At 40.4% G+C, this 57,671-nt stretch carries 51 protein-coding genes (2 of these 51 running past the window's edge); 33 read left to right on the plus strand and 18 right to left on the minus strand.

All coding sequences use genetic code 11. The features are described 5' to 3' along the window. On the minus strand, nucleotides 1–117 hold the beginning of the coding sequence (locus AACZ87_RS05510; protein WP_339865623.1) for a hypothetical protein. The gene continues 300 nt to the left of window position 1, outside the view; only the first 117 of its 417 coding nucleotides appear in the window; its start codon is at nucleotides 115–117; its stop codon lies off the left edge, out of view. Between the two features lie 183 nt (nucleotides 118–300). Between AACZ87_RS05510 and proC the strand changes: the two genes are divergently transcribed. Further along, nucleotides 301–1,101, plus strand: a complete 801-nt coding sequence (gene proC / locus AACZ87_RS05515) for a pyrroline-5-carboxylate reductase (protein WP_339865625.1) — start codon at nucleotides 301–303, stop codon at nucleotides 1,099–1,101. A 289-nt stretch (nucleotides 1,102–1,390) separates the two neighbouring features. Here proC and AACZ87_RS05520 read toward each other — a convergent pair whose 3' ends face one another. Genes AACZ87_RS05520 through alaS form a run of 3 tightly spaced genes read right to left on the minus strand, consistent with a single transcriptional unit; the run spans nucleotide 1,391 to nucleotide 6,611 of the window. Next, nucleotides 1,391–2,488: a TlpA disulfide reductase family protein gene (locus AACZ87_RS05520; RefSeq protein WP_339865627.1), complete on the minus strand. Its 1,098-nt coding sequence runs from the start codon at nucleotides 2,486–2,488 to the stop codon at nucleotides 1,391–1,393. A 16-nt stretch (nucleotides 2,489–2,504) separates the two neighbouring features. Continuing rightward, a complete protein-coding gene (gatB, locus tag AACZ87_RS05525) occupies nucleotides 2,505–3,965 on the minus strand; it encodes an Asp-tRNA(Asn)/Glu-tRNA(Gln) amidotransferase subunit GatB (RefSeq protein WP_339865629.1) in 1,461 nt (486 codons plus the stop codon). A gap of 21 nt (nucleotides 3,966–3,986) precedes the next feature. Continuing rightward, nucleotides 3,987–6,611 (minus strand): alanine--tRNA ligase, encoded by a 2,625-nt coding sequence (gene alaS / locus AACZ87_RS05530; RefSeq protein WP_339865631.1) that lies wholly within the window; start codon nucleotides 6,609–6,611, stop codon nucleotides 3,987–3,989. Nucleotides 6,612–7,103: 492 nt separating this feature from the next. Between alaS and AACZ87_RS05535 the strand changes: the two genes are divergently transcribed. From AACZ87_RS05535 to AACZ87_RS05550, 4 genes are all read left to right on the plus strand, one after another. Then, nucleotides 7,104–8,210, plus strand: coding sequence for an alanine racemase (locus AACZ87_RS05535; protein ID WP_339865633.1), 1,107 nt, complete (start codon nucleotides 7,104–7,106; stop codon nucleotides 8,208–8,210). A 38-nt stretch (nucleotides 8,211–8,248) separates the two neighbouring features. Beyond that, nucleotides 8,249–8,743 carry an SRPBCC domain-containing protein gene (locus AACZ87_RS05540; protein ID WP_339865635.1) on the plus strand — a complete coding sequence of 165 codons (495 nt, stop codon included), beginning with the start codon at nucleotides 8,249–8,251 and terminating at the stop codon, nucleotides 8,741–8,743. Between the two features lie 56 nt (nucleotides 8,744–8,799). After that, on the plus strand, nucleotides 8,800–9,420 hold the full coding sequence (locus AACZ87_RS05545; protein ID WP_339865637.1) for a DUF2306 domain-containing protein: 621 nt from the start codon (nucleotides 8,800–8,802) through the stop codon (nucleotides 9,418–9,420). A 72-nt stretch (nucleotides 9,421–9,492) separates the two neighbouring features. Continuing rightward, complete coding sequence (locus tag AACZ87_RS05550) at nucleotides 9,493–10,446, plus strand: CorA family divalent cation transporter (protein ID WP_339865639.1); 954 nt, start codon at nucleotides 9,493–9,495, stop codon at nucleotides 10,444–10,446. A gap of 149 nt (nucleotides 10,447–10,595) precedes the next feature. On the opposite strand, the gene AACZ87_RS05555 is transcribed toward AACZ87_RS05550, so the two are convergent. Next, nucleotides 10,596–11,183, minus strand: a complete 588-nt coding sequence (locus AACZ87_RS05555; RefSeq protein ID WP_339865641.1) for a hypothetical protein — start codon at nucleotides 11,181–11,183, stop codon at nucleotides 10,596–10,598. A 597-nt stretch (nucleotides 11,184–11,780) separates the two neighbouring features. Here AACZ87_RS05555 and AACZ87_RS05560 point away from each other — a divergent pair. The 9 genes from AACZ87_RS05560 (at nucleotide 11,781) to AACZ87_RS05600 (ending at nucleotide 21,535) form a co-directional block, all read left to right on the plus strand. Then, nucleotides 11,781–12,977, plus strand: a complete 1,197-nt coding sequence (locus tag AACZ87_RS05560; RefSeq protein ID WP_339865643.1) for an alpha/beta hydrolase-fold protein — start codon at nucleotides 11,781–11,783, stop codon at nucleotides 12,975–12,977. A gap of 15 nt (nucleotides 12,978–12,992) precedes the next feature. Next, the gene (locus AACZ87_RS05565) at nucleotides 12,993–14,153 is read left to right on the plus strand and encodes an alpha/beta hydrolase-fold protein (protein ID WP_339865645.1); all 1,161 of its coding nucleotides are present in this window, start codon (nucleotides 12,993–12,995) and stop codon (nucleotides 14,151–14,153) included. Between the two features lie 137 nt (nucleotides 14,154–14,290). Then, entirely contained in the window at nucleotides 14,291–14,764 is a 474-nt protein-coding gene (locus AACZ87_RS05570; RefSeq protein ID WP_339865647.1) for a DinB family protein, read from the plus strand. Nucleotides 14,765–14,890: 126 nt separating this feature from the next. Then, nucleotides 14,891–15,985 (plus strand): hypothetical protein, encoded by a 1,095-nt coding sequence (locus tag AACZ87_RS05575; protein WP_339865649.1) that lies wholly within the window; start codon nucleotides 14,891–14,893, stop codon nucleotides 15,983–15,985. A 267-nt stretch (nucleotides 15,986–16,252) separates the two neighbouring features. Continuing rightward, nucleotides 16,253–17,113: an ATP phosphoribosyltransferase gene (hisG, locus tag AACZ87_RS05580; protein ID WP_339865651.1), complete on the plus strand. Its 861-nt coding sequence runs from the start codon at nucleotides 16,253–16,255 to the stop codon at nucleotides 17,111–17,113. Nucleotides 17,114–17,153: 40 nt separating this feature from the next. Continuing rightward, a complete protein-coding gene (gene hisD, locus AACZ87_RS05585; RefSeq protein WP_339865653.1) occupies nucleotides 17,154–18,449 on the plus strand; it encodes a histidinol dehydrogenase in 1,296 nt (431 codons plus the stop codon). Next, the gene (gene hisC / locus AACZ87_RS05590; protein ID WP_339865654.1) at nucleotides 18,446–19,513 is read left to right on the plus strand and encodes a histidinol-phosphate transaminase; all 1,068 of its coding nucleotides are present in this window, start codon (nucleotides 18,446–18,448) and stop codon (nucleotides 19,511–19,513) included. Before hisD ends, hisC begins: the two co-directional genes overlap by 4 nt. A gap of 3 nt (nucleotides 19,514–19,516) precedes the next feature. After that, the gene (gene hisB / locus AACZ87_RS05595; protein ID WP_339865656.1) at nucleotides 19,517–20,614 is read left to right on the plus strand and encodes a bifunctional histidinol-phosphatase/imidazoleglycerol-phosphate dehydratase HisB; all 1,098 of its coding nucleotides are present in this window, start codon (nucleotides 19,517–19,519) and stop codon (nucleotides 20,612–20,614) included. A 120-nt stretch (nucleotides 20,615–20,734) separates the two neighbouring features. Beyond that, nucleotides 20,735–21,535, plus strand: a complete 801-nt coding sequence (locus AACZ87_RS05600; RefSeq protein ID WP_339865658.1) for a tetratricopeptide repeat protein — start codon at nucleotides 20,735–20,737, stop codon at nucleotides 21,533–21,535. Here AACZ87_RS05600 and AACZ87_RS05605 read toward each other — a convergent pair. After that, complete coding sequence (locus AACZ87_RS05605) at nucleotides 21,532–22,410, minus strand: glutathione synthetase (protein WP_339865660.1); 879 nt, start codon at nucleotides 22,408–22,410, stop codon at nucleotides 21,532–21,534. The two genes, AACZ87_RS05600 and AACZ87_RS05605, sit on opposite strands and share 4 nt — an antisense overlap. A 95-nt stretch (nucleotides 22,411–22,505) precedes the next feature. On the opposite strand from AACZ87_RS05605, the gene AACZ87_RS05610 reads away from it, so the two are divergent. Then, nucleotides 22,506–23,261, plus strand: a complete 756-nt coding sequence (locus tag AACZ87_RS05610) for a polyprenol monophosphomannose synthase (RefSeq protein WP_339865662.1) — start codon at nucleotides 22,506–22,508, stop codon at nucleotides 23,259–23,261. Here AACZ87_RS05610 and AACZ87_RS05615 read toward each other — a convergent pair. After that, complete coding sequence (locus AACZ87_RS05615) at nucleotides 23,236–24,453, minus strand: FtsX-like permease family protein (RefSeq protein ID WP_339865664.1); 1,218 nt, start codon at nucleotides 24,451–24,453, stop codon at nucleotides 23,236–23,238. The two genes, AACZ87_RS05610 and AACZ87_RS05615, sit on opposite strands and share 26 nt — an antisense overlap. 294 nt (nucleotides 24,454–24,747) lie before the next feature. Here AACZ87_RS05615 and fmt point away from each other — a divergent pair, with 294 nt between their 5' ends. From fmt to AACZ87_RS05645, 6 genes are all read left to right on the plus strand, one after another. Next, complete coding sequence (fmt, locus tag AACZ87_RS05620; RefSeq protein WP_339865666.1) at nucleotides 24,748–25,674, plus strand: methionyl-tRNA formyltransferase; 927 nt, start codon at nucleotides 24,748–24,750, stop codon at nucleotides 25,672–25,674. Nucleotides 25,675–25,773: 99 nt separating this feature from the next. After that, a complete protein-coding gene (locus AACZ87_RS05625; protein WP_339865668.1) occupies nucleotides 25,774–26,703 on the plus strand; it encodes a DUF4412 domain-containing protein in 930 nt (309 codons plus the stop codon). 64 nt (nucleotides 26,704–26,767) lie between these two features. Beyond that, nucleotides 26,768–27,277, plus strand: coding sequence for a dihydrofolate reductase (locus AACZ87_RS05630; protein ID WP_339865670.1), 510 nt, complete (start codon nucleotides 26,768–26,770; stop codon nucleotides 27,275–27,277). Continuing rightward, the gene (locus AACZ87_RS05635; RefSeq protein ID WP_339865672.1) at nucleotides 27,270–28,055 is read left to right on the plus strand and encodes an SDR family oxidoreductase; all 786 of its coding nucleotides are present in this window, start codon (nucleotides 27,270–27,272) and stop codon (nucleotides 28,053–28,055) included. Before AACZ87_RS05630 ends, AACZ87_RS05635 begins: the two co-directional genes overlap by 8 nt. A 4-nt stretch (nucleotides 28,056–28,059) precedes the next feature. Further along, nucleotides 28,060–29,310 carry a competence/damage-inducible protein A gene (locus AACZ87_RS05640; protein WP_339865674.1) on the plus strand — a complete coding sequence of 417 codons (1,251 nt, stop codon included), beginning with the start codon at nucleotides 28,060–28,062 and terminating at the stop codon, nucleotides 29,308–29,310. Nucleotides 29,311–29,405: 95 nt separating this feature from the next. After that, on the plus strand, nucleotides 29,406–30,701 hold the full coding sequence (locus AACZ87_RS05645) for a dihydrolipoamide acetyltransferase family protein (RefSeq protein ID WP_339865676.1): 1,296 nt from the start codon (nucleotides 29,406–29,408) through the stop codon (nucleotides 30,699–30,701). A 36-nt stretch (nucleotides 30,702–30,737) separates the two neighbouring features. Here AACZ87_RS05645 and AACZ87_RS05650 read toward each other — a convergent pair whose 3' ends face one another. From AACZ87_RS05650 to AACZ87_RS05670, 5 genes are all read right to left on the minus strand, one after another. Further along, complete coding sequence (locus AACZ87_RS05650) at nucleotides 30,738–33,602, minus strand: ATP-binding protein (protein WP_339865678.1); 2,865 nt, start codon at nucleotides 33,600–33,602, stop codon at nucleotides 30,738–30,740. Beyond that, on the minus strand, nucleotides 33,602–34,609 hold the full coding sequence (locus AACZ87_RS05655) for a Cache sensor protein (RefSeq protein WP_339865680.1): 1,008 nt from the start codon (nucleotides 34,607–34,609) through the stop codon (nucleotides 33,602–33,604). The genes AACZ87_RS05650 and AACZ87_RS05655 overlap by 1 nt, the downstream gene beginning before the upstream one ends. A 22-nt stretch (nucleotides 34,610–34,631) precedes the next feature. Then, nucleotides 34,632–34,871 (minus strand): hypothetical protein, encoded by a 240-nt coding sequence (locus AACZ87_RS05660; protein WP_339865682.1) that lies wholly within the window; start codon nucleotides 34,869–34,871, stop codon nucleotides 34,632–34,634. Then, nucleotides 34,868–35,284 carry an OsmC family protein gene (locus AACZ87_RS05665; protein WP_339865684.1) on the minus strand — a complete coding sequence of 139 codons (417 nt, stop codon included), beginning with the start codon at nucleotides 35,282–35,284 and terminating at the stop codon, nucleotides 34,868–34,870. Before AACZ87_RS05665 ends, AACZ87_RS05660 begins: the two co-directional genes overlap by 4 nt. A 77-nt stretch (nucleotides 35,285–35,361) precedes the next feature. Next, nucleotides 35,362–38,739, minus strand: a complete 3,378-nt coding sequence (locus AACZ87_RS05670) for a methylmalonyl-CoA mutase family protein (RefSeq protein WP_339865686.1) — start codon at nucleotides 38,737–38,739, stop codon at nucleotides 35,362–35,364. A gap of 257 nt (nucleotides 38,740–38,996) precedes the next feature. Here AACZ87_RS05670 and AACZ87_RS05675 point away from each other — a divergent pair, with 257 nt between their 5' ends. Beyond that, nucleotides 38,997–40,343 carry a sugar porter family MFS transporter gene (locus AACZ87_RS05675; RefSeq protein WP_339865688.1) on the plus strand — a complete coding sequence of 449 codons (1,347 nt, stop codon included), beginning with the start codon at nucleotides 38,997–38,999 and terminating at the stop codon, nucleotides 40,341–40,343. Further along, a complete protein-coding gene (locus AACZ87_RS05680) occupies nucleotides 40,333–41,196 on the plus strand; it encodes a carbohydrate kinase (protein ID WP_339865690.1) in 864 nt (287 codons plus the stop codon). The genes AACZ87_RS05675 and AACZ87_RS05680 overlap by 11 nt, the downstream gene beginning before the upstream one ends. Nucleotides 41,197–41,277: 81 nt before the next feature. Here AACZ87_RS05680 and AACZ87_RS05685 read toward each other — a convergent pair whose 3' ends face one another. The 5 genes from AACZ87_RS05685 to rsmA form a co-directional block, all read right to left on the minus strand. After that, entirely contained in the window at nucleotides 41,278–41,670 is a 393-nt protein-coding gene (locus AACZ87_RS05685) for an HIT family protein (protein ID WP_339865692.1), read from the minus strand. A gap of 40 nt (nucleotides 41,671–41,710) precedes the next feature. After that, nucleotides 41,711–42,184 carry a transcription elongation factor GreA gene (greA, locus tag AACZ87_RS05690; protein WP_111611179.1) on the minus strand — a complete coding sequence of 158 codons (474 nt, stop codon included), beginning with the start codon at nucleotides 42,182–42,184 and terminating at the stop codon, nucleotides 41,711–41,713. A gap of 154 nt (nucleotides 42,185–42,338) precedes the next feature. Further along, the gene (locus AACZ87_RS05695) at nucleotides 42,339–43,271 is read right to left on the minus strand and encodes a 2-hydroxyacid dehydrogenase (protein WP_339865695.1); all 933 of its coding nucleotides are present in this window, start codon (nucleotides 43,269–43,271) and stop codon (nucleotides 42,339–42,341) included. Nucleotides 43,272–43,284: 13 nt separating this feature from the next. Beyond that, nucleotides 43,285–44,652, minus strand: a complete 1,368-nt coding sequence (gene mgtE, locus AACZ87_RS05700; RefSeq protein WP_339865697.1) for a magnesium transporter — start codon at nucleotides 44,650–44,652, stop codon at nucleotides 43,285–43,287. Further along, on the minus strand, nucleotides 44,639–45,424 hold the full coding sequence (gene rsmA, locus AACZ87_RS05705) for a 16S rRNA (adenine(1518)-N(6)/adenine(1519)-N(6))-dimethyltransferase RsmA (protein WP_339865698.1): 786 nt from the start codon (nucleotides 45,422–45,424) through the stop codon (nucleotides 44,639–44,641). Before rsmA ends, mgtE begins: the two co-directional genes overlap by 14 nt. A 119-nt stretch (nucleotides 45,425–45,543) precedes the next feature. Between rsmA and pdxA the strand changes: the two genes are divergently transcribed. The 10 genes from pdxA to AACZ87_RS05755 all read left to right on the plus strand — a co-directional run bounded on the left by pdxA (nucleotide 45,544) and on the right by AACZ87_RS05755 (nucleotide 57,372). After that, nucleotides 45,544–46,566, plus strand: coding sequence for a 4-hydroxythreonine-4-phosphate dehydrogenase PdxA (pdxA, locus tag AACZ87_RS05710; protein ID WP_339865700.1), 1,023 nt, complete (start codon nucleotides 45,544–45,546; stop codon nucleotides 46,564–46,566). A gap of 109 nt (nucleotides 46,567–46,675) precedes the next feature. Continuing rightward, entirely contained in the window at nucleotides 46,676–47,245 is a 570-nt protein-coding gene (locus AACZ87_RS05715; RefSeq protein ID WP_339865701.1) for a DUF177 domain-containing protein, read from the plus strand. 18 nt (nucleotides 47,246–47,263) lie between these two features. Next, on the plus strand, nucleotides 47,264–47,455 hold the full coding sequence (gene rpmF, locus AACZ87_RS05720; protein WP_057938136.1) for a 50S ribosomal protein L32: 192 nt from the start codon (nucleotides 47,264–47,266) through the stop codon (nucleotides 47,453–47,455). Nucleotides 47,456–47,685: 230 nt separating this feature from the next. After that, nucleotides 47,686–48,684 carry a beta-ketoacyl-ACP synthase III gene (locus tag AACZ87_RS05725; protein ID WP_339865703.1) on the plus strand — a complete coding sequence of 333 codons (999 nt, stop codon included), beginning with the start codon at nucleotides 47,686–47,688 and terminating at the stop codon, nucleotides 48,682–48,684. A 28-nt stretch (nucleotides 48,685–48,712) separates the two neighbouring features. Continuing rightward, nucleotides 48,713–49,276 carry an elongation factor P gene (efp, locus tag AACZ87_RS05730; RefSeq protein WP_339865705.1) on the plus strand — a complete coding sequence of 188 codons (564 nt, stop codon included), beginning with the start codon at nucleotides 48,713–48,715 and terminating at the stop codon, nucleotides 49,274–49,276. Nucleotides 49,277–49,372: 96 nt separating this feature from the next. Beyond that, nucleotides 49,373–49,840 carry an acetyl-CoA carboxylase biotin carboxyl carrier protein gene (gene accB, locus AACZ87_RS05735; RefSeq protein ID WP_339865707.1) on the plus strand — a complete coding sequence of 156 codons (468 nt, stop codon included), beginning with the start codon at nucleotides 49,373–49,375 and terminating at the stop codon, nucleotides 49,838–49,840. A gap of 24 nt (nucleotides 49,841–49,864) precedes the next feature. Beyond that, nucleotides 49,865–51,214 (plus strand): acetyl-CoA carboxylase biotin carboxylase subunit, encoded by a 1,350-nt coding sequence (gene accC / locus AACZ87_RS05740; RefSeq protein WP_339865709.1) that lies wholly within the window; start codon nucleotides 49,865–49,867, stop codon nucleotides 51,212–51,214. A gap of 307 nt (nucleotides 51,215–51,521) precedes the next feature. Continuing rightward, a complete protein-coding gene (locus AACZ87_RS05745; RefSeq protein WP_339865844.1) occupies nucleotides 51,522–53,780 on the plus strand; it encodes a PSD1 and planctomycete cytochrome C domain-containing protein in 2,259 nt (752 codons plus the stop codon). 1 nt (nucleotide 53,781) lies between these two features. After that, nucleotides 53,782–55,236 carry a DUF1501 domain-containing protein gene (locus AACZ87_RS05750; RefSeq protein WP_339865711.1) on the plus strand — a complete coding sequence of 485 codons (1,455 nt, stop codon included), beginning with the start codon at nucleotides 53,782–53,784 and terminating at the stop codon, nucleotides 55,234–55,236. Between the two features lie 6 nt (nucleotides 55,237–55,242). Then, a complete protein-coding gene (locus AACZ87_RS05755) occupies nucleotides 55,243–57,372 on the plus strand; it encodes a c-type cytochrome domain-containing protein (protein WP_339865713.1) in 2,130 nt (709 codons plus the stop codon). Between the two features lie 10 nt (nucleotides 57,373–57,382). On the opposite strand, the gene AACZ87_RS05760 is transcribed toward AACZ87_RS05755, so the two are convergent. Beyond that, nucleotides 57,383–57,671 carry the 3' end of a PPK2 family polyphosphate kinase gene (locus AACZ87_RS05760; RefSeq protein WP_339865715.1) on the minus strand. Its footprint extends 596 nt past the window's final position, so 289 of the gene's 885 nt are visible here — the last part of the coding sequence; the start codon falls outside the window, past its right edge — the gene reads right to left on this strand; it ends in the stop codon at nucleotides 57,383–57,385.

A 57,671-nucleotide genomic window follows, 5' to 3' on the forward strand; every position in this document is an offset into this window, starting at 1 on the left:
CATCTTAGTAATAGCCATCCCAATGACTAGGATAACAGGAAGCGGGAAAAACATAAACGCTACTTTCTTCCAAACAGGAGAAAGTAATGGCACATGTAATATTGATTTCTCTTTCATAAGACAAAATTATTTTACCAAATGTAAAACAAACTTTACTTTATGTCAAGCTTTTTTGTCTACCATTTTTAAATTTAAAATTGACTAAAGGAATTAAACCTGTACAATATTTTATGAATTCGCATAAAAACAGTCGTATTGTTTACCTTTAAACAATAAATCCAATCAAAAATTATATTTTCTATGATTTCGAAAATGAAAATAGCCATCATCGGCTGTGGTAACCTGGGAGCATCTATTGCAAATGGCTTGTTGGGAAGAGATGATTTTGATCCAAAAAACTTAACGCTTACCAAAAGGCATATAGATAGTCTGGGTGATTTTGCTGCAAAAGGGGTGAAAATCCAAAGTGACAATGTATCAGCTGCAGCAGGAGCAGACATCATCATTCTAGGTGTGAAACCCTATAACATCACTCCTATTCTGAACGAGATCAAACCTACTCTAGATCCTACTAAACAAATCATCATCTCGTTGGCGACTGGAATAACGTTGGCAGAAATGTATCAGGTAATTGATCCTACAAGTATTGCCTTCCGAGCCATGCCAAATATTGCGGCGGACATTCAGGAATCGGTGACCTGTGTTTGTTCCCAACATGCCAATCTGGATCAAATTCAGCTGGTTTCAGAACTATTCGATGGTATTGGATTTACTATTCCAATTGACGAAAGCTTGATGGAAGCAGCAACTGTGTTAGGCGCTTGTGGAATTGCCTATGTGTTGAGGTTTATGAGGGCTATGATCCAAGGTGGAATTCAAATCGGTTTTGATTCGGTCACAGCAAGTAAGATAGTAAACCAAACTGTAAAAGGTGCTGCAGAATTAATGATCCAAAAAAACATGCATCCCGAAGCTGCTATAGATAAAGTAACCACACCTAAAGGCTGCACAATAGTAGGATTAAATGAAATGGAGCACCAAGGGTTCAGTTCAGCAATGGTAAGAGGGGTTATTGCCAGTTACGAGAAAATAGCGAAATAATCGATTTGGTAATGAATTAGTAATATTCAAGGAATATTAAATCTAAATCAGGAAAAATTACTATTTAATTCAATAAGAATAGCTTTATCATTGTTTTTCTTTTGAATCTTTTCACTAGATTTGTCTCGGGTGATAAACAACTTTTGCAATTCCTTTTTCAATGAAACGATTTTTAAAGGAAGGACTGTTTGGTACTTTTTCTTCCTTCCTTTCATGTTTCTCTTTCCATCAAAAAAGCCTTCCGATATAAATCAGAAGGCTTTTTTGATGGTTTCCTCAGAGCAAAGGATCAGTTAAAAATCTCTTCAAGCTTAGCCCTCAGACTGGGGCCACGTAGGTCTTTTCCAATAATTTTTCCATCTGGATCTATTAGGTATGTGGCAGGGATTGCATTTACCTGATAGAGCTCCGCTGCTACGGAATTGAAATATTTCAAATCAGAAACCTGAGTCCAGGTCAATCCATCTTCCGCAATTGCATCAACCCAAGCTTCTTTGGTCCGGTCTAATGATACTCCAAAAACCTCAAAACCTTTGTCCTTATATTCATTGTAGAGTTTGACCACATTTGGATTTTCCTCCCGGCATGGCTTACACCAAGCTGCCCAAAAATCAATCATCACATATTTACCACGTAAATCAGAAAGCTTTACAGTCTCTCCGGCAGGATTTGGAAGTTCAATTTCAGGCGCTACTTGCCCCATGGATAATGCTCTCATATCATCCAATTGCTGCTTGAGCTGAATAATTGTCTTCGTCTCTGGATACTTCTCATCTAATTTGGCAACTAGACTATCCATAAACTGGAAATCATTCTTAGGATTCAGAAGTCCTATAGCCGCCAAAGAAGCAAAGCTATCTCCCATACTGTTGATCACATTCTTCACTTCAGTTGACTGGTTACTTTCCAAGGCCATTGCATCAGTTTGAATCTGCTTTATTGCTTCTGTATCATTTTCCCCCATCGCTTTATAATACGCTTCATTGAGAGCATTGACCTTAGTCTGATAAGCCTCCATAAGCTTTTCTATCTTCAGCATCTCCTGAGAATCCTTTGAGCCTTCAATCGCCAAGCTCTCAGGATTTGAAAAATCATAAGCAACTTTCACGTCATCTTTAAAAAGAGCCAGTCTCACTGACTTTTGCCCATACAAATTCAATTCATAGAATGTAGGAGAATCCACTGCTACCTCATATTCAAATTTACCTTTGTTATCCAGTTGAAGAGTATCTAGAACCTTAGGACGACTTTCAGTAAATTGGGAAAGTATCACTGCCCCCGCAGGCGCATTTTCTATAGTACCTGAAATTTGAACTTTCCCGTCATTTACCTTCTTTTCCTCACAGGAAAAAATGGACAAAAGGATAAGTAAAACAATACCGTTCATTCGATTTAACATGGGGTTATTTCTCTAATAATTCTGTCAATAATTTCGTCGCAACTTTTGGGTCTGCTTTTCCTTGGGACTTCTTCATCACTTGTCCCATAAATAAGCCCATTAAGCCTTTTTTACCGGACTTATATTCTTTCACCTTTGCTGCATTTGCTTCCAAAACCTCCTCTACTATAGGCCTTAGCGAGCCTTCATCACTCTCCTGAATCAAATTCAGTCGCTGCGCTATTTCCATCGGACTTTCGCTTACACTCTTCAGCATTTCCGGGTAGAGATTTTGCGAAGCTGCTGTATTACTTACCTTTCCAGCATCGACCAAAGCGATCAACGCAGCAAGAGAATCGGTACTGATAGGGAAATCTACGATTGAAAGAGATTGCTCATTCAAAGAGGACTTCACAGATCCCATCATCCAGTTAGACGCTGCTTTATAGTTTGGGGTTTTGGAGCAAAGCTCATCAAACCATAAGGCAACTTCCTTCGTCTCCGTCAAAAAGCTCGCATCATAGGCAGGAAGACCGTATTCCTCCACAAACTTTTTGTGAAGATCTCTAGGCAGAACTGGCATGCTAGCTTTGACAGCATTTAGCCATTCGTCGGAAATTACCACCGGGCTCAGATCCGGTTCAGGGAAATAACGATAGTCGTTCAAGTCCTCTTTGGTACGCATACTAGCAGTGAGTCCAGTATTTGCATCAAAAGTTCTGGTTTCGGAAATCACCTCTTCACCAGCTTCTATCAAACCTATCAGGCGTTCATGCTCATGTTCAATGGCACGGAATACATTGCGGAAGGAATTCATATTCTTCACTTCTACCTTTTTGCCTAATTCTTTTGAGCCTTTCAGCATCACAGACACATTGGCATCGCAGCGTAGCGAACCTTCCTCCATATTTCCATCACAGATATCTAAGTATTTCACCAGCTTTTTCACCTCAGCAAGAAAAGCGTAGGCTTCTTCTGGGCTATGAATATCAGGCTCAGTTACGATTTCTATCAATGGAGTACCGGCGCGGTTAAAATCCACTAAAGTATCCGGTTCTTCAGCTAGGTGAATGGATTTTCCGGCATCCTCTTCCATATGGACACGGTTGAGAATCACATCCTTTTTACGGCCGTCAGCCAGCTGAATCGGTACAGTCCCGCCTACGCAAATTGGACCTTTGTCCTGTGTCAACTGATAGCCTTTTGGAAGATCCGGATAAAAGTAATTTTTGCGGGCAAAGACATTGTGTCGGGTAATCTCAGAATTACAAGCCAACCCCATTTTGATGGCATAGGCAATTGCTTTCCGGTTGACTTTCGGTAAGGTACCAGGGTGACCAAGGGTAATTACCGAAATCTGTGTATTCGGCGATTTGCCATACTCGTTAGCATCAGCAGCAAACATTTTACTCTCAGTCAAAAGCTGCGCATGCACCTCCAAACCGATGATCAATTGATATTTATTCCTTAATTCTTCGCTTAGCATCCGCGCATTTTTTTCTATTTTCTAAAGATATAACTCCTTGGCTTTGGTCACTACATTTTCTAGTCCAGCTAGATTTTTTCCTCCAGCAGTGGCAAAAAACGCTTGTCCACCACCTCCACCTTGGATCTCTTTAGCCAATTCCCTAACGATTTGACCTGCATTTAGATTTTTACTAGCAATTAACTCTTCATCTATAATCACCGCAATCTGAGGTTTATCCTCCACTTTTGCTGCCAAAATCACAAAAGCATGCTCAGTCTCATTTTTCAGCTCATAAGCCAGCTTTTTCAATGAATCCGCATTTGGCAGTTCCACTTGAGCTATCAAGGTATTGATACCGTCACCAGCTACAAACTGCTTCAATAACTCAACTTTCACTCCAGCCGATTTCTCCAAATGTAAACCTTCAATTTCTTTCTTCAGGTCATTTCGCTCCTGAAGCAAAGTCTCGATAGACTTCATTAGATCCTTAGGGTTTTTCAGTAATTCCTGAATTTCCTTCACCAAATGATCTTGCTTGCGGAAATAATCCTCCGCAGCTTTGGCTGTGATAGCTTCGATTCTACGGACACCAGAAGCACTAGATGCTTCAGATACGATCTTGAACAAACCTATTTTACTGGTCTGCGGCACGTGAGTTCCACCACAGAGTTCCACTGAGAAATCTTTATCGAAGGTAATTACCCGAACATAATCGCCATATTTCTCTCCAAAAAGCGCTGTAGCACCTTGCTTTTTAGCTTCTTCAATTGGGACATTTCTTTGCTCTGAAAGAGGGATATTCTGTCTGATTTTCTCATTTACAATATCCTCTACTTTAGAGATCTCCTCATCAGTCAATTTACTGAAATGGGAAAAATCAAAGCGAAGCAAATTCTGATTGACTAAAGATCCACGTTGCTGAATGTGGTCTCCCAATACTTCTTTCAAAGCCGACTGCAGCAAGTGTGTTGCCGTGTGGTTATTCTCTGTCAGAAAACGCTTATCAGCATCCACCTCAGCACCGAACTGCGCACCAGGATTAGTTGGAAGCTTTTCTACAAAATGAACAATCAGATCGTTCTCTTTCTTAGTATCAATTACCTTGACTTTCTCCGTCTCAGAAATCAGCCAACCTGTATCTCCTACCTGTCCGCCGCTCTCTGCGTAGAAAGGCGTTTTGTCCAAAACCAATTGGTATTTGTCTCCTTTTTTATCAGAAATCACACGATACTTGATGATCTGAGCATGCGCTTTGAGATAATCATACCCTACAAACTCAACACCATTATCTTCGTTCACAATTACCCAATCGCCTGTTTCAGATTCAGATGCGGCACGGGAGCGAGTCTTTTGAGCTTCCATTTCCTGCGCAAAGCCTTTTTCATCCAAAGACAATCCGCTTTCACGGGCAATCAGAGATGTCAAGTCTAGTGGAAATCCGAAAGTATCATATAGTTCAAAAGCAGTTTTACCTGGAATGACATTCTCACCTTTCTCACTCAATTCAGATTTAATCTGATCGAGCATTTTCAGGCCGTTATCCAGCGTACGAAGAAAGGAAGTCTCCTCTTCGAAAATCACTTTGGATATAAACTCCTGCTGCTGTCTTACTTCCAGGAAAATATCTCCGAAATTATCTGCAATCAGACTGGTCAACTCATATAAAAATGGCTCGTGGAAACCTAGGAAGGTATATCCATAACGAACCGCTCTTCTCAGGATTCTACGAATCACATATCCAGCCTTATTATTGGAAGGCAACTGCCCATCAGCGATAGTAAATGAAATCGCACGAATATGATCCACAATTACACGGAATGCAATGTCTGTCGGCAAATCTTCTCCGTAAACTTTGCCAGATTTCTTAGACAAAGCAGCCAAGAATGGCGCAAATAAATCGGTATCGTAATTGGAGGATTTGTGTTGAATAGCTCTCACCAAACGTTCAAAGCCCATTCCTGTATCTACATGCGTTGCTGGCAATGGCTTCAAGGATCCATCAGAGACTCTGTTGAACTGCATAAATACCAAGTTCCAGATCTCGATCACTTGCTCATGATCATTATTCACCAAATCCTTACCCGCAATAAGAGCTCTCTCAGCATCCGGTCTCAAATCAATGTGGATCTCCGAACAAGGTCCGCATGGTCCCACATCACCCATTTCCCAGAAGTTATCCTTTTTGGAACCCATGATAATACGATCCTCAGGAACTATAGCTTTCCAAAGGTCATAGGCCTCCTGATCGAGACCTAAGTTATCACCGGCATCGCCTTGGAATACGGACACATACAACCTGTCTTTATCCAAGCCATAAACTTCAGTCAATAACTCCCAAGCCCATTCGATCGCTTCCTTCTTAAAGTAATCTCCAAAAGACCAGTTGCCCAGCATCTCAAACATGGTGTGGTGATAGGTATCCACGCCCACTTCTTCGAGATCATTGTGCTTACCACTTACCCTAAGGCATTTCTGAGAATTGGCGACACGGGAATATTTGGCGGTTTCATTACCTAGAAATGCGTCTTTGAACTGGTTCATTCCAGCATTTGTAAACATCAATGTTGGGTCATTTTTGACCACAATCGGTGATGAGGGAACGTAGTGATGCTGCTTGGATTGGAAAAACTCAATAAAGGTGCTCCGTATTTTCTTTGCTTCCATGAAGGTTTTGAGGCAATTAAGAATGCTATTTAGGCCGATTTCGGCCGTTTTTATTGGGTGACAAAATTAACAGAATTGATGGTGTTACCTGCATTGGGATGAGAATTTCTCTTGTCATATCTCCCGCGGTGGCGCAAAGGCGCAATTTCATGTTTCTTTACCTTTGAGGTTTTCGAAACCTCGAAGGTTTTTTGAATTTACTCCGAACGAAATTAAAGAATATCCAACTAGAGGGTAAAGGCACAATTTCTAATTTCATCCAGCCTGAGGTTAGCTTGATTTTAAAAATCATTTCAATTTTTCAGAAATCTTGTAAATCGTATTTCGCAGATAATATCCTTCGGGGTTTTCACTAATCTCTATTATCGTTGCGCCGCTGCGCCGCCGCGAGAAAAACCAAACCTCAACTCCTAGGAATCTCTTAAATCGTTCTTCCCACTTCGTAAATCTTTCTTACTTTCAATAAAATTTTTAATAACTCAACAATTCCTCATGAGCTACCTCAATAAAATAACCTCCCCTACACTTCTACTGGACGAAAAAATCTGCCGGGCAAACATCAAACGCATGGCTGATAAAGCTGCACGTCATGACATGAAGCTTGTTCCGCATTTCAAAACCGCTCAGTCCAACCAAATTGGTGATTGGGCAAAAGAATATAATATCACCGAAGTGACTGCTTCTTCTATGAAAATGGCTGAATACCTGGCTGGACAAGGCTGGGTCAACATTCACATCGCTTTTCCATTTAACCCACTGGAGATCCCAAAACTCAATAAAATCGCAGCAAAGCAATCTATTTCAGTTCAGGTAATCAATGCTACCACAGCACAAATGCTGGTAGACCAATTGGAATATCCTGTTGGCTTTTTCATTGAAATTGATGCAGGTTACGGTAGAACAGGCGTAGAAGTATCTGATTTCGGTTTGATCGAGGAAATTTTGTTAATCGCCAAAAAGTCTGACAAACTCAATTTCAAAGGATTTTACCTTCATGCCGGTCACTCCTATTACATGCCTGATATTCCGGCGCTTTATGAGCAAACCCGCAATGCCCTGAGTATGCTAAAACATAAGTACAATTCCGAATACCCAAAGCTAGTTACACGAACTGGCGATACTCCTGGCTGCGCAGTGATGGAAGACTTTGGAGATATCGATGAAATGGGACCTGGAAATTTTGTCTTCTACGATTTGATGCAAGCAGAACTAGGTGGATGTGATAAAGAGGACATCGCCGTTTGTCTGGCTGTCCCTGTAGTGGACATCAAAAAGGACCGCAAAGAAATTTTGGTTCATGGTGGCGGAGTTCACCTAGCTAAAGATGTGCTCGTAGGAGAAAATGGCCTGAAGAACTTCGGAGAAGTAGTCTACCTTAATGAAAATGGCTGGACTATCCCTGAAGACAAATCCTTCTTAAAAAGCATTTCTCAGGAGCATGGGATTATTAAAGCTTCGGATGAGTTGCTCGCAAAAGTGAAAGTTGGCGACATCTTGGGAATTCTTCCCGTTCATTCTTGCATGACAGCCGACTGTATGGGCGAATACATGACACTAGACGGGAAAATGGTGGATCACGCGGAAGGCAGTGGTCAGTAAACAGTTTCAGTTTTTAATAATATTAACCCTTTGCACACATGTCAGCACAACTCGAAATCACCCGATACTTTACCCAATCCAAAGAAGATGTTTACAAGGCTTTTACTTCTTCCGAAAGCTTGCAGCAATGGTGGGGACCACTGGGATTTGAAATGGAAATAAAGACTTTCGAATTTTATCCAGAAGGTACGGTTCACTTTGTGCTCCGGGGAAAAGACGGCACTGAGATGTGGGCAAAATGGGTTCTTAAAGAAATCAAAGAATCTTCCAAGCTTCAGTTTATAAATTCTTTTTCAAATGAAGCTGGTGAAACGGTCAAAGCCCCAGAAATACCATTTGGAGCTGATTGGCCGCTGCAGATGATCTTGGACTTGGAGTTTTATGAGGATGACCAGAAGTCCAGAATAGATCTGGTTTCCTTTCCTCACAATGCTTCTGATGAATCCAAAAAGGTATTCGAAGATAACATCGGCAATATGGAATTCGGATTTGGAGGCACTTTTGACCAGTTGGAAAAGTACCTCTCGAAGTAATTAACTATGCAAATATTCTATACTCAAAACACCACTTGATCTAAAATCGAGCATCTATGAAAACTTTTTTTAGAAAGTTTGGCTGGTGGATATTTGCTGTCATGTGTATTGTAACCGGTCTCTACCCACTACTCTATTTTATTCTGGAAAGGAATTTTGGCTTACTGCAGTCGAAATCTGCAGAACTTCTTAGCAGCCCGATTTGGAACCTGGCTTTTTACACCCATATCATCCTCGGAGGCTTCGCACTAGTAATTGGTTGGACACAATTCCCAAAAGGTTTTCGAGATAGGAACCGGAAAATCCACAAGAAAATAGGGATGGCGTATGTTACTTTCGCTTTCTTTAGCAGTATAGCTGGTATTTATATTGGAATATTTGCAACAGGAGGAATGGTCAGCATACTAGGTTTTGTGTCCTTAGGAGTCATTTGGTTAAGCACCACCATGATGGGTTGGTTTACTGCGAAAAAACATGATTTTGATTCACACGAAAACTGGATGATCTTTAGCTATGCGGCATGTTTTGCGGCAGTTACATTGAGAATCTGGTTGCCTATTTTGATAGCCATACACGACGGGCAATTTATTCCAGCATATCACATTGTCGCATGGCTGTGCTGGGTACCAAATATCATGGTAGCATTTTGGATTGTTAGGAATAGAAAAGTTAATTGATCATTTAACCGTCAAATTTGAATTTCTCCTCCTTCAAATGTTATAGCTTTCAGTTTTTAATACCTTGATAGTATGATCGAAATCCTCCTCAAAAACAAAAAATCCTTCAAAGCTCAAGCGGTGAGTGAACTTTCAGTTACTGAACTGGATTTTCATGTGATGCAATTTCTGGATTACAGCAACGCTGATTTGAAATGGCTTGAGCAGAATTATGGACTTGACTTCACGATCATGAAGCATTATGAGGATATAGAGATCAGCTCCCACTTTTTGGAAAACCATACCCAGGCAGCATTTCACTTTTCCATACCTTACTACAATGCTGAAAAAAGGATGATCGAAGAGCCATTGTTCATTATCATAACTCAAACTGGTCTTTTCCTTTTTACCAGCGCCAATCTTGATACCTATTTCAATGAGATGTATCCTGCCAAAATCAATTCTTTACAAAGAATCCCTGAATTGAATGGTATTTTCAAATTTCAGTTTGAATTTATATCAGACTATTTCGCAGATATCACAGAGAGTCTCAGTAGAAAAGTAAAGGCATTAGCCAACGAAATTCTGATAGAAAAGGAATTCTCAAGCAATGTAATGGACATCATCACAAAGTATAACTTCAACAACTTATTGATCAAAGAAGCACTGCTTGAAACAACTCGAGTATTACGATTATACATCAAAAGTAACTGGGAAGAACATGCAGAACTCAGAGAAAATGTTCGCGCAGAATTGAATGACCTGACTGTGATTTCCGATTATATTCAGTTCAATTTTGACCGTTTGGATGATTTGAGAGAGAACGTTTCAAACAAAATTGACCTGGAGCAAAATCATATTTTTAAAATGCTTACAGTGGTCACGGTTTGTGTATCTCTCCCTACGTTTATCGCGGGAGTTTATGGGATGAATTTTGAAATAATGCCTGAATTGAAATATGCCTATGGCTACCCAATTGTACTAATTGCCATGATTTGCTCTGCAATCTTGCCCTTTATTTACTTCAAACGGAAAAAGTGGTTGTAGTGGAAAAACTTATGAAAGTTAGGGAACATGGTTCATATGAAATGAGCTAACTGTGCCCTCTACCAAATTGTCTGAGACCACTTTGGTTAAAGCATAAAAAAGCCCTGACCTCCATAGATCAGGGCTTGTAGTGATAGTTGGCTTAGCTCTTAGAAGTAAAGTGTTTTACTTCTTCCTTGAGCGTCTTTTAATTCAAGGTAAACTTCATTTGAATTCACACCATTGAAGGAATAGTTCTTTTTAAATCCTTTTGGCTCATCCACTTTCTCTTCATAAATCATTTTTCCTGACTCAGAAGAAAATACTTTTACCTGTACTCCTGGCTCCGCTAACCCTACTAGAGTTAGACTCACGGTATTTTCATCTATGATTTTACCGTAAGCCATTAGTGGCAAATCGGCAGTTGCAATTGGACGTTCTGTAGTTTTGACTGTATAAACTACCTCTTCTTTGTCGGTCACAATTTTCACTTGATAATCACCGGCTGGCAAACTATTCATATCATAGGGAACCATCAAATTCTCATTTTTAACACGAACGTTTCTACTACTCAATATTTTACCATCTGCTTTTAGAATGGAAATTTTCGCTGTGCCTACCCCTTCATTAAGAGTGACATTGATTTTCTTGTAGTTAGAGTTTACACTTGAAAGTGCTTTCAAATCTTCGCTTGCATTTGCGATAAAAGAGCTAAAAGATAATGCTGAGGCAAGTGCTACTGTTAGTAAAGTTTTCATAAAATGTTGGTTTAGAGTTGTGCTTGCTCTAATGCTAATGGCATACCAATCCAATAAAACTTTCTTTTCCTAAACCTTCATATTTTTTAAATCCATTCATTTTTTAACAGATATTCAGAATTAAGTTTTGATTCGATCACAATTTTTTAACAAAACCTGTTCACTTACTGAGCACTTCTTTGACCGTCTGTAATGTAAGCGGACAGTTTTTTCCATTTTCTACTAAAAACTAGGTTGCAGCACTTTTGCGGTGTTAAGGAAATTTAATTTTGAGAAATTTTATAAACTGTGAATTTGATTCTAAAGCCTATTTCAAAACTGTACAATTGCGTACACCTTTCGTCCGATAGCATTTATACTAGTCCTTCTGGGCCATATGCAGCTTTTTATTCACTGTTGGAAAGGTGGAGCAGTGGAAATTGAAGTAAATATTCTCCCAAAACACATTTTGATACAATTATCATTAGCTCCTTTTGTCATTACTTCTTAGGAAATTCTCCTTATTCTTCTTTAATTGTCACCATGACACAATAGCTGTTTGTTTTGTTATTTCAACTTCTTAAACCCAAGAATCAAAACCTAATACATACCTATCTCATGAAAAAAAATCTATTCCTAACCCTATTGTCGATAGTCTTGATCGGAACAATTGTTCAGGCACAAGAAGCACTCTTCGGTGCTCAGCAAATTACCTCTCCGGAAATTCACGAAAACAGCACAGTTACTTTCCGCTTTGCTGCTCCCAATGCCACTGACGTGGAAATTACAGGGGATTTTCTTCCCACTGTAAAAATGGAAACTCCAATGGGACAAATGGATGGTCCTGGAAAAGCAGCATTGACTAAAGATGATAAAGGGGTCTGGTCCTTCACCTCTACGTCCCTATCGCCTGAACTCTATAGTTATTCATTCATTGTGGACGGTTTAAAAGTAACCGATCCGAACAATCCATTTTTGATCCGTGATGTGGCTTCTGTCACCAATGTATTTTTGGTCGGGGAAGGACAAGCTTCTTTATATAGAGTAAAAGATGTTCCGCATGGCACAGTTGCCAAAAGATGGTACGACTCTCCGACATTGGGAATGGACCGTAGGCTGACCATTTACACGCCTCCAGGTTACGAGCAGTCAAGTGAAAAATTTCCAGTGCTTTACTTATTGCATGGAGCTGGCGGCGATGAAGAAGCTTGGATTGCTTTGGGAAGAACAGCACAAATCATGGATAATTTAATCGCTCAAGGCAAAGCAAAACCAATGATTGTTGTAATGCCAAACGGTAATGTGATCCAAGACGCAGCTCCAGGAGAAGGAAATGAAGGAATGTATAAGCCTGCCTTTATGATCCCAAAAACCATGGATGGAACTTATGAAGCAAGTTTCTCCGACATCATTAAATTCGTAGAAAGTAACTACCAAATCAAAGCTGACAAAACCAATCGTGCTATTGCTGGTCTTTCTATGGGCGGATATCACACCATGCACATTTCTAGATTTTACCCAAACACGTTTGATTACATGGGTCTTTTCTCTGCTGCGATTATGCCTCGAGAAGATGCAACTAGCAAAGTTTATAATGATATCGATGGTACTTTGAAAGCTCAGATGGATAATGGCTACAAATTGTATTGGATTGCAATCGGCAAAACTGATTTCTTATATGATGCAAATAAGGAATACCGTGCAAAGCTCGATGCTATGGGAATGCCTTATAAATATGTAGAATCAGAAGGCGGACATATCTGGAGAAACTGGAGAGTGTATTTAACTCAGTTTGCTCCTCAATTATTCAAGTAATCCAACCCCAAGATCATGAAACTACACATGTTAAAATCTGCCTTATCCGCTCTCTTAGTATTTGGAAGCGTCCATACTACCCCAGCACAGGAGATCAGTGCCATGCAGGCACCCAAAGTGGTCTCCCCGGAAGTTGGTCCAGATAATTCTGTGAGTTTTCGGGTATTTTCTCCCAATGCAAATGAAGTCACTGTGAATGGCAGCTGGATGGGCTTCAGAGAAACCTTGCCGTTAACCAAAGGAGAAGATGGCGTGTGGTCTGCAACCATAGACCCTCTTCCCTCTTCTATGTATCATTACAATTTCTTTATTGATGGGGTATCTGCTATTGACCCGACCAATCCTGAAGCGCTGAGAGATGGAACTCGCTATGCAAGTTTGCTTATGGTTCCTGGAGCTGGAGCTAGCACTTTTGAATTGAATAAAGTGCCTCACGGAAATATTTCCAAGGTTTGGTATCAATCGCCTTCTCTTGAAAGCTATCGTAGAATGTACGTTTACACTCCTCCTGGATACGATTCCGGAAATGATAAATACCCGGTTCTGTACTTGCTTCATGGTGCTGGAGGTGACGAAGATGCTTGGTCTGCATTAGGAAGAGCAAATTACATTTTGGATAATCTGATTGCAGAAGGCAAAGCAAAACCAATGTTGATTGTCATGACGAACGGAAATGCTTGGCAAACCAGTACGCTGCAAAACAAGCCTGGTGTAGAAACAATCACGAGAGAAAATAGAGCGCAATTCCAAGGTAAGTTTGAGGAAAGCTTAGTGAAAGATGTGATCCCCTACATTGAAAAAAATTACAGCGTGATCGCCAATAAAGATGGTAGAGCACTTGCAGGGCTTTCTATGGGAGGTGGACATACCATCACTGCATCTATTGAGAATCCTGGAACCTTCGGTTACATCGGAGTTTTCAGTTCTGGTATTTTTGATGCAAATGCTGATATGGCAGAACTGGAGAAAAAATTCACAGCTCTTAAGGCTTCCGGCGTTGAAAAATATTGGGTAGCCTGCGGTGTAGATGATTTTGTAATGGATTCCAACAAACGTCTGCTTTCAATCCTTGATAAAACTGGTCTCGAACATGAATATCATGAAAGTGCAGGTGGACACACTTGGGCAAACTGGAGAGATTACTTAAGTATCTTTGCTCCTGTGCTATTCAACTAATTTTAGAGTCACCAGTAAAAAAGAAGTGTAGTCAAAAGCTACACTTCTTTTTTTGCCTCAACCGAAGTGATTATTTGTATTCTATTCAAACGTAAACTTGATACATTTTTGTATTTTGAAAGCTCACATAGAGCCAAATGATGAAAGAATCCCAGCGAGTAAAAAGTCTCTTTGCCAAGCAATACGATGGAGATTGCTGGCTTGGAGTGAATTTTCAAGAAAAATTAACCCAAATCAATATTAACCAGGCTACTTACAAATTTTCTACTAAAACTAACTCCATCTGGGAAATACTTAATCACCTTATAAGTTGGCGGGAGGTGGTTTTAGCTAGCTTGCCAAAAAACACGTATTCAAGCCCTGAGGATAACTACTTTCAGGCTATTATAGATCCATCTGAAGCAGAATGGCTAAAAACACTTAATCGTTTTCGTAATTCCCAACAGGGGTGGTTGGAATATTTATCTAATCTGGACGATTCCATTTTTGAAAAACAAGTTGTCAACAAAAACTATAACTACTATGAACTGATCCATGGAATTCTTCACCATGACATTTACCATTTAGGACAAATCTCTCTATTGGTAAGGCTGACGACTGAAGTATCCTAGGTTTGTTTTTAATTTGAACAAGGTGACTTTAAATTCGAAGGCTGAATTATAAATAATTAGTAAAAGAACAGTTTGAGTCTTTTCTTATATCCCCAACAAGAGGTATAGATTTCCGTTTGCCAACTCATGAGAACTTCACTTTTAGCAATTTTCTTATTCTTGCTTTCACTAGGTTATTGCTTAAGTCAAGAAATGATACTGAAGCTTTCGCTTCAACAGAATCCAGCACAACCACGTGACTATTTTTTCAAAGAAGTCATGGATATACGCGTGCAAAAATCAATCGGTCTGGTCTACGATTCTGATAGAAATAAGCATACTGCAAGTTTTGGAGGAAAATTAGATCAGCAAACCTTGGCCTTTTTTAACAGTAACATCACCACTTCAAAAAATCCCTCCTATTCGATTCGAGTAAAAATCTACAATCTTGATCTCAAGGAAATATACGTCCCCAATGTCCGCGGTTATAAAGGTGATATTCAACTCAGCTTAGGGTTCTTTCTGATTTCCGAAGGATCTGAAGTACCACTCGTAGATTTCAATAGCACAGCTGAATATGGCAGACCTGCCAATCAAACGAATAACGTGGACACAGCGATCCACCAATTATTTGAAAATAGCTGGACCTACTTCGATGCCTGGCTCAGCTCACAGTATCTAAGTAACAGGGCATTGGTAAAGAAAGTCAGGGTGAATGTTTTAGAACCTAAAAGACCAAGTACAAAAGACACCGTTTATTATGATCCTGCAAAACCGCTAACCTGGGATGATTTCAGAGAAACACCCAATCCTAGTAGCTCTTTCAATGCAACAATCTTTAGTAGCATAGCAATAGAAGGCAAGGCTGTGGTTCAGAATGGAGAGATTTTACAAAACATAGAAATCAAAGTTTATATGCTCCCTGGTCAATCTTGGGTAAAACATGCAAATGACTATGCAAATAATCACGAACAGCGGCATTTTGATCTAACCAGAATAGCAGCGGACAGAATGATTTATAGGCTGAAAAATGCTGAATTAGAACCAAATCTGTATGAAGCAATGCTCAACGACATCTATCTCGATGGCTACCGGGAGATGAATATTCTCCAAGAAGTCTATGACAATGAAACTCGAAATGGCATAAATAAAGATGCCCAAGCTAGGTGGAACCAACTTATTAAGGAGGGATTGTCAGGAAGTTGGCAAAAATTAGAGAAATTCTTGGAAACAAAGGACTAAAACTAAATGTTGATCATAGTCTTATCCTTAAAATAATTGCCCTCAATTTGCATTTTCTCAATCGCCTCCTATCTTTGCCAACGATAATGGAAAACACCAATAGAAATATTGACTTTTTAGCAACAACACATCAAGCTAACTTGATGCACCATTTCCATCATTCCTCCTGAGGAATAGTTGCACATACCCGGTGAAGCCGATGATAGGGATTCCGCTTTTCGCCAACATTTACTTTAACCCTTTTATTTCTTAGCGTAACTTGCCAACATGGAAAAAATAATCCGTATTGCCGTGCAGAAAAGCGGCAGACTATCCGACGACTCACTCAGCCTCATCAAAGAATGTGGCATCAAATTTTATAACGGAACAGGTAAACTCAAGTCTACTTCCACCAATTTCCCAATCGAATTTCTCTTCCTTCGTGACGACGACATCCCTGGATATGTAGCAGATGGAGTTGCTGATCTTGGTATTGTAGGTCAAAATGAAGTTGTAGAAAAAGACAAGAACGTCACCACGATGAAGGCATTAGGTTTCTCCAAATGCCGACTTTCCCTTGCTGTAGCAAAAGGTCAGGAATACACTGGAGTGGAGTTTTTCGAGGGAAAAAATATTGCAACCTCCTACCCTAAAATTCTTGGTGATTACTTAAAAAGCCAGAATATCAATGCTGATATCCACGAAATCTCCGGTTCAGTAGAGATCGCTCCAAGCATAGGTTTAGCGGAAGGAATCTGTGATATCGTAAGCTCAGGATCTACCCTGATGATGAATGGATTGAAGGAAGTGGAGGAGATTTTCAAATCCGAGGCTGTCCTCATCGCGAATAACGATCTGCCAGAATGGAAAAAAGAAATCGCCGAAAAACTTCTCTTTAGAATCAACGCTGTCCAAAAAGGAAAAAGCAGCAAATATGTGCTTCTAAACGCTCCAAACGAATCGATTGAGAAAATTACAAACCTGATCCCAGGAATGCGAAGTCCTACCATTCTGCCACTAGCTCAGGAAGGCTGGTCATCCGTACACTCTGTGTTGAATGAAGATCAATTCTGGGAAAACATCGAGGAATTAAGAGCAGCTGGAGCAGAAGGAATTTTAGTTGTTCCCATCGAAAAGATGATTCTTTAATCCTGCATTTTTATTTGCAAAACTCAAGACCAGAAATGACATGAAAATCCTGGACAATCCTAGTAAGGAAACTTGGAAAAAGCAGTTGGCTAGACCAACCTTTAAGACCAAGCAGATAAATAAGATCGTAAAACCCATCCTGAGAAAAGTGAAGAGAAATGGCGACAAAGCCCTATTCAAATTCGCCATGGAATACGATCATGTGGAATTGGAATCACTTTTTCCTTCAGAGATAGAAATACAAGCGGCTTCAGCTGCTTTATCTCCTGCCTTGAAGGAAGCTATCAACGTAGCTAAAGCTAATATAGAGCGATTTCATATGGCTCAGGCGACTCCTGAGTTAGTAGATGAAGTCATGCCTGGCGTGGTATGCAAGCGCAAAAGCATCCCTATTCAGAAAGTGGGATTGTATATTCCAGGGGGAACTGCGCCCCTATTCAGTACGGTATTAATGCTTGGAATTCCGGCAGTATTGGCTGGTTGCAAAGAAATTGTGCTTTGCTCGCCACCTAGCAAAGAAGGGAAAATCCATCCTGCTATTCTCTACACTGCTTCGCTAATTGGTATCACCAAAATCGTAAAAGTAGGCGGAGCTCAAGCAATTGCTGCAATGACTTTTGGAACTGAAAGCGTACCCAAAGTGGACAAAATTTTTGGCCCTGGAAACCAGTTTGTAACCGCTGCAAAGCAAATAGCTACCAAGTATGGAGTTGCTATAGACATGCCTGCCGGGCCATCTGAAGTGCTGGTGTATGCAGATGAATCAGCAAATCCAGCCTTTGTTGCAGCTGATTTACTTTCTCAAGCAGAGCACGGTGTGGATAGTCAGGTGATTTTGGTGACCGATACTGAGAAATTTGCGAAGCGAGTAATCAAAGAAATAGATGAGCAACTGGAAGAGCTCCCTAGAAAGGACATTGCAAAAAAAGCCTTGGCAAATTCCAGAGCAGTGATCATCGACACATCGGAAGAAGCTATGGAGCTGATCAACTTCTATGCACCAGAGCATTTGATTATAAGTGTGGCCCAGGAAGATGAAGCAGTCAATGCCGTTTATAATGCAGGGTCGGTTTTCATTGGAAACTACACACCAGAATCTGCAGGTGATTATGCTTCAGGCACCAATCACACCCTTCCAACTTACGGCTACGCCAGAAACTATAGCGGGGTATCGCTGGATAGTTTTGTGAAGAAAATCACGTATCAAAAAATCAGTACTGAAGGTTTGAAAAACATAGGACCTACAATAGAAATCATGGCAGAAAATGAACTGCTAGAGGCACACAAAAATGCCGTATCAATAAGACTCAAACATCTTAAAAAACAGAAGAAATGAAGTTTGACTTAACCCCATTACTTAGACCACACATCGTAAACCTTCTTCCATATACCTCCGCTCGAGATGAGTATACCGGCAAAGAAGGCATATTTCTGGATGCAAACGAAAACCCTTACGGTTCTGTGACGGACGAGGATCATAACCGCTATCCTGATCCGTACCAACTTGAATTAAAGGATGAAATCGCCAAAATCAAGAAGGTGAAAGCATCCCAAATTTTCTTGGGAAATGGATCTGATGAGGCTATTGATTTACTTTTCAGAGCTTTTTGCAATCCTGGAAAAGACAATGTAATTCTCTTACCACCTACTTACGGAATGTATGAAGTGAGCGCAGGTATCAATGATGTGGAAACACGCAAAATCCCATTGACTCCTGACTTTCAACTTCAGCCGGATTTGATTCTCAAAGCTGTTGACGAAAACACCAAGATTATCTTCGTCTGCTCACCGAACAACCCGAGCGGAAATAAGGTAAATAGAGAAGATATTCTGAGACTCCTTCGCGAATTCAATGGGTTAGTCGTAGTAGATGAAGCCTATATTGACTTCAGCGACGAGCCGAGTTTTACCACACATTTGGAGGAGTTTGGAAATCTGCTGGTAATGCAAACTTTCTCAAAAGCTTGGGGACTTGCTTCGCTGCGACTTGGGATGGCTTTTGCCAGCAAGAAGATGATCAAGATTCTTAATCGTATCAAACCTCCCTACAACATCTCTGGATTGACTCAGGATACTGTTTTGGCAGCAATACAGAAAGTTGATAAAGTAAATGCGATGATCGCGGATATTCTTCAAGAGCGAGAATTCCTTAAAGAGAAGCTGAATCAACTTGATTTTGTAGAGAAAATCCATCCTTCGCATGCCAACTTCCTTTTGGTAAAAATCCCAAATGCAGCACATGTGTACGATGATCTGATTGAAGAGAAAATCATCGTAAGGAACAGATCAAAAGTTCAGCTTTGCGAAGAATGCCTACGAATCTCCGTAGGTACACGATCTGAAAACGAAGCTTTCATCCAAGCTTTAAGAAAAATATACACTGAAAGCTTCAACCTATAAACCATGGCAAAGAAAGTACTTTTTATAGATCGGGACGGAACTATCATCAAAGAACCACCTACTGATTATCAAGTAGATAGTTTGGAGAAGCTGGAGTTTCTTCCAAAAGCAATTTCGAATCTTCGCAAGATCGCGGAAGAAACAGACTTTGAATTGGTGATGGTGACAAATCAGGACGGATTGGGAACAGCCTCCTTTCCTGAAAACACCTTTTGGCCAGCGCAATTCAAAATGCTAAAAACGCTGGAACAAGAGAATATCTTCTTCAAGGAAATTCACGTCGACAAGACTTTTGAAAGTGAAAATGCGCCAACACGAAAGCCTAACACTGGTCTTCTGACGGCTTACTTTTCGGAAGAATATGACTTGGCTAATTCCTATGTGATCGGAGATAGACTCACTGACGTAAAGCTTGCTGAGAATCTTGGAGCCAAAGCAATTTTCATTGGCGAAAAGGTAGAAAATGCCGCATTGAGCACGAAGGATTGGGATGAGATTTATGAGTTTTTGAAAATGCCTCCCCGATCTGCCGAAGTAAGCCGTAAAACTTCTGAAACTGATATTTACATCAAGTTGAATCTGGATGGAAATGGACACTGCGACATCAAGACAGGCTTACATTTCTTTGACCATATGCTAGAGCAGCTAGGTAAGCACGGAAGTACTGACTTAGAAATCAAAGTAAATGGTGACTTGCATATTGATGAGCATCACACGATAGAAGATACCGCATTGGCACTAGGAGACGCATATTTGAAGGCATTGGGAGATAAAAAAGGGATCTATCGCTATGGATTTCTACTTCCTATGGACGATGTACTAGCTCAAGTTGCTATTGATTTTGGTGGAAGACCTTGGATCGTTTGGGATGCTGAATTCAAGCGCGAGAAAGTGGGCGATATGCCAACCGAGATGTTTTATCATTTCTTCAAATCTTTCTCAGATACCGCAAAGTGCAACCTAAATATCAAAGCAGAAGGAGCCAACGAGCATCACAAAATTGAAGCGATTTTCAAGGCACTTGCACGGGCGATCAAAATGGCCGTAATGCGTGATCCCCGGAATATCAATCAACTTCCAAGTACCAAGGGAGTGCTATAATAATCAGCAGATTACGCTCTTTTCTATAAGTGAAAAGATTGTTTATGAAAATTTCGTAGGGATTAGGAAAGTTTTACATGAAAAGTTTTTCCTAATCCTTATTTTTTTGTTCATTTAGTCATGAAACGACTTTTCCGTATAATGACTATACTTTTATTAGTATACTCAACTAGCTCTTGTTCAAGCAGCCTTCAAAATATTGAGCAACTTTTCAATAATAAGAAATACGAAGACGCTATAGAAAACCTCAATCAATACCTATTTTTTCATGTGACAGATGTTAAAGCTTTACATATGCGCGCAAGGTGCTATGAAGAACTGGGTGAACTGGAAAAATCCAAGGCGGATTACGAAACAATCATCCTAATTGATGACCAATATGCCCAAGCATATGCTGGTTTAGGGAAATTACTATTTGAGCAGAAAGATTATAAAAATGCTGAACTGAGTCTGTTGAGAGCCGCAACGCTAGATTCCGAAGATTTTGATATTATCTACTTACTTGGCCGTACAATGCTCATGACGCAGAAATTCCGAAAAGCAGAAGAATTCCTGAGACTAGCTATTGAATTAAATCCTGATCATGCGAAAGTTTATTTTTACACAGGAATGGCGCTAGCCTATCAAGGCGATGCTTTAGGCTGTGCGGCCTCATTTAATTCTTATGTCAGTCGGGAACCTGATAATATGGTTGGAAAATATAACCGCGGGTTTGCACTGATGAGAGCAGGCTTTTTGGAGTGGGCTTTAGAAGACTTTGACGCGGTTCTGAAGGCAAAGCCAAATCACTTGGAAGCAATGACACAAAAGGGAATCTGCATGAAATACCTTGGAGATTCACAGGGTTGTGAGTTCATACAAAAAGCAGCAAATCAAGGGAATGAGCTCGCAAAATCACAAATGGAGCTTTGCAGTGTTTAAAGCAAACGTGCAGCAATAGCCTTCTTGTAGTTGGAAAGTGCTTCTTCAGAAATATCAAGAAATAAGTAAGGCTCTATCAATTCCAATTCCATCAGGTAGAATTCATCGTTGCATTGCACGCCATCTACTCTGGCATAAAGTGTATCAGCTGCGAAATTACCCACCAAATCCTGAGCAGATTTCAGCATTTTCGAAGAAGGTATGATTTGCTCTATTGTTCCTCCAAAGTAATGTTGAACTCTAAAATCATGCTTCGCGGGGCTTTTGAGCACAGCATGGGAGAACGACCCATTGAAGAAAATAAGCGAGTATTCCCCTACTTCTTCAACTTCTTTTACAAATGGCTGTACCAAATATGACTCCTCATTTACAAGTGATTGAACCTGCGACTGGTGTTTTTGCCAATCTTTTGTAGTGATTTTTAAGGTGTTTTTTGCCCCACCACTTACTAATGGTTTAACAACTATTACTTCGGAAGAAATCTTGGCTTGAATAGTAGAGAGCGAAACTTGCATTCCTTTTTCTAAAATAAACCCGGAAATAACAGGAAATCCTTTAGCTGATACCTCTAATAAATATCGCTTCGACGAATTCCATTCCACTGTATCCAAACTATTCAAAACTGGAATTCCGAGTTTCCGCATAGCTGCTATCCATTGTTTAAACTCTTCATAATAATCGAAATAGTCCCAGGTGGATTTGATCAACAAACAGCTGAAACTTGACCAATCTATAGCTGGATCTGACCATATGACGACCTGATGGGAAATGCCCATATCGCAGAGAATAGAGGAAAGGAGCGCATTTTCGTCAGTGGTATTTGTGTCGTAAGCGCCTACGGAAAAATAGCTAACTATAGCGATTTGCTGATTCATGTAGATTTTTTCTGCAAAGCTATACTTTAACCAAAAAATACATTGATCATTCTTTAAAAATCAGTCAATAGGGTTACTTTTGGCTTTTGCTTAAAATGGACCACAGAAAACTCGTCATAATCCCAACTTTCAATGAGAAAGAAAACATCGTGGAGATGATCCATGCCGTGATGAATCTTTCGGGTGGATTTGAGCTTCTGGTGATTGACGATGGTAGTCCAGACGGCACTGCGAATTTGGTGAAAGGCCAACAAGTAGTATATTCCGAACGACTTCACCTAATCGAACGAAAAGGCAAATTAGGATTGGGAACAGCCTACATCACAGGCTTCAAATGGGCACTGGAGAAGGATTACGACTTTATTTTCGAAATGGATGCCGATTTTTCCCACAATCCAAATGACTTAATTAAACTGTATGAAGCCTGTGCAGACAGAAGTTTTGACTTGGCAATTGGCTCTAGATACATCACCGGAGTAAATGTAGTAAACTGGCCTATGGGCAGAGTTTTGATGTCTTATTTTGCAAGTGTATATGTGAAATTCGTCACCGGTTTGCCGATAAAGGACGCGACCGCAGGATTCAAATGCTATCATAAATCTGTACTCGCAGGAATCAAATTAAATGAAGTAAGATTTGTTGGCTACGCATTTCAGATTGAGATGAAATTTACCTCGTGGAAGCTTGGGTTCAAGTTGGTAGAGATACCGATCATCTTTACGGATCGTACCAAAGGCACGTCAAAAATGAGTCGGGGGATTTTTAAAGAAGCGGGGTTTGGAGTGATTTCTATGAAAATCAAAAGCATTTTCAGCCCTTACCAGCTTAATCAAAGCGGATTGACCGAATAGGATCTACCTTAGAAATCACCATTACAGGTATCCACAAGACTGCAGCGGTAAGTACCACAATTCCAATATTGATGAGAACAAATGCTGACCAATTCCAATCAATTGGCACGTAACTCATATAATAGCTCCCAGCATCCAGAGGTATCAATTTGAATTGATCCTGCAAAAAGCCGATGCCCAGTCCTATCGCATTTCCGATAACCATTCCTCTGAGTAGGATATTAATTCCATTCCAAAAGAATATTCGACGGATTTGAGTATTCCTAGTACCAAGCGCTTTCAGGAGACCGATCATTTGGGTACGCTCCATGATCAGGATAAAAAGTATCGCTCCCATGTTGAAAATTGCCACAAAACCGATCAAGCCAATAAAAACATAGACATTGTTATCCAGAAGACTAAGCCAATCAAAGATTTCCAGGAATTTATCCTGACTACTAACCAGCTTTAAATCATAATCCATAAGCTCCTCTAATGAAGAAGTATATGTCGGAATATTATTGAAGTCATCAACAAAAATTTCCAAACCTCCGACTTGATCGTTTGTCCAATCGTTTAGGTTTCTGATGGTTTGCAATTCACCAATGATAATCTTTTCGTCGAAGTTTTCCAGGTAGGTTTGAAAGATGCCTACTACCTCAGCCCTTCTAAATCTCGGTGGGTCTTGTACAAAATAAAGCGTGATTTTATCGCCTACTTTCAATAGCAATTTATTTGCAATGAACTGACTGAGCATGACCTCGTTGCTCGTTCCTTCTTCAGGAATTCGAAGCATCCTTCCGTCAATCACGTATTTTTGAAATCCCAAGGTATCAAAGTCTGGCCCCACCCCTTTCATCAACACTCCTTGAACCTCATCCTCTCCTTTGATCAATGCAGCTTTGTGGGCAAATGCTTGCACCTTTTTGACAAAAGGAAGCGTACGGTATGATTTGTTGAATTGGGAGTTCAATGAAAAAGGTGCCTCTTCAAATGAATTGCTCATGGTAAAGCGCTGCACCTGATAGTGCCCTGTAAACCCGTAAACTTTTTCGGAGACTGTACTCTGAAAACCTCCCAAAACCATAAAGGAAACTAGAGATACGGCTAGCCCTAAGGCTAAACTTCCCACGGCTATTTTGTGTATGGTGGCCGAAAATCCCCCAGCTTTCTTAAAACTGATTCTTTTGGCTATGAAATAGGAAAGGTTCAAAGGACTGCTTTAATTTGTTCGATTAGAACGCAAAATAGCATGAAGCAAACGAAACTTTCGCCCTTTATTTAATATTTGAATTTAAGAGAGCCATTTCACGCTGATTCATCCGTCGAGTTAGACGCAGAAATCTCACCAAAAATTAACAGTTATACTAGTACTCATCTAAGCTATAGCTACTTGTAGGGTTTACAGCCTAACTCGGAATGGAGTTTTTGGCAGGTCAACTTATTGAATCTAAATCAATGCAGTCAGAACTAGCGCTCATCGTTTTAACTGCAAACTAATTTAACTATGAACAAGAATCTCAGAATCATTTATATGGGGACACCGGAATTTGCTGTTCCCGGCTTAGAATTGCTAGTGCAGAACGGTTGGAATATAGTGGGCGTAATCACCGCTCCGGACAAACCAAAAGGTCGTGGGCAGAAGTTAATTCCATCTCCAGTCAAAGAAGCAGCGATCAAACTTGACCTTAATATACTTCAGCCTACCAATCTCAAATCCCTTGAATTTCAAGAAGAGCTTCGCGCTTTGAAAGCAGATTTGCAGATCGTAGTGGCTTTTCGAATGCTACCAGAGGCCGTTTGGAACATGCCTCCTTTAGGCACATTTAACCTTCATGCCTCGCTTTTACCTAATTACCGAGGAGCCGCACCGATCAATTGGGCAATAATCAACGGAGATAAAGAGACTGGTGTCACCACTTTTTTCCTTAAGCATGAAATCGATACTGGAAGTATTATTTATCAAGAAAAAGTAAAGATTTTAGATGACGACGATCTAGGATCTGTCTATGAAAAATTAATGCATCTTGGCTCAAAATTAGTGCTCAAAACTGTGGAAGACATTGCCGAAGATAAAGTCAATGCTTTGCCTCAGGACGAATCCAAAGCCATTCATCATGCTCCAAAAATCTTCAAAGAAACTGGCGAAATCGACTGGAGCAACTCAGCAGAATCAATTCATAACCTAGTAAGAGGACTTTCTCCCTACCCTGCTGCTTGGACTAAATTTGACGGGAAAATCTGCAAAATTTACAAAACAAGATTCTCTACAAACCAATCTACGGGCAAACAAATTGGGCAATTAGAAACTGACAACAAAAGCTATTTGAAAGTCCAAACAGGTGAAGGTGTGCTGGAGATATCAGAACTGCAACTAGAAGGTAAAAAACGGATGAAAGTGGAGGATTTACTTAGAGGCTACAAATTCAATTAAAAAGGGTTTTTATCGAAAAAAGAGCAAAATATTTTATTTTTAACCTGATTTTAAGGAACTTAAGGACAGTATCTAAACCAATTTTTAAATTATATAATCATGAAAAATCTGTTAAGTAGCATCATATTATTGCTTTTCATCACTTCATTATCCTTTTCTGCCGAAGCTCAGTTCATCAAAAAAATTCAAAATGCAGCGAATAAGGGAATGGAGAGAGCTATTCAAGATAAGGTAGAAAAGGAAGCAGCCAAAATGACTGAAAAGCAACTTGAGAAAGTCTTTTCAGATATGTATGGAGACGCAGATAGTAGCTCCATGGGAGGCCTGGATATGGGCAAAATACTAGGTGGTCTTGGTGAGCCAGTAGATACCGAAGACGAGTATGATTTTTTTGGATATTTAGTTCTCGAAATGATCAGCACAAATGAAAAAGGAAAGACTGAGGATCCTTTTCTTTTAAAATCATATCTAGGTGAATCTTCCGAATATACTGGAATGGAATTAATTGATCCTAAAAACCCAAAAGCCACTACTTCAATGGTTTTTGATGTGAAAAATCAAGCATCAATTGTTTTCCTAGATAATAAAGGCGAAAAATCGAGTTTCGCTTACAAACTGAATATGGATGATTTGGATGAAATGGTTGATGAAAATCTAGATTCAAAAACTGAGGAATACGATATTACAATCGAAAAAACAGGAAACTCCAAAGATATTCTAGGCTATGCCTGTGAGGAATATCATGTGGTCAGTGAGGATGGAGAAGGCTATTACTGGTTGACAGAGAAACCTATTGGAGGTTATGCTTCTTTTTGGGGTGCCAATAGCCCTATGATGACTTCGAAAGCACAAGAAAGATATGCGCAACATTTTAAAAATATGCCAGAAGGAAATTTCATGGAATTGACTTTCACCTCTAAAGATTCTGAAAAAGTAGAGATGAAAGTGATAGAAATCGAAGAAGACTCTCCAAAGTCTCTTACTATGGCCGAATACCCCAACATTATGAATTCTGCGGGCATGAAGTAATTCTATCCTATTTTATTTTTTCAACGGGATAGGCCTATTATCTTCAAGGCAAGAAGCATTTTGCATGAAGATATCACTTATAGCAGCATTGGCTACTAACAATGTAATAGGTAAGGAAAACGATCTAGTTTGGAGATTACCGGATGATTTCAAACGATTTAAAAGAATCACTTCCAATCATTTTATCTTGATGGGTAGAAAGACCATGGAGTCTTTGGGAAATCCTCTTCCCAATAGAACTCATCTCGTGATTACAAGAAATGAATCATATAAAGCACCTGAAGGTCATTATGCTTTCCAAAGCCTAGAAGAAGCGTTTGCTTTTTGCCAAAAGAGAAATGTGGAGCAACTTTATGTAATCGGAGGAGGTGAACTATATAAACAAGCGCTTCCAATAGCTGATGAGCTCGTACTTACCGAAGTACATGCTTCACCCGAGGGAGATACTTACTTCCCAGAGTTCAACAAGAATGATTGGAAAGTGACATTTAGCGAATATCACCCCGCAGATGAGCGTCATCTACTTGCCTTCACCTATGTCACTTACCAAAGAATCCAAAACCACAATGTCTGAAAAAGTAATTTGGATCACAGGAGCCTCTTCAGGAATTGGTGAAGCTACAGCCTATAAGTTCGTCCAGGAAGGATACAAAGTCGTCCTTTCGGCAAGAAATAAAGAAGCGCTAGAAAGAGTCAAAAACTCAAGTTCCAGTCCACAGCACTGCAAAGTGCTACCGCTTGATTTGGTAGATCAAGCTTCTTTTGCGGAAAAGACACTAGAAGCAATTACTGCTTTTGGTCATATAGATATCATACTTCACAATGGAGGAATCAGTCAGAGATCCTTGATTAGAGACACTCCGATCGCTGTAGATCGCAAACTTATGGAGGTAAATTTCTTTGGGACTGTCGCGCTTACCAAAGAACTACTCCCGCATTTTATTGAAAGAAAATCAGGACAGTTTGGGGTGATTTCTTCTTTGGTAGGAAAATTTGGTTCGCCCTACAGATCAAGCTATGCTGCGGCTAAACATGCGCTTCATGGGTTCTTCGAATCTTTGAGATTAGAGCATTTTGAAGAAAATATAGCAGTGACAATGATTTGCCCTGGCTTTATCAAAACAGATGTTTCCAAAAATGCACTGACAGCTGACGGCACTCCTCTCAATGAAATGGACAAAGCGCAAGAAAACGGTATGAGCGCTGAAGATTGTGCTAAGGAGATTTTCAAAGCACTTAAAAACAAAAAAGAAGAAGTTTATATCGGTGGAAAGGAAACAATGGGAATCTATTTGAAACGTTTTGTTCCTGCGATTTTCACTAAAATACTTCGTAAATCAGAAGTAAGATAACATAATGAAGGTAGTTAGAGCCGAAATAATAGCCATTGGAGATGAGCTTCTTTACGGGCAAATAGTTGATACCAACAGTCACTGGATCAGTCAGGAACTTGATCTCATGGGTGTAAAAGTAGTGCGCAAGACCACTGTAGGTGATGACCGAAAAGATATTCTTAGCGCATTTGCTTCAGCAGAAGCTAGAGCAGATATCATTTTGATCACCGGCGGTTTGGGGCCAACTCAAGACGATCTGACCAAACCGCTCATGGCGGAGTACTTTAATTGTCCCATCGTAGAAAATCCAGCTGCAGTAGAAGCTGTTACTGAGTTTTTCAAAAAGCGTGGTAGAGAAATCACACCTCTAAACCTACTTCAAGGACATTTACCTTCATGCGCTACTTATGTGCCGAACCCAGTGGGAACAGCGCCTGGAATGTGGTTTGAGCGTGACGAAACCTACTGGATGTCTATGCCAGGTGTTCCTCACGAGATGAAAAGGCTGATGACAGACTTTGTGTTGCCGAAACTTCCAACCCTATTTCCACTTCCTGTCATTGTTCACCGTATGGTTAAGACAGTTGGAATTGGTGAAAGCTGGCTAGCAGATCTCATACGAGAATGGGAAAATGCACTTCCTTCTACTATTCGATTGGCTTATTTACCTTCGTTGGGGCATGTGAAGCTTAGACTAACTGGCTTTGGAACAGACAAGAACGAGATAGAAAATGCTATCCAACAGCAAATTGATTTAGTATTACCAACCATCGAAAAATACGTCTATGGCTACGATACAGAGTCGCTGGAAACGGCCATCGGCAAACTTTTGCAGACAAATAAGAAAACTGTAGCTTTAGCTGAAAGCTGTACTGGTGGTTATATTTCCCATCTAATCACCAGTATTTCGGGTAGTAGTTCGTATTTTCAAGGAGCAATAGTTCCCTATCACAACCAATTCAAGGAAAATGTTCTTCATGTAAATCCAAAAACCCTAGCAGACTTTGGAGCTGTAAGCGAAGAAACTGTAAGAGAGATGTCAGCAGAAGTTCGGGAGTTGTTCAGGTCTGATTTCGGCTTAGCCAGCAGTGGAGTCGCAGGTCCAAACGGAGGGAGTTTAGAAAAACCTGTAGGGACAGTTTGGATTGCTTGTGCCGGAGAAGGATTTGTAGAAACGAAAAAACTTCAGCTTACGCAGGATAGAATGCTCAATATTCAACTTACGGCTGTTGCGGTTTTGAATCTACTTAGAATTTGTATTTTAGAGAAATAACGAATAAAATTTCTATTGAAAGGTTTGGGATAGAGTTTTATAAAATTTAATTTTAAAACTTGAATATAAACCCAATAAATCATTAATTCATAACCATGGCAATTGTAGAAATGCTGATGCCCAAAATGGGCGAGAGTATCATAGAAGGTACAGTGCTTACTTGGCTTAAAAAAGAGGGTGACACGATTGAACAGGATGAATCTGTATTGGAAGTCGCTACTGATAAGGTTGATACTGAAGTACCTTCTACCCATGCAGGCATCCTAAAGCAAATCCTCGCACAAGAAGGAGATGTGATCGCTGTGGGTGCTCCTATTGCAATCATAGAGACTGAGGGCGAAGAAAAAAACGCTGCAACTCCTGCGGGGTCACAAACAGCTACAAAGAAAGAAGAATTAATAGCCGCCGCACCCGAAAATACTGCTGCAATTCTCTCAACAGAGGAAACTCCGCAATTAATTGACACAAGCGATGACAGATTCTATTCTCCCTTAGTTCAAAGTATTGCAAAGGAAGAGGGAATCTCTAAGACTGAGCTAGCCAAAGTACCAGGAACAGGCAAAGACGCTCGAGTGACTAAGCAGGACATGCTCAATTACTTGGAATCAAGATCTTCTTCTGCCAAACCAGTTTCATCAATTCCTTCTATTTCTGCACCAAAAGCACCCGTTAGCATTTCTGGCTCGGATGAGATTATCGAAATGGATCGCATGCGAAAGATGATTGCCAAGCGCATGATCGAATCAAAGCAGATTTCGGCACATGTCACTTCATTTGTAGAAGCTGATATGACGAACATTGTACTTTGGAGAGAAAGAAATAAGGATGAATACAAAGCGAAATTCGGAGAATCGATCACTTACACCCCATTCTTTATTGAGGCAGTAGCAAAAGCAATTCGGGATTTCCCAATGATTAATATCTCAGTGGACGGAGACCGAATTATTAGAAAAAAAGATATCAATGTTGGTATGGCAGTAGCATTGCCTAGCGGAAATCTAATTGTCCCTATCATCAGAAATGCTGATCAGCTAAACCTAGTAGGAATCTCTAAGAAAGTAAATGAGCTGGCTAACCTTGCTAGAAGCAATAAGCTGAATGCAGATCACTTAGCGGGAGGAACTTACACCGTTTCTAACGTTGGTTCCTTTGGCAATGTGATGGGCACTCCGATCATTCCTCAACCTCAGGTTGCAATAATGGCCGTGGGTGCAATAGTCAAAAAACCTGCGGTAGTGGAAACTCCTACAGGAGATGTGATTGCTATCAGACACAAAATGTTCCTTTCCCACTCTTATGATCATAGAGTGGTAGATGGTTCATTGGGAGGTAGGTTTGTTAAGAGAGTTTCTGATTATTTGGAAGCCTTTGATATTAACACTCCCCTATAATAAACACACAAGCCGGTATAAAAACCGGCTTTTTTTTCAGTTGACTTTTTTAAATTCCTTTTTCAAAGAATATTCTTTTAGTTTTTCAGCTAAAGAAATCAGGCGAATAGGTTTAGTCAAATAATCATCCATGCCTGCTTCAGTGGCCTTTTTCTGATCCTCATCAAAAACGTTTGCCGAAAGTCCTACAATAAACACCTCCCCTTTTTCTCCCAAATCCCTAATCCTAATTGCTGCTTCCAAGCCATTCATGACCGGCATCTGTACATCCATCAAGACAATATCAAATTCAGAATGAATCACCATTTCCAACGCTTCCTTTCCATTTTTTGCTACTTCAAAATCATAACCTAATTGCTCTAGCATGAGGGTCATCAGCTGCAAATTCAGTTCATTATCTTCTGCCAAAAGGACTCTAAGAGGATATTCCTCGGCCATTCCATTCCAATTCGTCCGCTGAGGCAATTCATTGGAAGGAGTCTTGGTAGTGATATCAGAAGCATCCTTTAGTATCACCGAAAAGGCAAAAACAGATCCTTTTCCTACTTCACTCGAGATGGTGAGTTCCCCACCCATTAATTCCACAATCTTTTTTGCGATAGCTAATCCCAGCCCAGTACCTTGATAGCTACGGGAACTTGAACTTTCTACCTGAAAGAATGGATCTGTAAGCCTAGGGATCTCTTCTTTTGAGATGCCGATTCCACTGTCTTGAACTGTACATTTCAGGTAATTAATCTTTCCCGAAATATTCTCCATTTCAAGTTTCACCAAGACATTTCCTCCCTTAGAGGTGAATTTCACAGCATTGCCTACCAGATTTAGAATGATTTGATTAATCTTCTCTACATCTCCCTCCATCATCCGCAGGGTTTGCGGATCGCAGGAAATATTAATAAATACTCCCTTCTTTTGAGCCAAACCATAAAAGATCTGAACCTGCTTTTCTAACTCTTCGGCAGGGCAAAAAACTGATGTATTAATATCTATTTTACCCGCTTCAATTTTTGAATAATCTAAAATATCCTTGATTATGCTCAGTAAAGAATTCCCCGAAGTTTTAATGATATCCAAGTATTGTAGCTGTTCTTCATCCAAACTTGTTTGATCCAGCAAATCAATAATCCCAAGTAACCCATTCATGGGTGTCCTGATCTCATGACTCATATTTGCCAAGAACTCAGACTTAGCCCTGCTCGCCAGATCTGCCGCATTCATTGCCTCAACTAGTCCCTTTTCCCAGATACGTTGACTTGTAATATCCTTGGCAATAGACATCATTCTTTTGTCATCTAGTGGGAAAAACCTAACCTCGAAGTATTGGCTCTCTTGCATTGATATTAATTGCAAATCTACGGTCTGGATTTGTCCGGTTTTTCTAGCAAGGTTGAAAGCAAATTGGGTTTGTTCCCGTTGTTGTTTAGGTATGATTTCAAAAAGAGATTTGCCTTCAATTTCTTCACCTGTAGCTTTTATCAACTTTTGATCTCTAATGTGCGACTCCAAAACAACTCCTTCATTATCGTAAGAGAATATAACATCCGGAATATTGTCTATTAGATTTTGAAGACGCTTTCCACTATCAATCAACTCTTGTTTACTTTCGAATTGATCAGTTACATCGGTGCAAATACCGAGTCCACCATTAAACCTACCCTGCTTGTCAAAAATCAGTTTCTCGAAAATTCTTAGTCTTACTTTTGAACCATCAGGCTTTTGAAAATCATACTCCAAATCTACGTGAGATTTATTCTGACTCAGTGCACCTCTCACTAGCTCCTTGACATTGAGCGCATCCAAATGCCCTTCTTCCTCACTAAATGCGGTCAGGAATTCAGATTTGGGATGCCCGAGAACTTCCTCCACTTCGTCACTCACACGCGTGATTACTCCTTTGAAATCATGGAAAAATACGAAGCCTCGTAGTTCTTTTAACAAAATATTTTGCTGATCAAACAACTCAGAAATCTCTTCAGCACTCTCCGTAAGCAACTTCTCAGATTCCATTCTATTTTTCAATGAAAATGAAAAGAATATCACAGTGGATATCAGCAAAAGGACAAAACCAATGAAAAGGAATAGATATGTACTGTATATTCCACTTGTCATCACCTCCGATTCAATCATGAAAATGAGTGCCGCATTTTCATAAAACTCGCCGAAGTCAAAAGGGTATTGGACCAAAAGCCCTCCACCTAAATCCCCACCTTTAGTCCAATCAATCTCATAAATCCCTATGACTCCTATCGATACATCATTCTTAATATGAGAGAGAGACTTGTCGTCCAAAGAAAGGGCAGTCATATTCTGACTTGGATCTAAATTGAACAGTTCCCCGTCCAGCATGAGGAGTTTACTTCCCCCTTTATTCAAATAATAATGGGTCACAAAATCCCGAGTAAATCTGACAGGATTCAGGGAAAACATGAGTTCAAATCCAAAGTCACTGCCGCTGGTATAATATTCAAAATCATGCTTTCCCTTATTCGGAATGCCTTTATTAGCTTTATTTCTAATAAAATCATTCCTTTCCGTCATGGTTAGGAAAACAACAGAATCTTGAAGGTTCACCCAAACGGTGTCCACCAAACCTGGATAATTGTTAAAAATCCTCCTTACAGCTTTGGTCAAATCTCCCCTGAAATCATCTGGATCCAAATCTTCGTCCTCCAAATAATCTATCAGTTCTTCGGCATTCTCCTCAAATCGACCAACCTCAATTTCAATTTCCGTAGCTGCAATCTCCGTCTGCTTCCTTAAAAACTGCTTTTTAGAATTTAATTCGGCATCATTAATTGTTGAAAAAAAACTTACAGCGAGACTAATCACCAAAAGTACTAATGCACTTCCACTAACTATAGTTAGCCATAAATCTCTGCGATATCCACTTCTTCTATTCATTATGGCCTAAGTTCTAATTCGATTAAATACCAATCAAGAAGTGTAAATGGAACAGCGTATGCAGCCTTAGGACTAAAATCATCCGTAAAAGAGAAGTGGCTTTCCTTCTCCATCACAAATACTTGGGCCATACTTCTTACCTCGTTATTTTTACTATTGAACAGATTAAAGTCTGAAATCCGGAAGTTATCAGCTAAAATGGTTTCTCTATAAACGTGGTGTTTCAACGGAGGAAAACTTAAGGATTCTATTGCTGCTGATTTTCCACCCACTATATCCCCCTTATTATTTACAATTAAAAATTCTCCTTCGCGATTATCTAAATACCTCCCAATCAGTTCATCTACTGTAATATCGAGACCCAGTACGGCATAGAGCTCCTCCCCGTCGTATACAGGATGAACTAAGGAAAGTATCCAGCCTCTACCCGCAGGATCAACATAAACTTCAGGTATCCAAACTGGCCCTTTTTCGGGATTATGTTCCAAATCGCCCTCGTAGTAGAAATTAAAATTTGTGAGATCAACATCTGGATCTAAAAGTGTTTTGGCATCATATGCTGGAAAAACACGAGAAACTTGATCAGCTGTATTATAATAGACCTGGGCCAGCATACTATATTTCTCAAAAGTCTGTCTAAAAAGTGAATCCATGCTATTTGTGAGCATCACATTTTCCATGGATTTTTCAAAATCTTTCGAAGTGTTCAGGACTACTACCGAGCTTAGCTTTTTTGAATCTTGAGGTGTATTGGTAGAGTAGCCTTGATCAAAACTGTACTCATTCTGGGTTGGAATCTGAAGTAAACTATCTCTGTTTGCCAGCAAAAATTCAAAATGATCTTTAAGGTGAATTATTTCATCATTCAGCTCAAATAGCTCAACCTCCATTTCTTGAATGATTGACTGATCCATGACCAAACTTTGATCCCTAGAAGAATTTGAGGAAGGCTCACAGGAATGTAGAAAGATGGATACAGGGAAAATCAAAAAAAGAAGTTTCTTCATAAGACTGCTGATAGACGGGAAATTATAAATTTTCCATCTCAGCACGAAATGTTTGTCCCATTTCCTTAAATCGTGATTTCACTTTTTCAAAAAAATCTCCAGACAAAAAAACGTCCAAATCCGCTTCATCGAGCACATCCATTTCAGAGATTTTAAAAGTCTGTTCGAACGGACCGAATTCAAATTTGATGATGTATTTATTATTCCAGGAGAACACACTGATTCGTATGTCCTCCTGTATAAATTCTTTCACAACTCTCATTCAGCCGTTTTTACTTCTGATGAAAAGGTTATAGTTGCTTTCAACGAAGAGGCCACAGAGCAGTATTTCTCTACAGAAAGCGCAACCACCTTTGCAAACTCTTCCTCTTTAGCATCTGGAGAAATCAATACAAAATTCAAATTGATATCAGTAAAATATGCTGGCACACCATCATTTCGAATACCTTCTACTTCTACAATCAAATCAAGAACCGTTTTACGTTTCTTTTTCATCATCAAAACTGCGTCAACTGAAGCGCATGAACCTAAAGCTGAAAGAACCAAATCCATTGGCGACTGCGCTTTTTTATCCTGAGGATCATACATGTCGATCTTTACAAGATTTCCTTGAGGATTTACTGCCTCATATTCGTGATCCGCTTTCATGCGAACCGTCACATTCCTTTTTGCCATTTTATCTCTAATTAATCAATAGACTTATTTTTCTTAAGAAGTTTGAAATCTTCCAATTTTTCAATCTTGAAATAAGATTACATATTTCGGCGATACTGCCCACCTACTTCGTAAAGTGCATGCGTAATCTGTCCAAGTGAACAATACTTTGCAGCTTCCATTAGTTCCTCGAATATATTCTCATTGTTTACAGAGACTTTCTTCAGTTTCTGCAAATGCTTAGTTACCAGCTCAGGATTGGCAGCATGTAAGGTTTCCAAGGTCTTGATCTGAGCCTCTTTTTCATTTTTCTCAGCTCTGATCACCTCCCCGGGAGTTACTGTTGGGGAGCCATCTGAAGAAAGGAATGTATTTACTCCTATAATAGGATATTCTCCCGTGTGCTTCAGCATTTCATAATGCATACTTTCTTCCTGAATTTTCCCTCGCTGATACATAGTCTCCATTGCTCCTAGCACTCCTCCTCGCTCGGTGATTCTATCAAACTCAACATAAACTGCTTCCTCTACTAAGTCTGTCAACTCCTCTATGATAAAGGAACCTTGAATAGGATTTTCATTTTTAGCTAGCCCCAATTCCTTATTGATAATCAATTGAATAGCCATTGCTCTACGAACTGATGCTTCAGTAGGCGTGGTGATCGCTTCATCATAGGCATTGGTATGCAAAGAGTTGCAATTATCATAAATCGCGTACAAGGCCTGAAGTGTAGTACGGATATCATTGAAGTCAATTTCCTGCGCATGTAGCGAGCGACCAGAAGTCTGAATATGGTACTTCAACATCTGAGAGCGTTCATTTGCTCCGTACTTTAGCTTCATTGCTTTCGCCCAAACACGACGTGCAACTCTACCGATTACCGCATATTCAGGATCGATTCCATTGGAGAAAAAGAAGGAAAGATTTGGAGCAAACTGGTTGATATCCATACCTCGGCTCACATAATACTCCACATAAGTGAAACCGTTAGAAAGTGTTAAGGCCAACTGGGTAATAGGATTAGCCCCTGCTTCGGCAATATGATATCCGGAAATAGATACCGAATAGAAGTTGCGGATACTCTGCTCGATGAAGTATTGCTGCACATCTCCCATCAATCGCAAGGAAAATTCTGTTGAAAAAATACAGGTATTTTGTGCCTGATCTTCCTTCAGAATATCAGCCTGTACTGTCCCTCTTACCTTAGCTATCGTATTAGCTTTGATTTTTTGATAGACATCAGCAGGCAAAACCTGATCACCGGTCACACCCAAAAGCATCAAACCTAAGCCATTGTTTCCCTCCGGGACTTTCCCATTATAGCTTGGTCTAGGAAGGTTTTTATCTTTATAGATCTGACTAATTTTCTCATCAATCTCTTTTTCAAGACCATTCTCCTTGATATAAACCTCACATTGCTGATCGATGGCAGCATTCATAAAAAATGCTGTCATAGTAGCAGCGGGACCATTAATAGTCATTGACACAGAGGTCATTGGGTCTACTAGATTAAAGCCAGAGTAAAGCTTCTTAGCATCATCCAAACAGCAAACACTAACTCCCGAATTTCCTATTTTACCATAAATATCCGGACGGTGATCGGGATCTTCACCATAAAGCGTCACCGAGTCAAAAGCTGTTGAAAGTCGCTTAGCATCCATATCCTTTGATACATAATGGAAGCGTTTATTTGTACGCTCAGGTCCTCCCTCTCCAGCAAACATTCTCGTAGGGTCTTCACCTTCCCGTTTGAATGGGAAAACTCCAGCAGTGTAAGGAAACTTGCCAGGGACATTTTCTCGTAATCCCCATTTCAGAATATCACCCCAAGCTTCATATTTCGGCAAAGAAATTTTTGGGATTCTAGTCTCAGACAAAGAAGTAGAGAAGGTTTTAATCTTAATTTCCTTATCACGAACCTTGAACACATAAAAATCCTCCGAATACTTTGCCGACTCAGAAGACCAATCCTCTAACCATTTTTTGTTTTTCGGATCAAACTCCAATTCTACCTGCGCATATACTTCCTGAAGTTCTTTGATCAAACGATCCTTATCCTCCACGTTGGTGTTCTGTATAGCTTCTATTGACTTCCTTATGCTGTAAAGTTTTTGTGCAATTTCTTTCTGTTCTTCTACCCAGACATCATAATTTCTATTGATTTCTGAAATTTCGGATAGATAGCGAGTTCTAGCTGGAGGAATAATATATATCTTCTCAGAGCTCCCTGCTGTAAGCTCAAAATCACTTTGCATTTTCGGATGCTTTTCAGCGATCTTAGAAATCAACGTGCGATACAGCTGATTCATTCCAGGATCGTTGAATTGGGAAGCAATCGTACCAAAAACTGGAAGATCCTCGTCTTTGGCTTCCCAGAGATTATGATTGCGCTTAAACTGTTTTTTTACATCACGAATGGCGTCTAAAGCCCCTCGTTTATCAAACTTATTCAACGCAATCACATCAGCAAAATCGAGCATATCGATTTTTTCCAATTGAGATGCTGCTCCATATTCTGGAGTCATCACATAGAGTGAAAGATCGGAATGCTCAATGATCTCGGTATCTGATTGGCCAATTCCCGAAGTCTCCAAAATCACCATATCAAACCCAGCAGCTTTCACCGTATCTACAGCATCTTGCACGTAGCGTGATAGTGCAAGATTAGATTGGCGAGTAGCCAAAGAGCGCATATATACCCGTGGGTGATGAATCGCATTCATACGAATTCTATCGCCAAGCAGAGCTCCACCTGTTTTTCGCTTAGATGGATCAACAGATATGATAGCCAGCGTTTTATCTTCAAAATCCATAATGAATCTCCGTACCAATTCATCCACCAGTGAAGACTTTCCTGCACCACCAGTACCCGTGATTCCCAAAACAGGCGTTTTACATTCTTTACTTTGCTCTCTTACTGTTTCTAAAAGTTGGGTAGAGTTTTCAGGGAAATTTTCAAAAGCAGAAATCGCCCTTGCTACATGCTCTTTATTATCAACTCCAAGTACAAACCCTTCCGGAAGCTCATCTCCAATTGCAAAATCACATTGACTTACCAAGTCATTGATCATTCCCTGCAATCCCATGGAACGTCCATCATCTGGCGCGTAAATCCTGTTGATACCATAATCCTGAAGTTCCTTGATTTCCTCAGGAAGTATAGTTCCTCCCCCTCCACCAAAGATCTTCACATGCCCTGCTCCTTTTTCGCGAAGCAAATCATACATGTATTTAAAAAACTCCACGTGTCCGCCCTGGTAAGAAGTGATCGCAATTGCCTGCACATCTTCTTGGATCGCACAATCCACGATTTCCTGCACCGATCTATTGTGACCAAGGTGAATTACCTCACAGCCTGTCGACTGTATAATCCGGCGCATGATATTAATTGCAGCGTCATGGCCATCAAATAGCGAGGCAGCAGTAACAATTCTAATGTGATTTTTGGGTTTATAGCTCTCAGGAATGGTAGTCATGGAGGTTATTTAGCTTAATACAGTATTCTTTTTTATGAGTCAGTAAGCTTCTCCGCTTTCTGGAACTCTGGTTACAAATATAGCAATTAAAAAAGTGCTTCACTTTCGCTATTAAATGGAAAACAAAATATTATTTGGCAAAAAAATTAAGTAAATACGGCTTCCTGAATAAGATGATTCCGGATTTAGAACCACATAGTTTTGATTTATTCTGCTTCTCTCTAGATTAGCAAATTAATAATAACCCAACAGATCCCATGTCCTCCAAACAATATGCTTTCTTCCTGTCTATCACTGCCGCATTGGGCGGCTTTTTATTTGGCTTTGATACTGCTGTAATCTCAGGAGCAGAGCGGGCAATTCAAGACGTTTGGAAGCTCAATGACTTAATGCATGGTCTAGCGATCGCAATGGCACTTTACGGAACTGTAATTGGCGCTCTGTTCGGAGGAGTCCCTGCTGACAAATTTGGAAGAAAAAAGAGTCTGCTTTGGATTGGAGCATTATATCTAATCTCTGCAGTGGGTTCAGGAATGGCTCCCGATGAAATTTCATTTATGTTTTTTAGGTTCATTGGAGGATTGGGAGTGGGTGCCTCATCAGTAGTAGCGCCTATGTATATTTCCGAAATTGCTCCAGCAAAAAATAGAGGACTGCTAGTGGCTCTCTATCAATTCAACATCGTTTTTGGTATCCTGATGGCCTATTTATCCAATTACCTGATTGGAACAGCGGGAATAGCAAATGACTGGAGATGGATGCTAGGAATGGAAGCGGTTCCTGCGCTGATTTATACTGCGATGATTTTTAGAATCCCAGAAAGTCCAAGGTGGTTGATCGCTAAGTTCAACGACCAAATTAAGGCACGGGAAATTCTGACACGAACCGATCCTGAGGGAGTTGATGAAGCAATCCGATTGGCAATTATTGAAGAACAATCCATCAAAGAAAAAGGCAGCTTCTCTGCACTGTTTAGCAAGGCATTTATCTCGACAACAATGCTCGCTATTTTCATTGCATTCTTCAATCAGGTTTCCGGTATCAATGCGATCATTTATTTTGCGCCACGAGTATTTGAAATGGCGGGAATTTCTACGGAATCAGCTCTCTTTTCCACCATAGGAATAGGCGTAGTCAACCTGCTTGCCACATTCGTTGGGCTTTACCTGATTGATAGAATTGGCAGGAAAAAACTAATGTATATAGGTTCGTTTGGCTATATCATTTCGCTATCGCTGATGGCCTATAATTTCCTTGTCGGTGGCATTGACAATTTCTGGCTACCAATATTTGTCTTTGCATTCATTACTTCACATGCAGTAGGACAAGGCGCTGTTATTTGGGTATTTATATCTGAGGTTTTTCCAAATGAATTACGCGCCTATGGGCAATCCATCGGTTGTTTCACACATTGGATTTTGGCAGCTTTGATAGCAAATATCTTCCCCTATTTTGCCAATCAATTTGGCCCTGGATACATCTTTGCATTCTTCGCTTTGATGATGGTTTGGCAATTACTTTGGGTGAAATTCAAAATGCCAGAGACAAAGGGCCGATCCTTAGAAGAAATTCAACAAGACTTACATAATACCAATGCCGCATAACGTAGTCATATTCGGAGAAATGCTTTGGGACTGTTTGCCTTCAGGTCCTGTGCCTGGTGGCGCGCCTATGAATGTCACGCTTAATCTCCATCAGCTTGGGCTGAATTCAAGATTAATCTCCTCCATAGGAAATGATGCTGATGGACAGAACCTGTTAGCGTTTTTACATACGTTCGACCTCCCTGTAGAATTTATCCAAATAAATCAGGAACAGGAAACATCAAAAGTTTTAGTCAATGACGACGATCCTGAGAACATCAAGTACACTATAGTCTCACCAGTTGCTTGGGATTTTATTCACTGGAATCCAGAAATTGACAAAGCTGTTGCTTCTGCAGATGCTTTCGTATTTGGAACATTAGGTGTTCGGAATTCTGAAAGTTTGACCACGCTACTTAGATTGCTTCACCATAAGACAATCCGCATTTTTGATGCAAATCTCCGACCTCCATTCTATGATTTTGAGATAATCGAGACACTTTTAGGTTTTACAGATATTCTAAAAATCAACGAGGATGAATTGGAGATTTTTGCTGACTACTTCAATATAGATTCTGGCGTAAATAGCGTTTGTGCTCATTTAGACCAGCATTACCCCATGGATCTCATCTGCGTCACTCAAGGATCAAAAGGTGCGATGATTTATAATAAGGGAAAGATCATCACACATGAGGGATACAAGGTGCAAGTCGCTGACACCATAGGTGCAGGAGATGCCTTTCTCAGTGGCTTTATCAAGACCTATTTGGAAAAGCAGCCACTAGATCAAGTGCTGGATTTTGCTTGTAAATTAGGAGCTTTCGTAGCGAGCAAAAAAGGAGGAACGCCTAGGTATGAGATTACTGAAATATAAAGTGATCAGTCTCAGTTTTCAATAGCAGTGAACACTAAATACTGATCACTGCAAACTGCGACTTATCACAAGGACTATAAACTAAACCGCTTCCCGAATACGCTCAGCAATCTCCGCTAACTCTTCATTGGTTAGCTTCAACTTAGGACGCGTGAAATTGATATCATCCATGGTCCTAAGAGGCACAAGGTGCACATGAACGTGCGGAACTTCTAAACCAATCACAGCTACTCCAATTCTAGTGCACTTGATCGTTTTATCCATGGCTTTGGCTACCTGCTGCGCAAAAAGATGTAAGCCAGAGATCACTTCAGGCTCTAAATCAAAAATGTAATCTACTTCCTGCTTGGGAACTACCAATACATGACCTTTTACCAAAGGCATGATATCTAAAAAAGCTATGTAATTCTCATCCTCTGCTACAATGTGACCAGGGATTTCACGGTTGATGATTTTGGTGAAAATTGATGCCATAATCTTAAAAATAAAAATCCCGACCTAAGCCGGGATTTAGTTAGAATGTAATATCTAATATTTCGAATTGAAGAGTACCTGCTGGAGCTTTTACTTCAGCGATATCTCCTACCTTTTTTCCTACTAATCCTTTTCCAAAAGGAGAACCTAAAGAAATCTTGCCTGCTTTCAAATCAGCTTCTTGCTCAGAAACTAAGGTATAGCTGACAGTCATTCCATTTTTTACGTTTTTGATCTTCACTGTAGTCAAAATTCCAACTTTCGAAGTATCCAGCTGAGAGCTATCTAGCACTCTAGCATTCCCTACAACAGCTTCCAATTTTGCGATTTTAAGTTCCAAGTGACCTTGGGCATCTTTCGCCGCATCATATTCTGCATTTTCACTTAGGTCACCTTTATCTCTCGCTTCAGCGATCTGAAGAGAGATATCAGTTCTCCCTTTAGTTTTAAGCATTTGAAGTTCGTCCTTCAATCTTTTCAGGCCCTCTTCTGTATAATATTGTATTTCTCCCATATTCAACTCTGTTATAAGCTACAAAAACAAAGTAACGGTCGCAAGACGGGACCGTTACCTTATTATTAGCTTGTATTTGATCAGCAAAGATAGCAAAACCTTTGAAACAAAGCAAAGCATGCTTTCTGCCCAGATTCTTTCAAAAGCCCAATTATCAGGACTTAAAGGCCTTTTTAATCCTTTTGGCCAAAACTTTATTAATCTTTTCATAGGATTCAAAAGTCCAACCGGCTACATGTGGACTAAATAACACATTATCCCTCGCCGCCAACTTCTCAAATTCTGCTTTTTGGTCTGGACTGAATTTCTGAAACTTTTCATTTTCCAAAACATCAAGCAATGCTCCTCTCAATATACCCAGATCCAAAGCTTCATTTAAGGTTTTGAAACTAACCACTTCGCCCCTAGCCGTGTTGATCAACCAAAACGGTTTGGCAAAACTCTTTAACTCTTTCAAGGTGAAAAAATCTTTGGTCTCAGGCGTGAGCGGCACATGTATACTCAAGATATCTGCTTCAGCTTTCAGCTTCTCCCACATCACTTCCTGGACGAAGTCATCTGCAAAGTCCAACTTGTACTTATCATAGGCAAGTATATCTACTTTAAATCCTCTAAGTCTGTGAGCAAATGACTTGCCCATATTTCCAAATCCCATGATCCCCACGGTCTTGCCCATCAGCTCATGACCGCGATTACCTTCCCGATCCCAAATACCCTTTCTAACTTGCTGGTCAGCATTTTCGAGATTATTAAAAAGGGCTAGCAGCATCCCTACAGCATGTTCTGCGACTGCATCCCGATTTCCTTTGGCAGCGTGAAAAAGCTTAATATCCTTTTCAGCCATGTAGTCCAAGTCAATCTTGTCTAACCCCGCTCCTGCTCTAGCGATGAATTTCAACCTCGTGGCTCGCTCAAGTAGCTCCCGATCCATGGGAGTTTTTGATCTAATGATCAATCCATCATATTCAGCGACGGTTGCTACAATTTCCTCTCGTGTAATTTCCGGAGCATACACGACTTCATGTCCTTCTTTCTGAAGTAGCGGCATGATACTTTCGTGCATTTCGTCGATTATAAGAATCTTCATTTTTTTGAAGGAATTAAATATGTAATAATGACATCGCTACTAAAAAGTACACCGCGAGGCCGATTAGATCATTTGCTGTGGTGATAAATGGGCCTGATGCCAAAGCAGGGTTTATTCCAATTTTATCAAGTATGATCGGCGTGATTGTCCCCATAAATGAGGCAAGCAGCACTACTGAAAACAGGGCAATTGAAACCACTAAGGCAAATGACACATCTGTTTTATAAAACAAAACAACCACCCCAAAGACGAAAGTGGCCAAGATCAAACCATTTAAAACAGCAACTAAAAGCACTTTCAAAAACCTCTTCGCCATAGAATCGTCGAAAATAGATTTACTGGCAAGAGATTGAACAACGATAGAAGAAGTTTGGATTCCTACATTTCCTCCGGTCGCGGTGATTAGCGGGATAAAAAATGCTAACGCAGTCACCTTACTAAGTCCTTCTTCGAAAAAGCCAATGAATCCAGCTCCAAGTAGTCCCCCACAAATACCAATCAACAACCAAGGAAGTCTGGCTTTGGAGAGTTTGATAACACTGTCATATTCATCGACAGTATCCGAAATACCAGTCATTGCCTGAATATCCTCTTCGGCTTCCTCTCTGATTACATCCAGAATATCATCTACGGTAATTCTCCCGACCAACTTATTCTTACTATTCACAACAGGAAGTGATTCCAAATCATACTTTCTCATGACCTCTGCTACTTCCTCTTGATCCATATAGGTCGGTACAGAGATCACTTCTTCTTCATAGATATCCTCGATCTTGGTCTCATCTGAAGCCAAAACAATACGCTTAAGAGATACGATTCCCATTAATTGCTGTCTATTGTTCACTACGAAAATGGAGTAAATCTTACTTACATTTTCTGCTTGACGACGAATCTCATTGATCGTCTGCACCACATTCCAGTTTTTATTCGCTCGAATGTATTCCTTAGCCATAATACCACCCGCGGTGTCTTCATCGTAGCGAAGAAGCTCAAGTATCTGGTCTGATTTTACTTTATCCTCAAAATGGCTGATAATATCTTCTCTTTCTCTTTCTAGGAAGAGATTCAAAATATCAGCACCATCATCGGAGTCCATCAGCTCAATCAAATTCGCCATCTCTGGCACATCGAGTTCCTTCAAAACTCTATGCTGATTAGTAGCCTCCAGCTCAATGATAATATCTGCTGCCAACTGCGCGTCCAAAACCCGAAGCACATAAATGGATTCCTCCATCGATAGCTCATCGAGGAGCGCAGCGATATCTGCCACATTTACTCCATCCAAAGATTCATGGATAAAGGTTAAGTCTTCTGCTTCAATCGCCTGACGGAGACTTTCTAGGTATTCTTTCGAAAGTTCAAACTGCTTAATGATTTCCACGGGAAGCTTCGATAGTTTGGGTTAGAAAAATGAAATCAGCCACGTCGAGTTGCTCAGCGCGTAGATCCAAAATAGGATTTGAATTGAATTCAGCCGGGAGATTAAATGGCTTCATGCAATTCCGAAGCGTCTTCCTGCGATTACCAAAACCAGCTTTAACAACTTGCTTAAAGAGCTTCTCATTGCAATCCAACGTTTCAGTGAGATTCCGCGTCAAGCGAATGACCCCTGAATTGACTTTGGGAGGAGGATCAAATACATGTGGAGGCACAGTAAATAGATACTCTATATCATAATAGGCCTGCAAAAGCACAGACAATATCCCATAGTCTTTGTTCCCTTTTGGAGAGGCAATCCGCTCTGCTACTTCTTTTTGCAACATACACACCACTTCCGTCACCTGATCTTTGACTTCAAGTACTTTGAAGAAAATCTGTGAAGAAATATTGTACGGAAAGTTGCCTGCTATCGCGAACTTATCTTTAAATGACTCTGATAAGTCCATTTTCAGAAAGTCCCCTTCGATAATTTTTTCTCCCAAATCAGGATATTTTTTATGCAGGTAGGCGATAGATTCCTTATCGATATCAATAAGGTATAATTCCAATTTTTCCTTCAAAAGGAAATCCGTCAACACCCCCATACCAGGCCCAATTTCAAGGACTTTGGTTACGTCATGATGTCCTTTGACCGCTTGAGCTATTTGCTCCGCAATACTCAAATCGGTCAAAAAATGTTGTCCCAAGTGTTTCTTGGCTTTGACCTTTTCCATCGGTTAGCTCTGATAATTTTTTATAAATTGCAGCCTAAAATTAAGACAATAATTCTAAAGGACTAGCTTAGCTGCGGTAGCATTACCAATCCATTTTGCAAATCCACCATACATCCAATATGCATCAACGAAAGATCAAACCTATAATCGGAATAAGTATCGGCGACATTAACGGCATAGGAGCTGAGGTCACTATGAAAGCTTTGCTCGACAATAGAACCTATAAGACATTCACTCCACTGATCTATGCCCATGGCAAAGCGTTGACTTTCTACAGAAAGCAGTTAGGAATGGATGATTTCAATTTTGCACAAATTAGAAGTATTGAGGAAATCCAGCACAAACGTATCAATGTAATCAATGTAAATGAAGAGTGCCCTGAAGTAATTCCAGGTGTGGAAACACAGGAAGCAGGAAAATTTGCGCTTGAAACGTTGAAAATGGCGGTAAATGATCTGAAGGAAGGAAAGATCCAAGCTTTAGTAACTGCCCCACTGAATAAAAACAACGTGAATTCTGAGGAACTTCACTTTATCGGGCATACAGAATTCATCACTAATGAGGTGGGAGCAAAAGAAAGTTTGATGCTGATGGTTTCTGAGCAATTGCGGGTAGGATTAGTTACTGGACATGTGCCTTTGGCAAAAGTTGCTGAGAATGTGACTCAGGAAAGAATCATTCAGAAAGCCAATCTCCTGCTTAAAAGCCTCGAAAAAGACTTTGGCATCAATAAACCGAAAATTGCAATTCTCGGACTGAACCCACATGCGGGTGAAGATGGACTTTTGGGTGAAGAGGAAAAGAAAATCATCAAACCAGCTATTCATGCGCTTAAGGACCAAAACAAAATGGTTTTTGGTCCCTACCCTGCTGATGGTTTTTTCGGAATGGGGCATCAAACCAAATTTGATGGGGTGCTAGCCATGTATCATGACCAAGGCTTGGTGCCTTTTAAATCAATGGCTTTCAGCACTGGGGTAAACTTCACCGCAGGTTTGCCTGTAGTAAGAACCTCGCCAGATCATGGCACAGCATACAATATAGCTGGGAAAAACGTCGCCGATGAAGGTTCCATGAGAGCTGCAATATTCCTAGCTGCAGACATTATTCAACTACACAACCCGCAAGAATCGGAGGATTAAAAAGGAAAAGCAGAGATTTATTGAAATAAACCAAAGATTATTTCAAAATCTCTTTCATCCTTTTATAATAATTCACTATTTTTGCGGTCTTAAATCGAGAGGAGGTATCGTGAAATTCTGGAGAACATTTGATATTGAGGTCATTAAGTTCCTCGAAGGCATCCACGAAATTGACTTCGAAATTGGAGATTCATTCTTCCAACACTTCGAAGACAATGAACTTGTCGACAAAGGCAATTTGACCGCACGGGTCAAAATGAAAGTCGGAGCTAATGTAATTGAAATGGATTTTCACATCTCAGGTAAGGTTACCTTGATTTGTGATAGAAGTTTAGAGCCTTTTGAACAGCCTTTAGATTTCCATGAAAAGATGCTTTACAAGTTCGGAGCTGAAGAAAAAGAAATCGACGAAGACGTTTACATGATTACCCGGGACACCCCGAAAGTCAACGTCGCTCAATTGATATATGAATTTATTTTGTTGGCATTGCCTTTAAAAAAGATTCATCCCGATTACAGAAATGAAATGGATGACGAAGAGTACGAAGGAGAAGGAATCTACGCTTATATAGATGGGCAGAATTCTGAATCTTCCGAAGACGAATCTGATTCTGAAGAAGATAATAAACCAGTTGATCCTAGATGGGATCTTTTAAAAAAGTTAAAAAACAAGGAATAATCATAAACCACGCATAAAATGGCACATCCTAAACGAAAAATTTCGAAAACCAGAAGAGATAAAAGAAGAACTCATTACAAGTTGGAGGCTCCAGGTTTGGCAAAATGTCCTACAACAGGCGAAATGCACCTACCACACAGAGCTTTCTGGTTGGACGGTAAATTGTACTACAAAGGACAAGTTATCATCGAAAAAGAAATCTTGGCTTAATCCGCCATCTAAATCTAATAGAAATCCATTCGCAGATCGCGAATGGATTTTTTTTGTTTTCAGCACAATTCAAATACCTTGTTATCAAGCGTATTACTTTCCATTGATGGATTTCTTTTGGTTGAGAATGACAATTGTAATATTTTTGCCTTCCTTACAGGATAGAATACATCCACAACATTCAGATTGAGATGACATTAAATTGATCATCTTAACTTAAACCCAGCATAATGGACAAACTCAGAGCCATGATCACCGGAATACAAGGTTACGTTCCGGAATATAAGTTGACGAACAAAGAACTTGAAAAACTCGTGGAGACAAACGACGAGTGGATAGTTTCAAGAACAGGAATAAAAGAGAGAAGAATCCTAAAAGGCGAAGATCAAGGTACTTCAGTTATGGGTGCTGAAGCAGTAAAAGGCCTTTTGGAGAAAACTGGTATTGATCCCCTAGATGTAGATTTGATCATTTGTGCCACAGTGACACCTGACATGCCCTTTCCAGCAACTGGAAATATCATCGCTGATCTAGTTGGAGCCAAAAACAGCTATAGTTTTGATGTAGGTGCTGCCTGTTCAGGTTTTCTGTTTGCCCTTCAGTTGGGTAGCCAATTTATCCAAACAGGTACTCATAAAAAAGTGATCGTAGTAGGTGCAGATAAGATGTCTTCTATCGTTGATTATACTGATCGTGCCACCTGTATTCTGTTCGGTGATGGAGCTGGAGCAGTAATGCTTGAGCCTACCACAGAAGATTTGGGAATTGTAGATGCGATCTTAAAATCTGATGGCTCTGGTGCTCCTTATCTTCACATGAAAGCTGGAGGCAGCCGTAGACCTGCTACTCAAGCTACTCTTGATGCGAATGAGCATTTTGCTTTTCAGGAAGGCTCAACTGTCTTCAAATTCGCTGTAACAAACATGGCTGACGTAAGCGCTGAGATTATGCAGAAAAATGGATTAACAGGTGATGACATCGCTTGGCTAGTGCCGCATCAAGCAAATCTTAGAATCATCAATGCCACAGCCAATCGTATGGGGATCGGATCTGAAAAAGTGATGATGAACATCGAGAAATATGGTAACACAACAGCTGCTACTATTCCACTTTGCCTTTGGGACTATGAAAGTCAATTGAAGAAAGGTGATAACTTGGTGTTGGCAGCATTTGGAGGTGGATTCACTTGGGGCTCCATTTATCTTAAGTGGGGCTACGACCCAAAATAAGTTTTAAGAATAATACGAAAATAATATTATGGCTAGTACTGCAGATTTTAAAAACGGACTTTGTCTGGTAATGAATAATGACATCTACTCTATCGTAGAGTTCCAGCATGTCAAACCAGGTAAAGGACCTGCCTTCGTAAGAACCAAAATGAAAGGCATCACTTCTGGAAAAACACTTGACAAAACTTTCAGTGCAGGCGAGAAAGTGGAAACGGCTAGAGTCGAGAAAAGACCCCATCAGTTTTTGTATGCTGATGATATGGGCTATAACTTCATGGACACCACTACTTTCGAGCAGATATCTATCGAAGAGAAACTGATCGAAAGAGCTAATCTTCTGAAAGATGGTCAGCTTTGTGATATATTGATTCATGACGAGACAGAAACACCGCTTGCTGTGGAGCTTCCTGCATTCGTCGAATTGATGATCACCTATACTGAGCCTGGTATCAAAGGTGATACTGCTACTAATGCATTGAAAGCTGCTACTGTAGAGACTGGGGCCACTGTAATGGTACCGCTTTTTGTAGAGCAAGACATCATGATTAAGGTTGACACCCGTGATGGATCCTACTCAGAAAGAGTAAAATAACTTAGCTAAGCTGTGTGATTTCCTTAAATTACACAGCTTTATTCTTTTATACCCATTTAAAAATAGTGCCATTTGGCACATCTAAATAGTAGACCTATGAAAGCAAAAGAGATTCAGGAGTTGATCGATTACATCTCTAATTCTGGTTTGGCGGAAGTTAAAATCAAAACTGACGAGTTCGAACTATCTATTAAGAAATATGCAGAATCGTCTGCGCCAAGAATGGTAGAAGCACCAGCGGCTCCTGCTCCAGTAGCAGTGGCAGCACCGGCACCCGCTGCAGCCCCTGCTCCAGCGGCGACAGAACCAGCCCCATCAAATTTAGTTGAGATCAAATCACCTATGATCGGTACATTTTATTTAACGTCCAGCCCGGATGCAGATCCATTTGTTTCAGTAGGCGATTCCATCAAAACAGGAGAAACAGTTTGTATCATTGAGGCGATGAAGCTTTTCAATGAAATCGAATCAGAAATCTCTGGTAAAATCGTAAAAATATTGGTGACCAATTCTACACCGGTAGAATACGACCAGCCATTATTCTTGGTAGATCCAGCAGGTTAATTTTTTCACCCAAAATAAATAGCTGTGTTTAAAAAAATACTTATTGCCAACAGAGGCGAGATTGCACTTAGAATCATCCGTACCTGCAAGGAAATGGGGATTGAAACAGTGGCAGTTTACTCCACTGCGGACAAGGATAGTTTGCATGTCAGGTTTGCTGATGAAGCAGTCTGCATAGGTCCCGCGCCTAGCCGCGAATCTTATCTGAATATCCCAAGAATCATTGCCGCTGCAGAAATCACCAATGCAGATGCTATTCACCCTGGTTACGGTTTCCTATCCGAAAATGCAGAGTTTTCTAAAATCTGTGAAGAATACGGAATCAAATTCATCGGAGCTAGCGCCGAAATGATCAATCAGATGGGTGATAAGGCTACTGCCAAAGCAACCATGAAAGCAGCTGGCGTTCCGACAATCCCAGGATCTGAAGGGATTTTGGATACCATGGAGCAAGGGATCAAACTTTCTAATGAAATGGGGTATCCTGTCATTCTAAAAGCAACTGCCGGTGGTGGTGGTCGCGGAATGCGGATCGTGAAAGAAGAAGCTGGTTTCAAAAAAGCTTGGGATGACGCAAGAATGGAATCAGGTGCAGCCTTCGGAAACGACGGCTTGTACCTGGAAAAATATGTGGAAGAACCTCGTCACATAGAGATTCAAATCATCGGAGACAAAACAGGTAAAGCCTGCCACCTGTCTGAGCGAGATTGCTCCATACAACGAAGACATCAGAAACTGGTAGAAGAAACCCCTTCCCCTTTCATCACGGATGAACTTCGTGAAGCCATGGGAAAAGCTGCCATCAAAGGCGCTGAGGCGATCGGATACGAAGGTGCTGGTACGGTAGAATTCCTCGTGGATAAGCACCGCAATTTCTTCTTCATGGAGATGAATACCCGTATTCAAGTAGAGCACCCAATCACTGAAGAGGTAACCGATTTTGACTTAATCAAAGAACAAATCAAAGTAGCTGCAGGAGATACGATTTCTGGTAGAAACTACTATCCTAAGCTTTATGCGATGGAGTGTAGGATTAACGCGGAAGACCCTGCGAATGGTTTCAGACCAAGTCCAGGTAAAATCCAGAATCTTCATATTCCTGGAGGACGTGGTGTTCGTATAGACTCTCATGTTTATGCGGGCTATATAATTCCTCCGAATTATGATTCTATGATCGCCAAGCTGATTGTGAGTGGGCAATCAAGAGAAGAAGTGATTGTAAGAATGAAAAGAGCATTGGAAGAATTCGTAATTGACGGGATCAAAACCACCATTCCTTTCCACATTGCTCTTCTCGAAAACGAGCAATTCAAAGAAGGAAACTTCACGACGAAGTTCTTGGAAGACTTTGATTTCTCTGTGATAAAGGGGTAATATCTCTCATCATACTACATGTAAGAAAGCTGCTCAAATTGGGCAGCTTTTTTTTGTTGCCTATTTCTCCCTACTAAAATAAGCTTCGATTGTTATTCCGAAAATTACCAAAACATTCTTCTATTTATTAATAATTTACATAAAGTAAATTTTCTTTGTCGAAAAAAAGTTGTGATATTTATTGGTTTCAGGACAGCTTTTGTCCAAATTATCACTAGTTTGAAAGTGCTTTTGATATCGATTTAACCCAAAAATGACAACTCCCTCACTTATTAAACTCTTCGCATTCTCGTGTTTTGGCTTTGCAATGTTAAGTTGCAATTCAAAACAGAGCGATGAAGTACAACTTTCAGAAATCGAACAGGTAAGCTACAACTTCCATATCCGTCCCATTCTTTCTGACAAATGCTTTGTATGCCATGGGCCAGATGCAAATAAGCGGGAAGCTGATCTTCGACTCGATACAGAAGCAGGTGCTTATGCAGCGCTAAAGGATGATCCATCACAATTCGTGATCATGCCAGGGAGTGTAGAGGAATCCAAAGTTTATCATAGAATCATTTCTGAAGACCCGGGAGAGTTAATGCCACCGCCAGAATCCAATCTTGTTTTGTCAGAAACGGAAATTCAATTGATCAAAAAGTGGATTGAACAAGGAGCAAAGTACGAACCACATTGGGCTTTTATTAAAGCAGAAAAAGCTGAATTACCGGAAGAAACAGACTGGACGATCAATGAAATCGATCGCTTCGCATTAAAAAAAATGAAAGAGAAAGGTCTAAAACCTAACCCTGAAGCTGAACCACATGAATTGATCAAGCGGGCAAGTCTAGACCTTACAGGCCTTCCTCCTAGTCCAGAAGTTTTGGATAGATTTGGAGATTTTTCAGGTGAACTTTCCTACGAGGATTTGCTGGATGGATTATTGGATGATCCGGGATTTGGAGAGAAGATGGCTATCCTCTGGATGGATATATCCAGGTATTCGGATAGCTACGGATATCAGGACGATAATATCCGAACGCAGTGGCCTTATCGGGATTGGGTGATTCATGCCTTTAATGAAAATATGCCTTACGACCAATTTGTCACCTGGCAGCTCGCAGGAGATCTGTTACCCGATGCGAATAAAGAGCAAATACTAGCAACAGCTTTCAACAGAAATCATAAATACACAGAAGAAGGTGGCGTAATCGACGAAGAATACCGTATTGAATATGTGCTTGATAAAACAAATACAGTGAGCAAAGGGCTGCTGGGAATCACCATGGAATGTGCCCAGTGTCATGATCATAAGTATGATCCATTTTCCCAAAAGGAATATTATGAGATGTTTGCCTTTTTTAATAATACTCCTGAGAAAGGCTACCAAGGCGATGTATCTCAATCCAAACCTGCCAAAACTCCTATCCTATTTGTAGATCAGGAAGACCTTTCCGGCATCATGAGTTTCATCAATTATGCAGATACATCTCAGTTGAGTGTTTCGGTGATGGGAGAATTGGAGGAACCTAGACCAACTTATATTCTTGATCGTGGGCTGTATGATGCTCCTACGGTAGAAGTTGCCGCTTCTACCCCTAGTTCTATCATGGAATTCCCGGAAGATCTAGAGAAAAACCGGTTGGGACTTGCAAAATGGATGACAAATCGAGACAATCCTTTGACAGCGCGTGTATTTGTAAATTTGATGTGGCAAGAGGTTTTTGGACAAGGAATCGTCAAATCCGCAGGAGACTTTGGCATGCAGGGAGATCTTCCCACGCACCCTGAGTTATTGGATTGGCTGGCTGTGGACTTTATGGAAAATGGCTGGGATATCAAGCGCTTAATGAAGCAAATTCTAACTTCAGCTACGTATAAACAATCAGCAGTCATCACCGAAAAACACCTCAATACTGATCCTGCGAATTTATATCTAGCAAGAGCTCCTCGCCTTAGACTTCCAGCAGAAAATATTCAGGATTTGGTATTGGCTAGTAGTGGCTTGCTTGTAAGAAAACTTGGAGGGCCAAGTGTCAAACCATACATGCCTGAAGGAATTTGGGAAGCAGCAACTTCTGGACGGGGAGTTTTGGCTACTTACATTCAAGATAAAGGTGATAAACTCTATCGTAGAGGCTTGTACAATTTTATCAAATTAACTGTACCACCTCCAAAGGCTATCATTTTTGACTCCAGTAATAGGGATCGATGTGAGATTGGTAGAAGTAGGACAAATACTCCGCTTCAGGCATTGGTGATGATGAATGATCCTATGATCCTTGAAGCTTCGAGAGTGCTTGCCAGCAAAATGTGGGAGGAAAATACCGATGGTGAAAAAGCTATTTCTACATCGTTCAAACGCATCGTTTGTAGGGACATGAGTAATGAGGAAATGTCAATCTTGCTCTCCTACTACGAAGATCAACTCGCACGATTTAAAGATAATCCAGATCAGGTTCTCCCTACCTTGAGCGTAGGAGAATATCCACTGGAAGAAAAGAACATAAACCCGGAAACAGCAGCACTTATGCAAGTGATCGTAAGTATATACAATCTGGAAGAAACTATTACCAAGAGCTAACATGGAAAAGGAAATATTAGAAGAAGGGCTGAATCATAATCGGAGAAAATTTCTATCCAGACTTAGCCTTGGTGTTGGAAGTTTAGCACTTGGATCGCTTTTGGTCCCAGATCTATTCTCAGGCAAATCAGAGGCTGAAGAAGCCATGATGCATGCCCTCCCACACTTTGCTCCAAAAGCAAAACGAGTGATATACTTGTTTCAGAATGGCGCTCCAAGTCAACTGGAGTCATTTGATTACAAGCCGGAATTAATTAAGCGAATGGGAGAAGAACTTCCAGAATCCATTCGGGGTACCCAGCGACTTACAGGAATGACTGCCGGTCAATCCTCCTTCCCTTTGGTTGGATCCAATTATAAATTTGATCAATATGGAGAGTCTAGAGCTTGGATATCGGAAGTATTTCCACACACCGCAGGCATAGTTGATGATATCTGTATTGTGAAATCCATGCATACTGATGCGATCAATCATGACCCTGCACTCACCTTTTTCCAGACAGGAGCCCAAGTTGGAAATCGCCCAAGCATGGGATCTTGGTTAAGCTATGGTTTAGGTAGTGAAAACAGCAACTTACCAGCATTTTCTGTATTACTTAGTCGAGGTAGAGGAAATGGACAAGGAGTTTATTCTAAGCTGTGGAGTAATGGCTTTCTAGATGCCACGCATCAGGGAGTGCAATTTTCGAATTCGGAAGACCCTGTACTTTATCTCAAAGACCCCGAAAACATGAGTCGTTCTGAGCGTCGAAAAATGATTGATCAAATCGCTGCTATGAATGATCTGAGCATGAAGCAATTCAATGACCCTGAGATATCTGCTAAAGTGAAGCAGTATGAAATGGCCTATCGAATGCAAACAGCCGTACCGGAAATGACCGATGTATCCAAGGAACCGGAGAGTATAATCAAACTTTACGGGCCTGATTGCCTCGTGCCTGGCACCTATGCAGCAAACTGCCTTTTGGCTAGAAAGCTATCTGAAAGCGGTGTTCGTTTTGTGCAACTTTATCACCAAGGTTGGGATCAGCATGGCAATCTGCCTAATGAAATGCGTCTGCAAGCCGAAGATGTAGATCAGGCATCGGCAGCTTTGATTACAGATCTGAAGCAAAGAGGTTTACTCGACGAAACACTAGTGATCTGGGGTGGAGAATTTGGCAGAACAAATTACTGCCAAGGAAAAATACAAGTAGACAATTACGGTCGTGATCACCACCCACGTGCATTCTCTATCTGGATGGCAGGTGGCGGTGTGAAATCCGGAATGGTCTATGGAGAAACAGATGAATTTGGATACAACATCACCGAAAATCCAGTTCATGTGCATGATTTCCAAGCCACCATGCTTCATCTGATGGGAATTGATCATGAGCGAATGACCTACAAGCATCTAGGAAGAAGGTATCGTCTCACAGACGTCTCTGGTCATGTAGTGAAAGATTTAATTGCATAAGGACGGATGATTAAGATTTCTTCGATTAGATCTATTCTGGAAAACACCCTTTTTATCTGGATAGGTCTCACGCTTATCATAACACTTGCCGGAAACGCACTGGTTTTACCAGATTGGCTTCAGGTTGTTGGAAGAAGCCATCCTATTTTATTACACTTTCCTATTGTTCTGCTCTTAATGGGTTTACTCTTCTTCTGGATCCCAGGAATTGACAAAAAACCTGAGATTAGAGAAATAGGAGAAATCAGCTTTCTGGCCGGTTGTAATTTTGCTGGCATTACCGTGATAGCAGGATTGATTTTAGCTCAGGAAGAATATACTGGAGAGATTTTAATCTGGCATAAATGGGGCGGATTAGCGGTTTTTGTTGGATGTGTTTTACTCTATTTCTTTAGATCAATCAAAGCCAATCTTATTAGGTTTTCGAGTATAGCATTGGCATTGGCTATCATTGCGACTGGACATTGGGGCGCGGGTTTGACACATGGGGAAGACTTTCTTTTGGCTCCCATTCAGACTGACGAAATTGAAATAATCCCTTTAGCGGAAGCTGAGATTTTTGGAGATGTAGTCCAGCCTATTTTGCAGGCAAAATGTGTAAGCTGTCACAAAGAGGGTAAAATTAAAGGAGAGCTAAGAATGGATCATATCGAAGGCCTACAAAAAGGTGGCAAATCAGGTCCTTTCGTTTTGGCTGGGGATTTCGAAAAATCCCTGCTCATCCAGCGAATCAATCTCCCAGAAGATGATAAAAAACACATGCCTCCCAAGAATAAGGCACAATTAACAGATGAAGAACTGCTGATTCTAAGTGAGTGGGTAGCCACTGGAGCTAGTTTTGATCAGAAACTAGTAACTCTTCCAGCCAAAAACGAGCTCTACCAATTGGCTTCTGTGAAGTTTGAAGGGAATAAAATTTACTCTTTTGAAGCAGCAGACCCAGAAGCCATAGATGAGCTGAATACTTCATTCCGATCAGTGATGCCGCTTTTTCCTGAATCACCGGCACTGGATGTTTCCTATTTTGGTATTTCAGCATTTCAGCCTAAATCCCTGACTGACCTTAAAAAAGTAAAGGATCAGGTAGTTCGGTTTAGCCTAAATAAAATGCCTTTAGCTGGAATAGATTTAAAATTCCTGAAGGATTTCACGCACTTGGAAGAACTCCAGTTGAATTTTACAGACTTAGATGCTGAGCAGCTCAAAATAGTTTCTGAACTCAAAAGTCTTGAAGTACTAGCTATTTCAGGGAATGTAATAGATAATTCATCTTTACAAAATCTCTCAACGATGAATGGACTTAAAAAGCTTTTCATTTGGCAAACTGGATTAAGTTCGCAGGATAAGGAATCCATTCAAAAAGCACTTCCAGACACTGAAATAGATTTTGGGTTTGATGGAAAAGGGATTATTTATGAGTTGAACAGCCCTATTATTTCTCAGGATAAAATGATCTATGAGGACAGTTTGGAACTTAGCATTTCTCATCCTATCAAAACTGCAGAGATTCGCTATACATTAGATGGCACAGAGCCGGATAGTATTAGCAGCCCAATTTATTCAAAGCCAATTTTTACCAAAAAGACAGGGAAATTAATAGCGAAAGCTTTTGCTCCTGACTGGAAGAGTTCAAAGGGTTCTGAATCAGTTTTTATACACTCAGGATTCAAACCTTCTGAGTCATCTTTAGCTTTCGATCCAAACCCTAAATACAAAGCAACGGGAGTTGCCACACTTTTCGATTCAGAAAAAGCAGATCCTCCAAATCATGGGCAAAAATGGCTGGGTTTTCAGGACGATCCCATGGTGTTGGAAGTGAGTTTTGAGCAGGATAGCAAGCCGACTGAAGTGTCAATCAGTTTACTTTATAATGAGGGGGCTCATATCTTCCCTCCTTCCAAAGTGACAATTCAGGGATTGGAAAATGGGAAATGGCAACTCCTAGCCAGTAATTCTCCGGAAGTATCAGCCATGGCTGCACCAGCGAGAACGGAGCTAATGAATATGAACCTATCGAGTAGCAACTACGAAAAGCTCAAGATTACATTAACACCACTTTCTAGCCTCCCAAAATGGCATCCATTTGCTGGTGATAAAGGCTGGGTGTTTGTTGATGAGGTGATTTTCAATAAATAAGGAAGAGGTTTCAATTCTTTTCCTTACTTAAAATCTCCTTATACATCTCTATATTTTGCTTAACTTCTTCTTCCAGTGTTGGTTCCTGAATATCATTTAGAGAATTCATTTTCTCCAAAATAGCTTTTGCAACTAGAACACGAGCAGCTTCTTTATTATCTGACGGGATAATATACCACGGAGCATGTGGTTTGGAAGTCTTATTAATTGCTTCTTCGTAGCACTTCTGATAGTCATCCCAGCGTTCCCGCTCTTTGAGATCACCCGGGGAAAATTTCCAGTTATGTTTTTCCTTATTG

This window comes from uncultured Algoriphagus sp. (assembly GCF_963974365.1).
GTDB lineage: Bacteria > Bacteroidota > Bacteroidia > Cytophagales > Cyclobacteriaceae > Algoriphagus.

Coding starts and splice junctions, on each gene's coding strand:
- AACZ87_RS05605 (WP_339865660.1), bottom strand. CDS start 22,410: ATGAATCAGCAAATCGCTATAGTTAGCTATTTTTCCGTAGGCGCTTAC.
- AACZ87_RS05750 (WP_339865711.1), top strand. CDS start 53,782: ATGGAAAAGGAAATATTAGAAGAAGGGCTGAATCATAATCGGAGAAAA.
- hisG (WP_339865651.1), top strand. CDS start 16,253: ATGGAAAAAATAATCCGTATTGCCGTGCAGAAAAGCGGCAGACTATCC.
- AACZ87_RS05560 (WP_339865643.1), top strand. CDS start 11,781: ATGAAAAAAAATCTATTCCTAACCCTATTGTCGATAGTCTTGATCGGA.
- AACZ87_RS05635 (WP_339865672.1), top strand. CDS start 27,270: ATGTCTGAAAAAGTAATTTGGATCACAGGAGCCTCTTCAGGAATTGGT.
- AACZ87_RS05565 (WP_339865645.1), top strand. CDS start 12,993: ATGAAACTACACATGTTAAAATCTGCCTTATCCGCTCTCTTAGTATTT.
- proC (WP_339865625.1), top strand. CDS start 301: ATGATTTCGAAAATGAAAATAGCCATCATCGGCTGTGGTAACCTGGGA.
- AACZ87_RS05520 (WP_339865627.1), bottom strand. CDS start 2,488: ATGAACGGTATTGTTTTACTTATCCTTTTGTCCATTTTTTCCTGTGAG.
- AACZ87_RS05550 (WP_339865639.1), top strand. CDS start 9,493: ATGATCGAAATCCTCCTCAAAAACAAAAAATCCTTCAAAGCTCAAGCG.
- alaS (WP_339865631.1), bottom strand. CDS start 6,611: ATGGAAGCAAAGAAAATACGGAGCACCTTTATTGAGTTTTTCCAATCC.
- AACZ87_RS05755 (WP_339865713.1), top strand. CDS start 55,243: ATGATTAAGATTTCTTCGATTAGATCTATTCTGGAAAACACCCTTTTT.
- AACZ87_RS05675 (WP_339865688.1), top strand. CDS start 38,997: ATGTCCTCCAAACAATATGCTTTCTTCCTGTCTATCACTGCCGCATTG.
- efp (WP_339865705.1), top strand. CDS start 48,713: ATGGCTAGTACTGCAGATTTTAAAAACGGACTTTGTCTGGTAATGAAT.
- AACZ87_RS05670 (WP_339865686.1), bottom strand. CDS start 38,739: ATGACTACCATTCCTGAGAGCTATAAACCCAAAAATCACATTAGAATT.
- accB (WP_339865707.1), top strand. CDS start 49,373: ATGAAAGCAAAAGAGATTCAGGAGTTGATCGATTACATCTCTAATTCT.
- AACZ87_RS05680 (WP_339865690.1), top strand. CDS start 40,333: ATGCCGCATAACGTAGTCATATTCGGAGAAATGCTTTGGGACTGTTTG.
- AACZ87_RS05645 (WP_339865676.1), top strand. CDS start 29,406: ATGGCAATTGTAGAAATGCTGATGCCCAAAATGGGCGAGAGTATCATA.
- hisD (WP_339865653.1), top strand. CDS start 17,154: ATGAAAATCCTGGACAATCCTAGTAAGGAAACTTGGAAAAAGCAGTTG.
- hisB (WP_339865656.1), top strand. CDS start 19,517: ATGGCAAAGAAAGTACTTTTTATAGATCGGGACGGAACTATCATCAAA.
- AACZ87_RS05570 (WP_339865647.1), top strand. CDS start 14,291: ATGATGAAAGAATCCCAGCGAGTAAAAAGTCTCTTTGCCAAGCAATAC.
- pdxA (WP_339865700.1), top strand. CDS start 45,544: ATGCATCAACGAAAGATCAAACCTATAATCGGAATAAGTATCGGCGAC.
- hisC (WP_339865654.1), top strand. CDS start 18,446: ATGAAGTTTGACTTAACCCCATTACTTAGACCACACATCGTAAACCTT.
- AACZ87_RS05625 (WP_339865668.1), top strand. CDS start 25,774: ATGAAAAATCTGTTAAGTAGCATCATATTATTGCTTTTCATCACTTCA.
- AACZ87_RS05745 (WP_339865844.1), top strand. CDS start 51,522: ATGTTAAGTTGCAATTCAAAACAGAGCGATGAAGTACAACTTTCAGAA.
- AACZ87_RS05640 (WP_339865674.1), top strand. CDS start 28,060: ATGAAGGTAGTTAGAGCCGAAATAATAGCCATTGGAGATGAGCTTCTT.
- AACZ87_RS05535 (WP_339865633.1), top strand. CDS start 7,104: ATGAGCTACCTCAATAAAATAACCTCCCCTACACTTCTACTGGACGAA.
- AACZ87_RS05660 (WP_339865682.1), bottom strand. CDS start 34,871: ATGAGAGTTGTGAAAGAATTTATACAGGAGGACATACGAATCAGTGTG.
- AACZ87_RS05545 (WP_339865637.1), top strand. CDS start 8,800: ATGAAAACTTTTTTTAGAAAGTTTGGCTGGTGGATATTTGCTGTCATG.
- AACZ87_RS05555 (WP_339865641.1), bottom strand. CDS start 11,183: ATGAAAACTTTACTAACAGTAGCACTTGCCTCAGCATTATCTTTTAGC.
- AACZ87_RS05630 (WP_339865670.1), top strand. CDS start 26,768: ATGAAGATATCACTTATAGCAGCATTGGCTACTAACAATGTAATAGGT.
- gatB (WP_339865629.1), bottom strand. CDS start 3,965: ATGCTAAGCGAAGAATTAAGGAATAAATATCAATTGATCATCGGTTTG.
- AACZ87_RS05610 (WP_339865662.1), top strand. CDS start 22,506: ATGGACCACAGAAAACTCGTCATAATCCCAACTTTCAATGAGAAAGAA.
- AACZ87_RS05650 (WP_339865678.1), bottom strand. CDS start 33,602: ATGAATAGAAGAAGTGGATATCGCAGAGATTTATGGCTAACTATAGTT.
- AACZ87_RS05540 (WP_339865635.1), top strand. CDS start 8,249: ATGTCAGCACAACTCGAAATCACCCGATACTTTACCCAATCCAAAGAA.
- AACZ87_RS05600 (WP_339865658.1), top strand. CDS start 20,735: ATGAAACGACTTTTCCGTATAATGACTATACTTTTATTAGTATACTCA.
- rsmA (WP_339865698.1), bottom strand. CDS start 45,424: ATGGAAAAGGTCAAAGCCAAGAAACACTTGGGACAACATTTTTTGACC.
- AACZ87_RS05575 (WP_339865649.1), top strand. CDS start 14,891: ATGAGAACTTCACTTTTAGCAATTTTCTTATTCTTGCTTTCACTAGGT.
- AACZ87_RS05695 (WP_339865695.1), bottom strand. CDS start 43,271: ATGAAGATTCTTATAATCGACGAAATGCACGAAAGTATCATGCCGCTA.
- AACZ87_RS05685 (WP_339865692.1), bottom strand. CDS start 41,670: ATGGCATCAATTTTCACCAAAATCATCAACCGTGAAATCCCTGGTCAC.
- AACZ87_RS05655 (WP_339865680.1), bottom strand. CDS start 34,609: ATGAAGAAACTTCTTTTTTTGATTTTCCCTGTATCCATCTTTCTACAT.
- greA (WP_111611179.1), bottom strand. CDS start 42,184: ATGGGAGAAATACAATATTATACAGAAGAGGGCCTGAAAAGATTGAAG.
- AACZ87_RS05665 (WP_339865684.1), bottom strand. CDS start 35,284: ATGGCAAAAAGGAATGTGACGGTTCGCATGAAAGCGGATCACGAATAT.
- AACZ87_RS05725 (WP_339865703.1), top strand. CDS start 47,686: ATGGACAAACTCAGAGCCATGATCACCGGAATACAAGGTTACGTTCCG.
- rpmF (WP_057938136.1), top strand. CDS start 47,264: ATGGCACATCCTAAACGAAAAATTTCGAAAACCAGAAGAGATAAAAGA.
- fmt (WP_339865666.1), top strand. CDS start 24,748: ATGAACAAGAATCTCAGAATCATTTATATGGGGACACCGGAATTTGCT.